Origin of the sequence: Pseudoxanthomonas sp. 3HH-4 (assembly GCF_006716465.1) — a bacterium.
Classification (GTDB): Bacteria; Pseudomonadota; Gammaproteobacteria; order Xanthomonadales; family Xanthomonadaceae; genus Pseudoxanthomonas_A.
Map to the genome: position 1 here is coordinate 165,976 of NZ_VFPB01000005.1, position 55,845 is coordinate 221,820.

At 67.6% G+C, this 55,845-nt stretch carries 55 protein-coding genes, 1 other RNA gene, 1 pseudogene and 1 riboswitch (2 of these 58 cut by a window edge); of the genes and pseudogenes, 39 read left to right on the top strand and 18 right to left on the bottom strand.

What is annotated here, in order from left to right:
• The 7 genes from FB548_RS15225 to FB548_RS15255 all read left to right on the top strand — a co-directional run.
• Window positions 1-305 carry the 3' portion of a hypothetical protein gene (locus FB548_RS15225; RefSeq protein WP_142125649.1) on the top strand. The gene continues 247 nt to the left of window position 1, outside the view, so the window shows 305 of its 552 coding nt (coding positions 248-552); its start codon lies beyond the left edge, outside the window; its stop codon occupies window positions 303-305.
• A gap of 145 nt (window positions 306-450) precedes the next feature.
• On the top strand, window positions 451-1,455 hold the full coding sequence (locus tag FB548_RS15230; RefSeq protein WP_142125650.1) for a class I fructose-bisphosphate aldolase: 1,005 nt from the start codon (window positions 451-453) through the stop codon (window positions 1,453-1,455).
• Window positions 1,456-1,708: 253 nt separating this feature from the next.
• Entirely contained in the window at window positions 1,709-2,182 is a 474-nt protein-coding gene (locus tag FB548_RS15235; protein WP_142125651.1) for a MarR family transcriptional regulator, read from the top strand.
• Window positions 2,183-2,190: 8 nt separating this feature from the next.
• Entirely contained in the window at window positions 2,191-3,282 is a 1,092-nt protein-coding gene (locus tag FB548_RS15240) for an HlyD family secretion protein (RefSeq protein WP_142125652.1), read from the top strand.
• A 140-nt stretch (window positions 3,283-3,422) separates the two neighbouring features.
• The gene (locus FB548_RS15245; protein WP_185742133.1) at window positions 3,423-4,979 is read left to right on the top strand and encodes an MDR family MFS transporter; all 1,557 of its coding nucleotides are present in this window, start codon (window positions 3,423-3,425) and stop codon (window positions 4,977-4,979) included.
• A 1-nt stretch (window position 4,980) separates the two neighbouring features.
• Window positions 4,981-5,367: a VOC family protein gene (locus tag FB548_RS15250; protein WP_142125653.1), complete on the top strand. Its 387-nt coding sequence runs from the start codon at window positions 4,981-4,983 to the stop codon at window positions 5,365-5,367.
• Window positions 5,368-5,591: 224 nt separating this feature from the next.
• Entirely contained in the window at window positions 5,592-6,059 is a 468-nt protein-coding gene (locus tag FB548_RS15255) for a DUF6265 family protein (RefSeq protein ID WP_142125654.1), read from the top strand.
• A 3-nt stretch (window positions 6,060-6,062) separates the two neighbouring features.
• Here FB548_RS15255 and cysK read toward each other — a convergent pair whose 3' ends face one another.
• Window positions 6,063-7,037 (bottom strand): cysteine synthase A, encoded by a 975-nt coding sequence (cysK, locus tag FB548_RS15260; protein ID WP_142125655.1) that lies wholly within the window; start codon window positions 7,035-7,037, stop codon window positions 6,063-6,065.
• A gap of 25 nt (window positions 7,038-7,062) precedes the next feature.
• Window positions 7,063-8,517, bottom strand: coding sequence for a siroheme synthase CysG (gene cysG, locus FB548_RS15265; RefSeq protein WP_255470585.1), 1,455 nt, complete (start codon window positions 8,515-8,517; stop codon window positions 7,063-7,065).
• 175 nt (window positions 8,518-8,692) lie between these two features.
• Between cysG and FB548_RS15270 the strand changes: the two genes are divergently transcribed.
• The 3 genes from FB548_RS15270 to FB548_RS15280 all read left to right on the top strand — a co-directional run bounded on the left by FB548_RS15270 (window position 8,693) and on the right by FB548_RS15280 (window position 10,482).
• Window positions 8,693-9,676, top strand: coding sequence for a LysR family transcriptional regulator (locus FB548_RS15270; RefSeq protein WP_142125910.1), 984 nt, complete (start codon window positions 8,693-8,695; stop codon window positions 9,674-9,676).
• 78 nt (window positions 9,677-9,754) lie between these two features.
• Entirely contained in the window at window positions 9,755-10,102 is a 348-nt protein-coding gene (locus FB548_RS18900) for a hypothetical protein (RefSeq protein WP_142125657.1), read from the top strand.
• Entirely contained in the window at window positions 10,099-10,482 is a 384-nt protein-coding gene (locus tag FB548_RS15280; RefSeq protein WP_221625979.1) for a DUF2809 domain-containing protein, read from the top strand. Before FB548_RS18900 ends, FB548_RS15280 begins: the two co-directional genes overlap by 4 nt.
• Window positions 10,483-10,486: 4 nt before the next feature.
• Here FB548_RS15280 and FB548_RS15285 read toward each other — a convergent pair whose 3' ends face one another.
• The 6 genes from FB548_RS15285 to FB548_RS15310 form a co-directional block, all read right to left on the bottom strand.
• A complete protein-coding gene (locus FB548_RS15285; RefSeq protein WP_142125659.1) occupies window positions 10,487-10,852 on the bottom strand; it encodes a hypothetical protein in 366 nt (121 codons plus the stop codon).
• Window positions 10,853-10,965: 113 nt separating this feature from the next.
• Window positions 10,966-11,736: a LytTR family DNA-binding domain-containing protein gene (locus FB548_RS15290; protein WP_142125660.1), complete on the bottom strand. Its 771-nt coding sequence runs from the start codon at window positions 11,734-11,736 to the stop codon at window positions 10,966-10,968.
• On the bottom strand, window positions 11,733-12,995 hold the full coding sequence (locus FB548_RS15295; protein WP_142125911.1) for a histidine kinase: 1,263 nt from the start codon (window positions 12,993-12,995) through the stop codon (window positions 11,733-11,735). The genes FB548_RS15290 and FB548_RS15295 overlap by 4 nt, the downstream gene beginning before the upstream one ends.
• Window positions 12,996-13,135: 140 nt before the next feature.
• On the bottom strand, window positions 13,136-13,849 hold the full coding sequence (locus tag FB548_RS15300) for a phosphoadenylyl-sulfate reductase (RefSeq protein ID WP_142125661.1): 714 nt from the start codon (window positions 13,847-13,849) through the stop codon (window positions 13,136-13,138).
• The gene (gene cysI, locus FB548_RS15305; protein WP_142125662.1) at window positions 13,846-15,549 is read right to left on the bottom strand and encodes an assimilatory sulfite reductase (NADPH) hemoprotein subunit; all 1,704 of its coding nucleotides are present in this window, start codon (window positions 15,547-15,549) and stop codon (window positions 13,846-13,848) included. The genes FB548_RS15300 and cysI overlap by 4 nt, the downstream gene beginning before the upstream one ends.
• A gap of 86 nt (window positions 15,550-15,635) precedes the next feature.
• Window positions 15,636-17,504, bottom strand: coding sequence for an assimilatory sulfite reductase (NADPH) flavoprotein subunit (locus tag FB548_RS15310; protein ID WP_142125912.1), 1,869 nt, complete (start codon window positions 17,502-17,504; stop codon window positions 15,636-15,638).
• A gap of 204 nt (window positions 17,505-17,708) precedes the next feature.
• On the opposite strand from FB548_RS15310, the gene cysD reads away from it, so the two are divergent.
• From cysD to FB548_RS15345, 8 genes are all read left to right on the top strand, one after another.
• Window positions 17,709-18,620 carry a sulfate adenylyltransferase subunit CysD gene (gene cysD / locus FB548_RS15315; RefSeq protein ID WP_142125663.1) on the top strand — a complete coding sequence of 304 codons (912 nt, stop codon included), beginning with the start codon at window positions 17,709-17,711 and terminating at the stop codon, window positions 18,618-18,620.
• A complete protein-coding gene (locus FB548_RS18825) occupies window positions 18,620-18,796 on the top strand; it encodes a hypothetical protein (protein WP_185742135.1) in 177 nt (58 codons plus the stop codon). Before cysD ends, FB548_RS18825 begins: the two co-directional genes overlap by 1 nt.
• A complete protein-coding gene (cysN, locus tag FB548_RS15320) occupies window positions 18,793-20,667 on the top strand; it encodes a sulfate adenylyltransferase subunit CysN (protein ID WP_142125664.1) in 1,875 nt (624 codons plus the stop codon). The genes FB548_RS18825 and cysN overlap by 4 nt, the downstream gene beginning before the upstream one ends.
• A 164-nt stretch (window positions 20,668-20,831) precedes the next feature.
• A complete protein-coding gene (locus tag FB548_RS15325; RefSeq protein WP_142125665.1) occupies window positions 20,832-21,932 on the top strand; it encodes an efflux RND transporter periplasmic adaptor subunit in 1,101 nt (366 codons plus the stop codon).
• A 5-nt stretch (window positions 21,933-21,937) separates the two neighbouring features.
• Entirely contained in the window at window positions 21,938-25,072 is a 3,135-nt protein-coding gene (locus tag FB548_RS15330; RefSeq protein WP_142125666.1) for an efflux RND transporter permease subunit, read from the top strand.
• Window positions 25,065-25,613 carry a GNAT family protein gene (locus tag FB548_RS15335; RefSeq protein ID WP_142125667.1) on the top strand — a complete coding sequence of 183 codons (549 nt, stop codon included), beginning with the start codon at window positions 25,065-25,067 and terminating at the stop codon, window positions 25,611-25,613. Before FB548_RS15330 ends, FB548_RS15335 begins: the two co-directional genes overlap by 8 nt.
• Window positions 25,614-25,725: 112 nt before the next feature.
• Window positions 25,726-27,225: an alanine/glycine:cation symporter family protein gene (locus FB548_RS15340; RefSeq protein WP_142125668.1), complete on the top strand. Its 1,500-nt coding sequence runs from the start codon at window positions 25,726-25,728 to the stop codon at window positions 27,223-27,225.
• 88 nt (window positions 27,226-27,313) lie between these two features.
• Window positions 27,314-28,090, top strand: coding sequence for a TrmH family RNA methyltransferase (locus FB548_RS15345; protein ID WP_255470600.1), 777 nt, complete (start codon window positions 27,314-27,316; stop codon window positions 28,088-28,090).
• Window positions 28,091-28,249: 159 nt separating this feature from the next.
• Here FB548_RS15345 and FB548_RS15350 read toward each other — a convergent pair whose 3' ends face one another.
• From FB548_RS15350 to FB548_RS15365, 4 genes are all read right to left on the bottom strand, one after another.
• On the bottom strand, window positions 28,250-29,638 hold the full coding sequence (locus FB548_RS15350) for a M28 family peptidase (RefSeq protein ID WP_142125670.1): 1,389 nt from the start codon (window positions 29,636-29,638) through the stop codon (window positions 28,250-28,252).
• 93 nt (window positions 29,639-29,731) lie between these two features.
• Window positions 29,732-30,139 (bottom strand): large-conductance mechanosensitive channel protein MscL, encoded by a 408-nt coding sequence (gene mscL / locus FB548_RS15355; protein WP_142125671.1) that lies wholly within the window; start codon window positions 30,137-30,139, stop codon window positions 29,732-29,734.
• Between the two features lie 64 nt (window positions 30,140-30,203).
• Complete coding sequence (locus tag FB548_RS15360) at window positions 30,204-30,911, bottom strand: fumarylacetoacetate hydrolase family protein (RefSeq protein ID WP_142125672.1); 708 nt, start codon at window positions 30,909-30,911, stop codon at window positions 30,204-30,206.
• A 64-nt stretch (window positions 30,912-30,975) separates the two neighbouring features.
• The gene (locus tag FB548_RS15365; protein ID WP_142125913.1) at window positions 30,976-31,251 is read right to left on the bottom strand and encodes a hypothetical protein; all 276 of its coding nucleotides are present in this window, start codon (window positions 31,249-31,251) and stop codon (window positions 30,976-30,978) included.
• 90 nt (window positions 31,252-31,341) lie between these two features.
• Between FB548_RS15365 and FB548_RS15370 the strand changes: the two genes are divergently transcribed.
• Window positions 31,342-31,665 carry a Rieske 2Fe-2S domain-containing protein gene (locus FB548_RS15370; protein ID WP_142125673.1) on the top strand — a complete coding sequence of 108 codons (324 nt, stop codon included), beginning with the start codon at window positions 31,342-31,344 and terminating at the stop codon, window positions 31,663-31,665.
• Window positions 31,666-31,684: 19 nt separating this feature from the next.
• Here FB548_RS15370 and FB548_RS15375 read toward each other — a convergent pair whose 3' ends face one another.
• Complete coding sequence (locus FB548_RS15375; protein ID WP_142125674.1) at window positions 31,685-32,767, bottom strand: cache domain-containing protein; 1,083 nt, start codon at window positions 32,765-32,767, stop codon at window positions 31,685-31,687.
• 771 nt (window positions 32,768-33,538) lie between these two features.
• Window positions 33,539-35,206 carry an energy-dependent translational throttle protein EttA gene (gene ettA / locus FB548_RS15385; protein ID WP_055940213.1) on the bottom strand — a complete coding sequence of 556 codons (1,668 nt, stop codon included), beginning with the start codon at window positions 35,204-35,206 and terminating at the stop codon, window positions 33,539-33,541.
• A gap of 215 nt (window positions 35,207-35,421) precedes the next feature.
• Between ettA and FB548_RS15390 the strand changes: the two genes are divergently transcribed.
• From FB548_RS15390 to thiL, 12 genes are all read left to right on the top strand, one after another.
• On the top strand, window positions 35,422-35,901 hold the full coding sequence (locus tag FB548_RS15390; protein WP_142125676.1) for an RcnB family protein: 480 nt from the start codon (window positions 35,422-35,424) through the stop codon (window positions 35,899-35,901).
• Window positions 35,902-36,046: 145 nt separating this feature from the next.
• Complete coding sequence (gene glyA / locus FB548_RS15395) at window positions 36,047-37,300, top strand: serine hydroxymethyltransferase (RefSeq protein WP_142125677.1); 1,254 nt, start codon at window positions 36,047-36,049, stop codon at window positions 37,298-37,300.
• 6 nt (window positions 37,301-37,306) lie between these two features.
• Window positions 37,307-37,843 carry a transcriptional regulator NrdR gene (gene nrdR / locus FB548_RS15400; RefSeq protein WP_142125678.1) on the top strand — a complete coding sequence of 179 codons (537 nt, stop codon included), beginning with the start codon at window positions 37,307-37,309 and terminating at the stop codon, window positions 37,841-37,843.
• Window positions 37,844-37,846: 3 nt separating this feature from the next.
• Window positions 37,847-38,365, top strand: coding sequence for a GNAT family N-acetyltransferase (locus tag FB548_RS15405; protein WP_142125679.1), 519 nt, complete (start codon window positions 37,847-37,849; stop codon window positions 38,363-38,365).
• On the top strand, window positions 38,358-39,455 hold the full coding sequence (gene ribD, locus FB548_RS15410; protein ID WP_142125680.1) for a bifunctional diaminohydroxyphosphoribosylaminopyrimidine deaminase/5-amino-6-(5-phosphoribosylamino)uracil reductase RibD: 1,098 nt from the start codon (window positions 38,358-38,360) through the stop codon (window positions 39,453-39,455). The genes FB548_RS15405 and ribD overlap by 8 nt, the downstream gene beginning before the upstream one ends.
• 12 nt (window positions 39,456-39,467) lie before the next feature.
• Window positions 39,468-40,226, top strand: a complete 759-nt coding sequence (locus tag FB548_RS15415; RefSeq protein ID WP_142125681.1) for a class I SAM-dependent methyltransferase — start codon at window positions 39,468-39,470, stop codon at window positions 40,224-40,226.
• A 157-nt stretch (window positions 40,227-40,383) separates the two neighbouring features.
• Window positions 40,384-40,530: riboswitch (FMN riboswitch) on the top strand.
• 136 nt (window positions 40,531-40,666) lie between these two features.
• Window positions 40,667-41,269 carry a riboflavin synthase gene (locus FB548_RS15420; RefSeq protein ID WP_142125682.1) on the top strand — a complete coding sequence of 201 codons (603 nt, stop codon included), beginning with the start codon at window positions 40,667-40,669 and terminating at the stop codon, window positions 41,267-41,269.
• Entirely contained in the window at window positions 41,266-42,360 is a 1,095-nt protein-coding gene (ribB, locus tag FB548_RS15425; RefSeq protein ID WP_142125683.1) for a 3,4-dihydroxy-2-butanone-4-phosphate synthase, read from the top strand. Before FB548_RS15420 ends, ribB begins: the two co-directional genes overlap by 4 nt.
• 64 nt (window positions 42,361-42,424) lie before the next feature.
• On the top strand, window positions 42,425-42,892 hold the full coding sequence (gene ribH, locus FB548_RS15430) for a 6,7-dimethyl-8-ribityllumazine synthase (protein WP_142125684.1): 468 nt from the start codon (window positions 42,425-42,427) through the stop codon (window positions 42,890-42,892).
• Between the two features lie 22 nt (window positions 42,893-42,914).
• A complete protein-coding gene (gene nusB, locus FB548_RS15435) occupies window positions 42,915-43,382 on the top strand; it encodes a transcription antitermination factor NusB (RefSeq protein ID WP_255470586.1) in 468 nt (155 codons plus the stop codon).
• Window position 43,383: 1 nt separating this feature from the next.
• Complete coding sequence (locus tag FB548_RS15440; RefSeq protein ID WP_142125686.1) at window positions 43,384-43,635, top strand: helix-hairpin-helix domain-containing protein; 252 nt, start codon at window positions 43,384-43,386, stop codon at window positions 43,633-43,635.
• Between the two features lie 7 nt (window positions 43,636-43,642).
• On the top strand, window positions 43,643-44,596 hold the full coding sequence (thiL, locus tag FB548_RS15445; RefSeq protein ID WP_142125687.1) for a thiamine-phosphate kinase: 954 nt from the start codon (window positions 43,643-43,645) through the stop codon (window positions 44,594-44,596).
• Between the two features lie 139 nt (window positions 44,597-44,735).
• On the opposite strand, the gene FB548_RS15450 is transcribed toward thiL, so the two are convergent.
• From FB548_RS15450 to FB548_RS15460, 3 genes and pseudogenes are all read right to left on the bottom strand, one after another.
• Window positions 44,736-46,124 carry an FAD-linked oxidase C-terminal domain-containing protein gene (locus tag FB548_RS15450; RefSeq protein ID WP_142125688.1) on the bottom strand — a complete coding sequence of 463 codons (1,389 nt, stop codon included), beginning with the start codon at window positions 46,122-46,124 and terminating at the stop codon, window positions 44,736-44,738.
• A 29-nt stretch (window positions 46,125-46,153) separates the two neighbouring features.
• On the bottom strand, window positions 46,154-46,543 hold the full coding sequence (locus FB548_RS15455; RefSeq protein ID WP_142125689.1) for a YraN family protein: 390 nt from the start codon (window positions 46,541-46,543) through the stop codon (window positions 46,154-46,156).
• Window positions 46,533-47,798 (bottom strand): annotated as a pseudogene (locus FB548_RS15460) (penicillin-binding protein activator); the annotation flags it as partial. The gene FB548_RS15455 and the pseudogene FB548_RS15460, both read right to left, overlap by 11 nt.
• 215 nt (window positions 47,799-48,013) lie before the next feature.
• Here FB548_RS15460 and rsmI point away from each other — a divergent pair.
• From rsmI to rnpB, 3 genes are all read left to right on the top strand, one after another.
• Window positions 48,014-48,844: a 16S rRNA (cytidine(1402)-2'-O)-methyltransferase gene (gene rsmI / locus FB548_RS15465; protein ID WP_142125691.1), complete on the top strand. Its 831-nt coding sequence runs from the start codon at window positions 48,014-48,016 to the stop codon at window positions 48,842-48,844.
• Between the two features lie 27 nt (window positions 48,845-48,871).
• Window positions 48,872-50,044 (top strand): chromate efflux transporter, encoded by a 1,173-nt coding sequence (gene chrA, locus FB548_RS15470; protein ID WP_142125692.1) that lies wholly within the window; start codon window positions 48,872-48,874, stop codon window positions 50,042-50,044.
• 46 nt (window positions 50,045-50,090) lie between these two features.
• Window positions 50,091-50,440, top strand: an RNA gene (rnpB, locus tag FB548_RS15475) — RNase P RNA component class A.
• 205 nt (window positions 50,441-50,645) lie between these two features.
• Here rnpB and FB548_RS15480 read toward each other — a convergent pair.
• Window positions 50,646-51,416: an NRDE family protein gene (locus FB548_RS15480; RefSeq protein WP_142125693.1), complete on the bottom strand. Its 771-nt coding sequence runs from the start codon at window positions 51,414-51,416 to the stop codon at window positions 50,646-50,648.
• A 323-nt stretch (window positions 51,417-51,739) separates the two neighbouring features.
• Between FB548_RS15480 and mraZ the strand changes: the two genes are divergently transcribed.
• The 5 genes in view from mraZ to FB548_RS15505 are tightly spaced (at most 14 nt apart) and all read left to right on the top strand, a layout consistent with a single transcriptional unit that may run on beyond the window.
• A complete protein-coding gene (mraZ, locus tag FB548_RS15485; RefSeq protein ID WP_142125694.1) occupies window positions 51,740-52,186 on the top strand; it encodes a division/cell wall cluster transcriptional repressor MraZ in 447 nt (148 codons plus the stop codon).
• A 14-nt stretch (window positions 52,187-52,200) separates the two neighbouring features.
• Window positions 52,201-53,151 (top strand): 16S rRNA (cytosine(1402)-N(4))-methyltransferase RsmH, encoded by a 951-nt coding sequence (rsmH, locus tag FB548_RS15490; RefSeq protein WP_142125695.1) that lies wholly within the window; start codon window positions 52,201-52,203, stop codon window positions 53,149-53,151.
• A complete protein-coding gene (gene ftsL / locus FB548_RS15495; protein ID WP_142125696.1) occupies window positions 53,148-53,411 on the top strand; it encodes a cell division protein FtsL in 264 nt (87 codons plus the stop codon). The genes rsmH and ftsL overlap by 4 nt, the downstream gene beginning before the upstream one ends.
• The gene (locus tag FB548_RS15500) at window positions 53,408-55,252 is read left to right on the top strand and encodes a penicillin-binding transpeptidase domain-containing protein (RefSeq protein ID WP_142125697.1); all 1,845 of its coding nucleotides are present in this window, start codon (window positions 53,408-53,410) and stop codon (window positions 55,250-55,252) included. Before ftsL ends, FB548_RS15500 begins: the two co-directional genes overlap by 4 nt.
• Window positions 55,249-55,845: the 5' portion of a UDP-N-acetylmuramoyl-L-alanyl-D-glutamate--2,6-diaminopimelate ligase gene (locus tag FB548_RS15505; RefSeq protein ID WP_142125698.1), read on the top strand. It continues 888 nt past the right edge of the window; the window shows 597 of its 1,485 coding nt (coding positions 1-597); its start codon is at window positions 55,249-55,251; its stop codon lies beyond the right edge, outside the window. The genes FB548_RS15500 and FB548_RS15505 overlap by 4 nt, the downstream gene beginning before the upstream one ends.

A 55,845-nucleotide genomic window follows, 5' to 3' on the forward strand; every position in this document is an offset into this window, starting at 1 on the left:
TCGAGAGCGACCTGGAGCCGCGCGTATGGCTGGGCCTCGCAATTTCCGTCATCGGCGCCTGGTTCCTGTTCGTCGCCTTGAAGGACGCGGCCTACCTGCTGGTGCGCTGGGTGATCTTGTCGCGCGCGCTGCCAGGCTCCCTGACGTTGGACAACGGACTGGACCAATTGCTGCCGGATGCCGTTGCCACGGTGTTCGAAGCCGTGCTCGCGATGGTGTTCCTGCTGCGCGGCCGCGGCATCTCCAACATGATCCATCGCTGGCGCTATGGTGATCTCAAAGCAGAGCCGTCGGATCCCGCGTGAGCCGGTGACGCATGGAACCGGTTCCATGCATTGACGCGTGCTGCTCACGCAGGCGCGCCTCAGCGCGTTCTTTGCCGCGTTCGCCCGCTCGGGTGGTGACGCGGGCTACAATTGGTATCTTTCCCGCCGCTTCCCCAGGAACCCCATGAGTATCGAACAGCTTGCCGAAACCGCCCAGGCCATGGTGGCCGCGGGCAAGGGCATCATCGCGATCGACGAGTCCACCACCACCATCGCCAAGCGGTTCCAGGGCGTGGGCATCGAGAACACGGAAGAAAATCGTCGCGCCTACCGCGAGCTGCTGCTCACCACGCCGAAGCTGTCGGACTACATTTCCGGTGCCATCCTGTTCGACGAAACCCTGCGCCAGTCCACCAAGGACGGCGTGCCGTTCGCCAAGTACATGAGCGACAACGGCATCATCCCCGGCATCAAGGTCGACAAGGGCACGCACGCCCTGGCCGGTTGCCCGGGTGAAGTGGTCACCGAAGGTCTGGACGGCCTGCGCGACCGCCTGAAGGAGTATTACAAGCTTGGCGCGCGCTTCGCCAAGTGGCGTGCGGTCATCACCATCGGCGAAGACATCCCCTCGGGCACCTGCATCGAGGCGAATGCCCACGCACTGGCCCGTTATGCCGCGCTGTGCCAGGAGTGCGGCCTGGTGCCGATGGTGGAGCCGGAAGTGCTGATGGACGGCGACCACAACATCGAGGTCTGCTACGAAGTGACCGAAGCCGTGCTGCGCTCGCTGTTTGGTGCGCTGTACGAGCAGAACGTGTTGCTGGAAGGCACCATCCTGAAGGCCTCGATGGTCATCGCCGGCAAGGATTGCGAGGAGCAGGCCGATGTCGACGAAGTGGCCGAGTCCACCGTGATGTGCCTGAAGAGCACGGTGCCGGCGATCCTGCCGGGCGTGGTGTTCCTGTCCGGCGGCCAGACCGACGAACAGTCCACCGCCCACCTCAATGCGATGAACCAGCTGGGCAGCCTGCCGTGGCCGCTGAGCTTTTCCTACGGCCGTGCAATGCAATCCGCCGCGCTGAAGCTGTGGTCGCAGGATCTGGTGGGCAACTTCGCCAAGGCCCAGGCCGTGGTGTACGAGCGCGCCAAGGAAAATGGCCTGGCTGCGCAGGGCAAGTGGGAAGGCTGATCGCCTGCGCCACCTCGAAGTAATTTCGACGCCGGCCTCGTGCCGGCGTCGTCGTTTCCGGGGGTCGGAATCCAGGCGCCCGGTGGCGTCCGTTCCATCAAACCGTCATTCCCGCGCAGGCGGGAACCCAGTGCCTTCAGCGTCGGCGACGAAAAGTCGCAGGGTCTCCCCTTTATCCCGCGGCGAAAGCGCGGCTGAACAGATGTTCTTCGCCTTGAATATAATTGCCTAAGCATCTATATCATAGGCACCCATGAAGACCTCAGCCGGCAAGAGCACCATCGGTTACCTGATCGCGGACCTCAGCCGGCTGTTCGGCCGGGTCTTCGACCGTCGCGCCGCCCACTTGGGCCTGACCCGCGTGCAGTGGCGCGCGCTCAAGCGCATCCACCAGAGCGAAGGCATCACCCAGTCCGAGCTGGCGGATCTGCTCGACATGGAGCCGATCGCCGTCGGCCGCGTGATCGATCGCCTGCAGAAGGCCGGCTTCGTCGAGCGCCGCAGCGACCCGGACGACCGGCGCGTCTGGCGCCTGCACCTGCTGCCGCAGTCCGACGCGGTGATGCACGACATCGAAGCCGTCGCCACGTCGGTCCGCGAGGACTGCCTGGCCGGCGTCGATCCGGACGAACTGGTGACGGCGATGAAGGTGCTCGGCCAAGTTCGCGAAAACCTCTCCCTGCTCGACCGCGCCAGTCGCGCCGAGTCCTCCCTCCGCAAGAACTGACCCCCACCATGACCAGCAAGATCAACGAAGCCGGCGAAAGCGCGGCCAAACCCTCCGCTCCCAAGCGCCGCCGCGTGCCGGTGTGGCTGTGGGTCGCCGGCCCGCTGGCGGTCGCCGGCTTCTTCGGCTGGGAGTACGTGGCCTCGCAGCGTGAAGTCAGCACCGACAACGCCTACATCAAGGCCGAACGCATCCTGATCGCGCCGCAGGTCGGCGGCCGCGTGGTCGAAGTCGCCGTGCAGCAGAACCAGCCGGTGAAGAAGGGCGACCTGCTGTTCCGTATCGACGCCGATCCGCTGACGATCGCGGTGGCGCAGAACGAAGCGCTGGTCGCGCGCATGGCCAACACGGCCAGCGCCAGTCGCGCCAAGGTGGTCGGTACCGGCACCTCGATCCAGGCCGCGCGCGAAACGCTGGCGTGGGCGCAGCGCGATTTCCAGCGCATGCAGCAGCTCGCCGGCCAGCAGCTCGTCTCGCGCAAGATGCTGGACGACGCGCGCCACGCGGTCGCCGAAGCGCGCACCGACCTGGGCGACGCCATCGCCACGCAATCCGAGGCCACCGCCTCGCTGAGCGGCAGCCCGGGCACGCCGACGCAGGACCTGCCGGAATACCGCGCCGCGATGGCGATGCTCGCGAAGGCGAAGCTGGACCTGGCGCATGCCGAGGTCCGCGCGCCGGTCGACGGCATCGTCGGCCTGCACGACCTGCAGGTGGGCGAGTACATCAACGTCGGCCAGTCTGCGATGCCGCTGGTCGCCACCTCGCCGATCTGGGTGGAGGCCAACTTCAAGGAAACCGAGCTGACGAAGATGCAGGTCGGCCAGGCCGCGACGATCGAAGTCGACTCCTACCCCGGCGTGAAGTGGAAGGCGCACGTGGCCTCCATTGCGCCGGCCTCCGGTGCCGAGTTCAGCGTGCTGCCGCCGCAGAACGCGACAGGCAACTGGGTGAAGATCGTGCAGCGCATCCCGGTGCGCCTCGAGATCGACAGCGCTGCCGCCGATGCGCCGCAGCTGCGCGCCGGCATGAGCGCGGACGTGCATGTCGAACTGCGCGATGGCGGCACCGCTTCCAGTCGCGCGACCGCCGCGCGCTGAGGTTTGTTTTCCATGTCATCCCGGGCGTGCGCGGAGGCGGGCGAGGGCACTGTGGTGGGGCCTGGCCCCGCTTACGCCGCGCCCCGGGTGACCTCTGGATCGGCGTGCATCACGCGCATCGATCCCTTCCGGAATTCCCCATGAGCACAACTGCCGTTCCCGCTGCGCCTGCGCAGGAAGACACCGGCAAGCGCACGCTGCTGGTCGGTTCGGTGATGCTGGCCACGCTGATGCAGGCGCTGGACACCACCATCGCCAACGTCGCGCTGCCCGACATGCAGGGCTCGCTGTCGGCCACCCAGGACCAGGTGTCGTGGGTGCTGACCAGCTATATCGTCGCCGCCGCCATCCTGACGCCGGTGACCGGTTGGCTGGCGGGCCGATTGGGGCGCCGCCGCCTGCTGATCATCGCGGTCAGCGGCTTCACCGTCGCCTCGTTGCTGTGCGGCATCGCCAGCGGCATCGGCGAAATGGTGCTGTTCCGCATCCTGCAGGGCGTATTCGGCGCCTCACTGGTGCCGATCTCGCAGTCGCTGCTGCTCGATGCCTTCCCGAAGGAAAAGCACGGCGCCGCGATGGCGATGTGGGGCATGGGCATCATGGTCGGGCCCATCCTCGGTCCGCCCCTCGGTGGCTTCCTGACCCAGAACTACAGCTGGCACTGGGTGTTCCTGATCAACCTGCCGATCGGCATCCTCGCGCTGGTCGGCATCATGGCCAGCGTGAAGAAGGACGTGGTGCAGGAACGCAAGCTCGATGGCGTCGGGCTGGGCCTGCTGGCGCTGGGCATTGGCGCGCTGCAGCTGTTCCTGGACCGCGGGCAGAGCGAGGACTGGTTCGGCAGCGTCGAGATACAGATCGAGGCTGCGCTCGCGTTCCTCGCGCTCTACATGTACGGCCTGTGGTGGTGGCGCAAGCGCGAGCACGCGCTGCTCGACCTGGGCCTGCTGAAGAACGCGAACTTCGCCGTCGGCTGCGCGCTGATCTTCGTCGTCGGCATCGTACTGTTCGCCACACTGGCGCTGCTGCCGCCGTACCTCAGCACACTGATGAACTACCCGGTGCTGACCATCGGCCTGGTGCTGGCACCACGCGGCGTGGGCACGATGTTCAGCATGATGGTCGTCGGGCGCCTGCTGGGCCGCATCGACGCGCGCTGGCCGATCCTGGTTGGCATGGCCCTGATGGTGTTCTCCCTGCATGGCATGACCCAATTCGGGCCGAATGCCTCCATGCACTCCATCGTCTGGCTGGGCGTGGTGCAGGGCATGGGCCTGGGCCTGGTGTTCGTACCGATCTCCACGGTCGCCTACGCCACGCTGGAGCCGCACCAGCGCACCGAAGCCGCGGGCCTTTTCAGCCTGGTGCGCAACATCGGCTCGTCGGTCGGCATCTCGGTGGTGATGACGATGCTGTCGCGCGCGCTTCAGGTGAACCATGCCGAGATCGGTGCACGCATCCCGGCCTTCGGTGCGGAAACCACGCTGCTACCGGCGGCGATGGATCCGTCTACTGCGACGGGACTGGCCCTGCTCAACGCGGAAGTGAACCGGCAGGCCGCCGCTATCGGTTACCTCAACGACTTCAAGCTGATGATGCTGCTCACGCTGGTGTCGATGCCGCTGGTGCTGCTGATGCGTGGCGGCAAGACGCCTTCCGGCGGCAATGCCGGTGCGGATGCGGCTGCGGCGCACTGACATGCGCATCGAAGGTCTGCATCACGTCGCGATCATCGCGTCGGACTATGCGCGGTCGAAGCGCTTCTACACCGAGGTGCTGGGGCTGAACGTGATCGCCGAGCATTACCGCGCCGAACGCGATTCATGGAAGCTCGATCTCGCATTACCCGATGGCACGCAGGTAGAGCTGTTCTCGTTCCCGTCGCCGCCAGCGCGCGTGTCGCGCCCGGAAGCGTGCGGCCTGCGGCACCTGGCGCTGCGTGTCGTCGATCTCGATGCCGCCGTCGCCCACCTGCACGCGCATGGCGTGGCGACCGAACCGGTACGCGTGGACGAATACACCGGCCGCCGCTTCACCTTCTTCGCCGATCCCGATGACTTGCCGCTGGAGCTGTACGAGCAGTGACGTGGTCGTTGTGGGAGCGACGTAAGTCGCGATCGCACGCCATCCGCAGCAGTGATTCGTGCTTGGCTCTCACACCGACAGGCATGGGGTTTCAGCAAGATCCCCGGCACCCGGAATTCACGATCGCGACTTACGTCGCTCCCACACCGACTTACGGATCGCCTGTCCGCCCGCGCACCTGCTAAGGTCGCGCGACACATGATCTATCGCAGCGGGGTATACCCATGAAACGCCGGGCGACGTTTTTCCTAGCCGTATCCACAGCACTGGTGGCCAGCCCGGCACTGGCCGGCGATCTCGACTGGCTCGCCGGTCACTGGTGCGGCCAGCGCGGCAAGACCTTCAGCGAGGAAACCTGGATGGCGCCGCGCGGCGGCCTTCTCGTCGGCATGCACCGCGACTCGCGCGACGGCAATGCGACGGGCTTCGAGTTCATGCGCATCGCGCAACAGGACGGGCAATGGGTGTTCCTGGCGCAGCCGGGCGGAGGCGCAGTCACCGCGTTCCCGGCGGCCAGCGTGGAGAAGGACCGTGTCGTGTTCGCCAATCCCGCGCACGACTTTCCGCGTCGTGTGATCTACCAGCGGCGGGACGTCGACACGCTGCATGCCCGCGTGGACGATGGCCGCGACGACGGCAAGGCGATGGAATGGACGTGGCGGCGCGACTGCGACGCGCCGCCGGCCGATTGAACCTTACGGCAGCGCGGCCTCGCCCAGCGAGGCCAGCCAGTCGTCGTCCGACCCTTCGTTGACGCCTTCGAACAGCGGCGTGGAGAAATAACGCTCGCCGGTGTCGGGCAGCATCGCCAGCAGCACGTCGCCGGGCTTGGCCTTCTGCGCGACCTGCAGTGCGGCCGCCACGGTGGCGCCGCCGGAAATGCCCACGAATATGCCTTCCTCGGCCGCCAGGCGGCGCGCGGTGGCGATGGATTCCACGTCGGTCACCGGCAGGATTTCGTCGGCGACCTCGCGGTTCAGCACGTCCGGCACGAAGTCCGGGGTCCAGCCTTGGATTTTGTGCGGCTGCCACTCCTTGCCCTGCAACAGCGAGGCGCCAGCCGGTTCGGAGGCGGTAATGCGCACTTCCGGACGCGCGACCTTCAACACTTCGCCCACGCCCGTGAGCGTGCCGCCCGTGCCCCAGCCGGTGACAAAATGGTCGAGGCGCTGGCCGGCGAAATCGCGCAGGATTTCCGCCGCCGTCGTCTGCCGGTGATAGGCGGGATTGGCGGGATTGGCGAACTGGCGGGCAAGGAACCAGCCGTGCTGCTTCGCCAGTTCCTCTGCGCGGCGGACCATGCCGCTGCCGCGCTCGGCGGCGGGCGTCAGGATGACCTTGGCACCGTAGGCGCGCATCAGCTTGCGGCGCTCGATCGAGAAGGTTTCGACCATCGTGGCAACGAATTTGTAGCCGCGCGCGGCGGCGACCATGGCCAGTGCGACGCCGGTGTTGCCGGAGGTCGCTTCCACAATGGTATCGCCGGGTTTCAGCAGGCCCTTGGCTTCGGCGTCGAGGATGATCGCCAAGGCCAGGCGGTCCTTCACCGAGCCACCGGGGTTGAACGATTCGACCTTGGCGTACAGCGTGACGTGCTCGGGCGCGATGCGGTGCAGCTTGACGACCGGGGTGCGGCCGATGGTGTCCAGGATGCTGTCGTAAACGGCCATGGGGTCTCCGTGGGTAAGCGGTGGATCAGGCGGCCTGCAGTGTGGGCGCCGGAAGGTTGCGGGAATGTATGGAGGCGGCTGCACCGATGGGCGGCGCGCCGAACCAGTGCAGCGTGCCGGCGAGCGCGGCGACTTCGCCCAGGATCAGCAGCGCAGGTGAGCGTACTTGCTGGGAACGCGCGATCTCCGGCAGATCGGCCAGCGTGCCGCTCACCACCCGCTGGTCGCGCCGGGAGCCGTTTTCGACCAGCGCGAACGGCGTGGAGGCCGCGCGACCGTGGGCTATCAGCCGGTCCCGCAGCCCTTCCAGCCCGGCCACGCCCATGTAGACGGCGAGCGTCTGCCGCTCCTGCGCCAGCGCGTGCCAGTCCAGCGTGTCGAACGAGTCCTTGCAGTGCGCGGTCACCAGTTTCACCGACTGCGCGTGGTCGCGATGGGTCAGTGGAATGCCGGCGTAGGCGGCGCAGGCCACGGCGGCGGTGATGCCGGGCACCACTTCGTAGGGAATGCCGTGGCCGCGCAGGAATTCAAGTTCCTCGCCACCGCGGCCGAACACGAACGGATCACCGCCCTTCAGTCGCACCACGCGCCTTCCCTCACGCGCGTGTTCCAGCATCAGCGCATGGATGTCGTCCTGGCGGGTGCTGTGTCCCGTGGCCGACTTGCCCACTTCGATGTACGTCGCATCGCGACGGCCAAGGCGCAGCACATCCTCGCTGACCAGGCGGTCGTGCAGGATCACGTCGGCCTCGTTCATCGCCCGCAATGCGTTGAGTGTCAGCAGTCCAGCATCGCCGGGGCCGGCGCCGACCACCACCACGGAGCCGGGGTGCGTCGTGGCCGCGCGCTGGTCCAGCATGGCCTGGAAATGCTGTTCCGCCTGCGCATGCAACTGCTGGCGGAACAGGCGGGGCAAGGGGCCCGCCAGCAGCGTCTCGAAGAAGCGGCGCCGCTCGCCGGGTTGCGGGAAACGCTGGCGGATACGATAGCGCTGACGGGTGAACAGGTCGGCCAGCGAGGCCCAGGAATCATCCAGCAACGTTTCCAGTTGGCGGCGCAGGTGGCGCGCCAGCATCGGCGCACCACCGCCGCTGGAGATGGCGACCTGCAGCGGGCCGCGTTCGACGATGGCGGGCACGTGGAAGCTGGAAAGTTCACCGTCGTCCACGACATTGGCGAACACGTGGCGCGCTTCGGCGGCGGTGGCGACCGCGCGGTTGACCGCCGTGTCGTCGGTCGCGGCGACCACCAGCCATGCTCCGGCGAGCCAATGGGCATCGAAGTGGCCGGGGATCCAGTTGATCCGGCCTTCCTCATGCAAGGCGCGCAGGCGCGGGGTCAGGTTCGGCGCGCCTACACGGGGACGCGCACCGGCATGCAGCAGCGCTTCGGTCTTCCGCTCCGCCACCGGCCCGCCGCCCACGACCAATACCCTGCGTTCTTTCAGGTCGGCGAACAGGGGAAACAACGGAGCGCTCACGGGCATCGGGTAGATGGCGACTGGGGTGCTGACCGTACTGCCGCGTCAGGGTGGTCGGAAATGACATCCCACGAAAACCATATAGCTTGCGGTTATAAGCCATGGCGGCTACGGTCCGGGCAAATCCTCTACAGTCCAAGGCCCCCTCCTGGTGGGCCGACGTGCCCCCACGCCGATGACGCTGACCCAACTTCGTTACCTGGTGGCCATCGCCGACGCCGACCTCAACATCACGCTGGCGGCGGCGCGGGTGCATGCCACCCAGCCCGGTCTGTCCAAGCAGCTGAAGCAGTTGGAAGACGAACTCGGCTTCCTGCTGTTCGTGCGCAAGGGTCGCAGCCTGGAAGCCGTGACACCGGCCGGCCACGAAGTCATCGACCGGGCCCGTCTGGTGCTGGGCGAGGCCAACAACATCCGCACCTATGCCGCCAACCAGCGCCGCGAGAGCCAGGGCCAACTGGTGCTGGTCACCACCCATACGCAAGCACGCTTCGTGCTGCCACCTGCCATTGCGCAGATCAAGCGCGATTTCCCCCAGGTCAGCGTGCATCTTCAGCAGGCACCGGAAAGCACGGCGCTGGACCTGCTGACGCAGGGCGATGCCGACATGGCCGTGGTCAGTACCGCCGGCGATCCGCCACAGGCGGGCATCGCCGTGCCGCTGTACCGCTGGCGAAGGCTGGTGCTTGTGCCGCGCGGCCATGCGCTGGAGCAGCTCGGTCGCGTGCCTGCGATGGCCGACCTCGCCGACCAACCGTTGATCAGCTACGAGTCGTCCACTCGCCCGGGTTCGTCCTTGCAGCGTGCCTTCGCCAAGGTGGGGCTGGAGCCGAACATCGCCCTGACGGCGCTTGATGCCGACCTGATCAAGACCTACGTCCGCGCCGGCCTCGGCGTGGGCCTGCTGGCCGAGATGGCGGTGAATGCATCCGACACCGACCTGCGCGCCTGGCCGGCACCGCCTGAGGTAAAGGAGTGCATCGCCTGGGCCGTGCTGCCACGCGAGCGCGTGCTGCGCGACTACGCGCTGGACCTGGTGCGTGCGCTGGCGCCGCAGATCGACCGCCGCGACCTGCGCCGGGTGATCGATGGCAACCAGGATCCGGACTGGCCGGAGCCGCCGACCTGGCAGTCGTTGACGCAGACGATCACGAGCTGATGGTTCCCCCGATCGTGTGATTGACGCGGCCTGCCCGCGGGAGCGAGTCTGCGTACCATCGCCCCCGCCTGATCCGCCATGAACCGCATCTCCCGGATGGTCGCCCGCATGTATGCCCCGGCCGTGGTGCTCGCGGTCGGCGGCTTCGCCACGGCGGAAGTGGTGACGCGCACCGAACGTACACTCGGCGACATCACGCCGCAGCGGCTGGCTTCGCTGTCGTTCCTGCTGGCCATCCTGCTCGGAATGGCGTGGGCTTTGCATTCCAGTTGGCGCCTGTATCGATGGGCGCGCGGCCGCGAGCTGCGCTGCGCCTGCGGCGGCATGATGTCGCGCGTGCGCTACAACCGGCAGCGGCAGAAGTACCGCAAGTGCCTGGCCTGTGGGAGCAAGACACTGGAAGGTGCGCATTGCGGCAGCGCGTGAGGTGGCGGTTCGATCCTGTCGCGACGACGTGGGCACTGGGCCTGTTCGTGCTGCTCGTCCTGCTGGCGACAGTGGGCGCGGGGCTTGGCTGGATCCGCAGCTTCGCAGGCGACGTCGTCGCGGTTGTCTGGGTGCACTGCCTGCTCGCGAGCGTGGTGTGGATGCGTGCGCCGATGCGGCCGCTGCTGGCGCTCGCCGTGGGACTGGCGGTCGAGGCGGCGCAATACGTCAGTCAGCAGACGGGCTGGCAGGTGGCGTCGCCGATGCTGCGCATCGTGCTGGGCAGCACGCCGGACTGGCTTGACGTGGTCGCCTACGTGATCGGCTTCGTGCTGGCCTGCGTGATGGAAAGGCGCGTGGCGGTCAAGCCCGCCGCCTGATCGCTCACGAAGGACAGCGCCCGCCGACCGCCCGTTGCGCGACGCACTCGCGGTAGCCGTCGGGCAGGCCGCGGATCTCGTGCGTCTTGCCGGGCGTCAGCACGAAGTCCTCCAGCGTGGTGCGCACGCAGGCGCCGGGATTCCCGCCCGATGCCGGCGCCGGGCACTTCTCCATGTAGACGCGGTAGTGGCACTGTCCGCTTTCGCTGGCGAAACACTCGAAGGTGGCCACGCCTTCCTTCAGGGTGCTCTTGCTGAAAAGCGTATCCACGCCGTTGGCGCTGCTGTGGTGGATGGTGGTGACGCTGGGCTTGTCGTCGCATCCTGCCAGGGCCAGCAGGCAGGACATCAGGGACGTGATGATGCGCATGGCGGTTTCCTCGGGTGTTCCATTGGGCAATGGCAGGCCCTCCACGACGCGGGTGCGTCGTGCCGGCGATGCCACGTTGGATGCCGCACAGGGCGGCCGGGTTTAGAGCGGTGCTACATGTTGCGGAACAGCGTCATGAAGGGCTGGCTGACGGTCAGTACCTCAGGCCGCGTCTTCAGCTTCAGGCGGCCGCGGCCGGCCTCGTCGCGACTGACCGAGGCGACCGCCTTCATGTTGACGATCGTGGAGCGGTGGATCTGCTTGAAGGTGTTCTGGTCCAGCGAATCGAGTAATTCGCGCAATGGCGTGCGCAGCAGCGATTCGCCCTCGGCCGTCATCACCGTGGTGTACTTGTTGTCGGCCTGGAAGTAGGCCACGTCGTCCACCATGATCAACTTGGTGTCCTTGCCGACGCTGGCGGTGATCCAGACCAGCGGCGGCTTGCTCGATGCGCCTTGTCGCGCCGACAGGTGGCGCAGCAGCGCGTCCAGCGTGGCGCCATCCGGGTGCCCCGCCACGGCGCGCGCCTGGATCCGCTGCACGGTCGCCAGCAGGCGCTCGCGGGTGATCGGTTTCAGCAGGTAGTCGATGGCGCCCTGTTCGAACGCATCGATCGCGTACTGGTCGTAGGCGGTGACGAACACCACCTGCGTGCGCGGGCTGGCTTCGGTCAGTCCACGGGCGACTTCGATGCCGCTCAAGCCGGGCATGCGGATGTCGAGGAAGGCCACGTCCGGCCGCAGCTCGGCGATAGATTCGAGCGCGCTGGCGCCGTCTTCGCATTCGGCGATGATGTCCAGCTGCGGCCAGGCGTCCTTCAGCAGCGAGGACAGCGCGGTGCGCAGCAGCTCTTCGTCTTCGGCGATCACGCCCCGGAAGTTCATGCGGCACCTGCCTTGCCGGCCAGCGGCAGCGTCAGCGTGGCGGCGACGCCACTGGGGAAGTTGGACACGATGGCGAACGAGGCCTCGCTGCCGAAGGTCAGGCGCAGGCGTTCACGCAGGTTCTTCAGGCCGATGCCGGTACCGGTGCTCTGGCCGCCGAAGCCCTGGCCGTCGTCGGCGACGGTCAGCGTCGCATGGTCGTCGTGCTGGCGCGCCAGGATCCAGATGGTGCCGCCGCCTGTTTTCGGCTCCAGGCCGTGCTTGATCGCGTTCTCGACCAGCGTCTGCAGCATCATCGACGGCATCGGCACGGACTTCAGTGTCTCCGGCACCTCGATCTGCATCGACAGGCGGGTGCCCATGCGGATCTTCAGGATCTCCAGGTAGGCCAGCGTGCGTTCCAGTTCCTCGCCCAGCGTGGACAGGGCGTCGTCGGTGCGCGGCAGCGAGCTGCGCAGGTAGTGGATCAGGTGGCCCAGCATGATGTCGGCCCGCGGCGGATCGGTGCGGGTCAGCACCTGCGCGCTGGCCAGCGTGTTGTAGAGGAAATGCGGTTCTACCTGCGCGTTGAGCAGGCTCAGGCGCGCCACGGTCAGTTCCTTTTCGCTGACGGTCTTCACGACATCGGCCTGTTCCTGGCGGCGCTGGTCGGCGACGCGGCGGGTGATGGCACGGGTGACGGCTTCCGCGTTCTCCACGTTGACCCCGTCATCCAGCACGAACAGGTCCAGCCACGCGCTCGCATCCGGGCCGACCATCAGGGTGATGCTGCTGGTGCCGTTGCCGGGCGTGACCGTGGCCTGCACCAGGTCCCGCTTCACGGCGAAGCGCGCCATGATGTTGAAGCGCGACGGCTGGCTGGGGCCATCGAAGCTGTCCACGCGGCGCACCTTGACCCGCACCTGCAGGCTGTCGGGCGCGCTCTCGGCATCTTCGGCGCGCGGCAGTTCACGCAGCGCACCTTCGATCAGGGCGAACGCGTCGGCGGTGTCCAGCGGCACCTCGATCTGGCGGCGCTGGCGGCTGGCCAAGGTGGTGCTGTCCAGTCGTCCCGTGATCAGCCAGATCCGGCGCAGGTGGCTGATCAGGCCGATCAGCACCGACAGCATCACCAGGGTCGAGGCGAGGTTGAAGAGCCACTCGGCGGCGCCGGACAGCACGGTCCGTTCGAAGATGCCGTTCCAGATGAAGCCCGCCATGAGCACTGCGCCGAACCAGGCGACGAGGATGCGGACGATCAGGAGCAGGCTTGGGAACACGTTGGACACCACGGCTTCGGGAGTGCCGTGGAGGATAGCCCGCCGGTCCCGGGAGGGAAGAGGGCGCGCGACGGACCCCGCGATGCGGCGACGAAACCGGGCTGGCCCGACGCGAATGCCTCAGGCTGCCGGGGCTGCCATCAGACGTCGATGTGGATGCCGCACTCGCGCTTGAGGCCGTTGAAGCGGGTGTCCTCCTCGCGCATGCCGGGCTCCCAGCGGCGCGTGGTGTGGAAGTCGCCGATCGACACGTAACCCTGCTCCCATAGCGGATGGTAGGGCAGGCCGTGCTGCTTCATGTACTGCCAGATGTCGCGATCGGTCCAGTCGACGATCGGGTTGATCTTCCAACGATCCTCGCGTTGCTGCAGCACGGGTGCGTTTGCCCGGCTGGTGGCCTGGCTGCGGCGCAGGCCGGTGAACCAGGTGCCCACGCCCAGTTCCTTCAGGGCGCGCTTCATCGGTTCGACCTTGCGCAGGCTGTTGTACTGCTCGATGCCGACCAGGCCCTGTTCCCACAAGCGGCCGTGGCGTGCTTCCATCCAGGCGCGACTGACAAGCGGACGGAACACCTGCAGGTTGAGCGCGAGGCGCTCGGTCAGTTCGTCGGCGAAGCGGTAGGTTTCGGGGAACAGATAGCCGGTGTCGATCAGCACCACGGGAATGTCCGGCTTCTGGCGGGTGACCATGTGCAGAAGCACGGCCGCCTGCGCTCCGAAGCTGGAGGACATCGCGGCTTCCGCCGGGCCGTGCTTGAGCGCCCACGCGACGCGCTGCTCGGCGGTCTGGGTTTCCAGCCACGCGTTGTGCTCGGCGATCTGGTCGGTGTCCAGGGAAAGGGCGAGGGCGCTCATGCGTGCAGTTCCAGTGCGATCTGTCGGTGGGTGGGGTAGGCGGGCAGGGCGATCACGCCACTGCGGTGCAGGAAGTCGCCAAAGCCTTCGCCATCGGCGCGTTCGCCGGCATAACGTGCGAACAGCTCGTCCAGTGTGGCGAGGATGGCGGCCTCGTCGATGTTCTCGCGGTACAACGTGTTGAGCCTTTGGCCACGAGCGTCGCCGCCCAGCATCAGGTTGTAACGGCCGGGTGCCTTGCCGACGAGCGCGATTTCGGCCAAGTACGGACGCGAGCAGCCGTTCGGGCAGCCGGAGATGCGCAGCAGGATCGGGGCATCACGCAGGCCGTGCTTTTCCAGCACTGGCTGCAGACGATCGGTGAAGTCGGGCAGGTAGCGCTCCGCTTCCGCCATCGCCAGGCCGCAGGTTGGCAGCGCCACGCAGGCCACCGCCGCGCGCTGAAGGGCCGTCCCGAGGCGATCGCCGGCGTCCAGCCCGTGCGTCTTCACCAGCGTGTCGATGCGCTCGCGCTCGCCGGCCGGCACGCCGGCGATGACGAGGTTCTGGTTCGCCGTCATCCGGAACTCACCGCGATGCACGTTTGCGATTTCGCGCAGGCCGGTCAGGTGCGTCGCATGTGAGGTATCGGCGATGCGGCCAGCGAACAGGTGCAGCGTGAGGTGCCAGCGGCCGTCTTCGCCTTCCACCCAGCCGTAACGATCGCCGTTGTGCTCGAAGCGGAACGCGCGCGTCGGCTGCAGCGTCACGCCACTGCGGCGTTCGATCTCGCCGACCACGGTGTCCAGGCCGTGGTCGTCGATGGTGTACTTGAAGCGCGCGCGCTTGCGCAGTTCGCGGTTGCCCAGGTCGCGCTGGGTGGTGACCACGGCCGTGGCGACGTCGAGCAGTTGCTCTGGCGTGATGAAGCCGATCACGTTGCCGACGCGCGGGTAGGTCTCGGCATCGCCATGCGTCGCGCCCATGCCGCCCCCGATCACCAGGTTGAAGCCGACGAGCGCGCCGTCGTCCAGGACGGCGATGAAGCCGAGGTCGTTCGCGAACACGTCCACATCGTTGACCGGCGGGACCGCGAAGCCGACCTTGAACTTGCGTGGCAGGTAGGTGGCGCCGTAGATCGGCTCTTCTTCCTCGCCGCTGCCGGCCACGCGCTCCTCGTCCAGCCAGATTTCGTAGTAGGCGCGGGTATTGGGCAGCAGGTGCTCCGACAGTTTCGCGGCCCACGCCTGCACCTCGGCATGCGCGCGCGACTCCAGCGGGTTGGCCGCGACCAGCACGTTGCGGTTGACGTCGCCGCAGGCCGCCAGCGTGTCGATCAGCGCCGCGTTGATGGCCTGCATCGTCGCCTTCAGTTCGCGCTTGATCACACCGTGGTACTGGAACGCCTGGCGCGTGGTGATGCGCAGCGAGTGGTTGGCGTACTGCGTGGCGATGGCATCCAGCTTCAGCCACTGCGACGGCGTGACCACGCCACCCGGCGTGCGGGTGCGGATCATGAACTGGTACGCCTGCTCCAGCTTCTGGCGGCGGCGCTCGTCGCGCAGATCACGGTCGTCCTGCTGGTAACTGCCGTGGTACTTGATCAGGGTCTGATCCGATTCGCGCAGCGCACCGGTGACCGGATCGGCCAGGCTGTCGAGCAGGCTGCCGCGCAGGCGGTTGCTCTCGGATTTGATGTCTTCGACGGAGTGATTGCTCATGTGTATTCCACTGTAGGAGCGACGTGAGTAGCGACCGGAAAGTTGCAGGTCGCGACTCACGTCGCTCCTGCAACAGCGAAGGGTCGTCAGTACACGTCGCGGCTATAGCGCCCCTCCGTCTGCAGCTGCACCAGGTATTCGCGCGCCGCATCGTCATCCAGCCCGCCATGCTCGACCACGATGGCCTGCAGCGCGGCCTGAACGTCCTTGCCCATCGCGATGGCGCCGCACACGTAAAGGTGCGCGCCGTTCTGCAGCCAGTCGTAGACATCCCGGCCGCGTTCGCGCAGGCGGTCCTGCACGTAGATCTTGCGTGCCTGGTCGCGCGAGAACGCCAGGTCCAGGCGATGCAGTTCGCCGCTGCGCAGCGCGTCCTGCCACTCGCTCTGGTAGAAGAAGCCGTGGTTGAAGTGCTGGGCGCCGAAGAACAGCCAGTTGCGGCCGCGCGCACCGGTTTCGGCGCGTTCCTGCACGAAACCACGGAACGGCGCCACGCCGGTGCCCGGACCGATCATCAGGATGTCGCGACTGCCGTCGGCCGGCACGCGGAAGCGTTCGTTGGCCTCGATGTAGACCGGCACCTGGTCGCTTTCTTCGCGTGCGGCGAGGAAGCCGCTGGCGGCACCGCCGTGCGCATGACCGAAGGCCTCGTAGCCCAGCACATCGACGGTCAGGTGGGCTTCTTCGCCCACACGCTTGCGGCTGGAGGCGATGGAGTACAGGCGTGGCGCCAGCGGGCGCAACGCGGCGACCAGTTCCTGTGCGGACCAGTCGGCGGGCCAGCGACGCAGCACGTCGATGATCTGGTGGGTGCCGAACAACTGCGCCAGCGCCGGCGCGTTCGCCGGGCCGAGCAGGGTGTTGAGTTCTTCCGCCTGCGCGTGTGCGGCATGCGTGGCCAGGAACGGACGCGACACGCGGGTCAGTTCGCGGCGCGCCGCGAGCCATTCGCGCAGCGGCAGGGTATCGCCGCCTTCGCTGACGGCGCTCTCGCCGTCCAGCTGCAGCGCCTCGATCACGCCATCGACCAGCGCAGCGGGATTGCGGTGGCGCACGCCCAGCGCGTCGCCGGGTTCGTAGTGCAGGCCGCTGCCTTCCAGCGACAGCTCGATGTGGCGCACGTCCTTGTCGGCCACGCCGTGCTGGCCGAAGCGCGGGCCCTTGAAATCGCGGCCGCTGATGCGCTGGTTGAACAGCAGCTCGGCGGGGAAGGGATGCTCGTGCGACCACACGGCCGCATGGCCGGGGCGCAGCGGCGTGACTGTCGCCAGCGGAGCGGCGCCAGCCGTCGGTGTCTTCAGCAGGTCGCGCGCATGCGCCAGCGCCTGCTCGCGCCACGGGGTCGCGACCGTCTCGATGTCGAGGTCGGCCAGGCCGGCGGCGAACAGCCGGCTGCCGCCGAGTTCGGCCAGACGTGCGTCCAGCCGGGTGGCGATGCCGCAGAAGTCGGCATAGCTGGAATCGCCCAGGCCGAGCACGGCGTACTTCAATTCCGGCAGCTTCGGTGCACGCTTGCCGCGCAGGAATTCGACCAGGCCGATGCTGTCGTCGGGTGGATCGCCTTCGCCCTGGGTACTGATGACGAAGTAGAGAAGACGTTCCGTCGCCAGTTCGCGCTGCGGGTAGGCATCGGCACGCAGCAGGCGAACCGACAGGCCCGCGGCTTCGGCCTGCTGGGCCAGTACTTCGGCGGCCCGACGGGCATTGCCGGTCTGGCTGCCGTAGACGATGGTCAGGCGCTGCGCGGCCTGCACGCCCTGGGCAGGAAGGATCGTCCGGGATGGCGTGGCGGCGGATGCGGCCTGTGGTGCCAGCTGCGCCTGCGCCAGGCCGGCGGCGTAGCCGGAAACCCACCACAGGCTGGCGCCGTCCAGGCCGGCGACCGCCTGGGCCAGCAGCGCCCGCCGTTCCTCCGCGAGGGGGATGGGGGCGAGGACAGGCTGGGTGGCGGACATCGGCATGGCCCGTGGGCGCGACTGGGACGACCGATGGTAGGGAGGGGCGCCGACCGCCAGAAAGGACGCGTGGTTATGGGCTTATGGCCGCAGCTTATTTCGCCTGCACGAGCAGCCGGCCGAATACTGCCGGCCTCCCGGACCCGGTGGCGACGCCCTGCTAGGCTAGCCCGTCCGGATCCACTGCCCCCTTTGCCCGCCTCGATGACTGCCGTACCCCGCCTGTCCCACCTCGACCGCCTGGAAGCGGAAAGCATCCATATCCTGCGGGAGGTCGCCGCCGAGTTCCGCAACCCGGTGCTGCTGTACTCGGTGGGCAAAGACAGCTCGGTGCTGCTGCACCTCCTGCTGAAGGCGTTTGCTCCGGCGCGGCCGCCGATCCCGCTGCTGCACGTGGACACGCGCTGGAAGTTCCGCGAGATGATCGCCTTCCGCGACCGGCGTGCCGCCGAGACCGGCGTGGACCTGCGCGTGCACATCAATCCCGACGGCATTGCCCGCGACATCGGCCCGATCACCCACGGCGCCACCGTCCATACAGACGTCATGAAGACCCAGGGCCTGAAGCAGGCGCTGGACCACTACCGCTTCGACGCCGCCATCGGCGGTGCCCGCCGCGACGAGGAGAAATCGCGGGCCAAGGAGCGCGTGTTCTCGTTCCGCAACGACAGGCACCGCTGGGACCCGAAGAACCAGCGTCCGGAGCTGTGGAATCTCTACAACGCCCGCATCAACAGCGGCGAAAGCGTGCGCGTGTTCCCGCTGTCGAACTGGACCGAGCTGGACATCTGGCTTTACATCTACCGCGAGCACATCCCGGTGGTGCCGCTGTATTTCGCTGCCGAGCGGCCGGTCGTCGAGCGCGATGGTGCGCTGCTGATGGTCGACGACGACCGCCTTCCGCTGCGCGAGGGCGAAGTGCCCCAGCAGCGCCGCGTGCGCTTCCGCACACTGGGCTGCTACCCGCTGACCGGCGCCATCGACTCCGACGCCGATTCGCTGGAGAAGATCATCGCCGAGATGCTGGTGACCACCAGCTCGGAGCGGCAGGGGCGGGTGATCGACCACGATCCCGGTGCATCGATGGAGAAGAAGAAGCTGGAGGGCTATTTCTGATGGTCGCGCTCATTCCGTCGTCCCAGCGAACGCTGGGACCCATGTTGATGTTCGCGCGATCGATGACGCTTGCCGGGGCATCCTGCGAGATCAAGCTGGATGCCAGCATGCACGGGGATGACGATGCCGGTCTGGAGTTGACACGCATGAAGATAATGTCGGTGGCCGCTGCATGAATACCGCAAGCGACATCGCAACCTACCTCAAGCAGCACGAATCCAAGCCGCTGCTGCGCTTCATCACCTGCGGCAGTGTGGATGATGGCAAGAGTACGCTGATCGGTCGCCTGCTGTACGACAGCAAGCGCCTGTTCGACGACCAGCTGGCCGCGCTGGAGAAGGACAGCCGCAAGCACGGCACCCAGGGCGAGCGCATCGATTACGCGCTGCTGCTGGATGGGTTGGCTGCCGAGCGCGAGCAGGGCATCACCATCGACGTGGCTTACCGTTACTTCGATACGGACAAGCGCAAGTTCATCGTCGCCGACTGCCCCGGGCACGAGCAGTACACGCGCAACATGGCCACCGGCGCATCCACTGCGGACCTGGCCGTGGTACTGGTGGATGCCCGCAAGGGCCTGCTGACACAGACCCACCGCCACAGCTACATCGTCTCGCTGCTCGGCATCCGGCACGTGGTGCTGGCGGTGAACAAGATGGACCTGGTGGATTTCGACCAGGCCGTGTTCGAGCGCATCGCCGCGGATTACCGCGCGCTCGCGGAGCGGCTCGGCATTGCATCGATCACCTGCATCCCGCTGTCGGCGCTGGATGGTGACAACCTGTCCACGCGCTCCAAGCGCACGCCCTGGTACACCGGGCCCGCCTTGCTGGAACACCTGGAAAGCGTGCAGGTCGACGCGCACGATACCGGCGCAGGCCTGCGCCTGCCGGTGCAATGGGTCAACCGCCCGCACCAGAATTTCCGCGGCTATGCAGGCACCATCGCGGCCGGCGAGGTGAAGCCGGGCGACGAGGTGGTGGTGCTGCCGTCCGCGCGCCGTTCGCGCGTCGGACAGGTACTTGGCCCTGATGGCGAAGTCGCCACGGCGCACGCCGGCCAGGCCGTGACGCTGACCCTGGTGGACGAAATCGACATCAGCCGTGGCGACGTGATCGCGGCCGCAGGCGACCCGCCGGAAGTGGCCGACCAGTTCGCCGCGCACCTGCTGTGGATGTCAGACGCGCCGTTGCTGCCCGGCCGGCCGTACTGGCTGAAGATCGGTGCGCGGACCGTTTCTGCCACCGTCACCGAGATCAAGCACCGCATCGACGTGAACACGCAGGAGCACCTCGCTGCCAAGCGGCTGGAGCTCAACGAGGTGGGCTACTGCAACCTCAGCCTGGATGAACCGGTCGCCTTCGACACCTACGCGCGCAACCGCGCGCTGGGCAGCTTCATCCTGATCGACCGGTACGACAACGGCACGGCCGCCGCGGGCACGCTGGACTTCGCTTTGCGGCGCGCGGGCAACGTGCACTGGCAGCATGTCGATGTCGACAAGGCCGCGCGTGCCCGCCAGAAAGGGCAGGTGCCGAAGGTCCTGTGGTTCACCGGCCTGTCCGGCGCGGGCAAGTCGACCATCGCCAACCTGGTGGACAAGCGCCTGCATGCGCTGGGCTACCACAGCTTCCTGCTGGACGGCGACAACGTGCGCCACGGGCTGAACCGCGACCTGGGCTTCACCGATGAAGACCGCGTGGAGAACATCCGCCGCGTGGCCGAGGTGGCGAAGCTGATGACTGATGCCGGCCTGATCGTGCTGGTCAGCTTCATCTCTCCGTTCCGTGCGGAGCGGCGGATGGCGCGCGACCGGTTCGCTGATGGCGAGTTCATCGAGGTCTTCGTCGACGTGCCCCTCGCTCTTGCCGAGGCGCGCGATGTGAAGGGCCTGTACCGCAAGGCCCGCGCGGGGTTGATCCCGAATTTCACCGGCATCGATTCGCCATACGAGACTCCGGAGCACCCCGACGTGCACCTTCACGCGGGCGAGCAGGACCCCCAGGCACTGGCGCTCCAGGTGCTGGCGAAGCTGGGCCTGGAGTAGCGCCGGGATCCGTCTCGTCACGGCGGCAAGGGTCATAGGTCATGGTCGGGCATGTGCACCGCATGCCCTTTGGCGCGTTTCCCGCACGAACTGCCGCATCCGCGGCAGCGTGTTTCACGTACGGCCGGTAGACTGCGTGAATAATGAAAATTACGGGATGATCCATGCTCAACCGATTCGCCCCCCGCGTCCTGCTGGTCGCGCTGCCCTTCCTGCTGCTCGCCGCTTGTGGCGGTGACAAGGGCGCGCAGGCGAAGGGCAATGGCAATGCGGGCGAGCGCCCCATCCCGGTCACCACACAGGTGGTCCAGCCGGGCGCGTGGAACGACACCCTGCAGGCGCTGGGCACGGCGAAGGCGCGTGAATCGGTCACCCTGACCGCGAAGGTCAGCGAGATCGTGCAGGACGTGCACTTCGAAAGCGGCCAGGATGTCGCCGCCGGGCAGAAGTTGATCACATTGAAAGGCGACGCCGCGCAGGCCGCGCTGGTGCAGGCTGAGGCGACCTACGCGGAGGCCGAGCGTCTTTACCGCCGGCAGAAGGAACTGGCCGACCAGCAGCTGATCGCCCGCTCGCAACTGGACACCCAGCTCGCCTTGCGCGATGCCGCGGCAGCGCGCGTGCGCCAGGCGCGCGCCGACATCGGCGATCGCAGCGTGCGTGCGCCGTTCGCCGGCGTGCTGGGCATCCGCCAGGTCAGCCCCGGTTCGTTGATCACCGCCAACAGCGCGATCGCCACGCTCGACGATATTTCGCGCATGTACGTGGACTTCCAGGTACCCGAGGTGGCGTTGGCAACGGTCGGCGTGGGCAATACGGTGACGGCCACGGCTGCGGCGTATCCGGGCGAGACATTCGAAGGACGGGTGGAAACGATCGATGCGCGCATCGACGCGACTACGCGCGCCGTGACCGTACGCGCGGTGTTCCCGAATGCCGGGCGCAAGTTGCGCCCCGGCATGCTGCTGGACGTGCGCCTGTTCCGCCCCGAGCGGCAGGCACTGGTGATCCCCGAGATCGCCGTGGTGCAGGTGGGCCGTGATTCGTTCGTCTACCGCGTCAAGCCGGATGGCAGCGTCGAGCAGGCGCCGGTGACGGCCGGCGTGCGCCGCGACGGCCAGGTCGAGATCGTGAAGGGCGTCGCTGCCGGCGACCGCATCGTCATCGACGGCACCGGCAAGCTGCGTCCGGGTGTGAAGGTGGCAGACGCTGTGCCGTCGGCTCCGCCGAAGCAGGACGCGCCCGCCGCCGACGGCAAGGGCTGAGCGCCATGAAACTTTCCGACCTGTCGATCAAGCGCCCCGTCTTCGCGGTGGTGGTCAGCCTGCTGCTGGTGGTCCTGGGCGTGATGTCGTTCCTGCGCCTGACCCTGCGCGAACTGCCCAACATCGACCCGCCCATCGTGTCGGTGGAAGTGAACTATCCGGGCGCATCGGCTGCCGTCGTGGAGACGCGCGTCACCCAGATCCTCGAGGACGGCCTGTCGGGCATCGAGGGCATCAAGACCATCCAGTCCAGCAGCCGCAACGGCCGCTCCGACGTGACCATCGAATTCAACCTCAGCCGCGACATCGAGGCCGCCGCGAACGATGTGCGTGACCGTGTCAGCCGGGTGATGGACCGCATGCCCGACGAGGCCGATCCGCCGGAGATCTCCAAGGTCGAAGCCGACGCCGATGTCATCATCTGGTTGAACATGCGCTCCACCGTGATGGACACGATGGAGCTGACCGACTATGCCGACCGCTACGTGCTGGACCGGCTGTCCTCGCTCGATGGCGTGGCCCGCGTGCAACTGGGTGGCGGCCAGCGCTACGCCATGCGTATCTGGCTTGACCGCGAGGCGATGGCTGCGCGCGGCGTGACCACCAGCGATGTCGAGACCGCGCTGCGGGCGCAGAACGTCGAACTGCCGGCCGGCCGCATCGAATCCGCCACTCGCGACTTCACCCTGCGTGTGGAGCGTGGCTACCAGCGGCCGGAACAGTTCTCGCAGTTGCCGTTGCGCAAGGGCGACGACGGTTACGTGGTGCGGCTGGGCGACGTCGCCAAGGTGGAACTGGGGGCCGAAGAGCGTCGCTCCTACCTGCGCAGCAACGCCGTGCCGAACGTCGGCCTGGGCATCGTACGCACCTCTACCGCAAACGCGCTCGACGTGGCGCGCGCGGCGCGCGCCGAAGCGGAGGTCATCCAGCAGACCCTGCCCGAAGGCACCGAGATCTTCATCGCCTACGACAGCACCACCTTCATCGAAGCCTCCATCGAGCGCGTGTACTGGACGCTGGGTGAGGCGATGGTGCTGGTGTTCCTGGTCATCTGGCTGTTCCTGGGCAGCCTGCGCGCGGCGCTGATTCCCGCAGTGACCGTGCCGGTCTGCCTGATCGCTTCCTTCATCGCGCTGTACGCCTTCGGCTTCTCAATCAACCTGCTTACGCTGCTGGCGCTGGTGCTCTGCATCGGCCTGGTGGTGGACGATGCCATCGTGGTGCTGGAGAACGTGCAGCGCCGCGCGGACCTGGGCGAGCCGCCGCTGGTGGCGGCACGGCGCGGCACCTCGCAGGTGGCATTCGCGGTGATGGCTACCACGGCGGTGCTGGTGGCGGTGTTCCTGCCCGTGGGCTTCATGGAGGGCAACACGGGGCGCCTGTTCCGCGAGCTTTCCGTCGCCCTCGCGGCGGCGGTCGCCATCTCGGCCTTCGTCGCGCTGACGCTCACACCGATGATGTCGTCCAAGCTGGTGCGGCCACACACCGAACCCCGTGGGCTGAACGCGTGGACCAACCGCACGCTCACCCGTGTCAGTAACGGTTATGCACGGCATGTCGAACGGCTCGTCGCCCTGCCGGGCAAGCGCATCCTCGCCATGGTGCTCGTGGCGATGGCGGTCTGCGGCATCGCCATCGTCGCGCTTGGCCTGCGCGTTCCCAGTGAACTGGCGCCGGCCGAGGATCGCGGGCGTTTCTTCGTGATGGTCGATGGCCCGGAGGGTGCCGGCTTCGATTACATGGTCGGCCAGATGCAGCAGGTCGAGAAGATCGTCATGGCGCAGGTGGGCGGGGACAAGCCCGTCGATCGCGCCAACTCGCGCACGCCGCGCGGTTTTGGCGGCAGCGAGGAAATGCACACCGGCCAGGTGATCGTGTTCCTGCACGACTGGCACGAGCGCGACGTGGCCACGGACGACGTGGTGGCGCAGCTGCGCGGCGAGTTGTCCAAGCTGCCCGGCGTACAGGCGCGCGCCAACGTGCCCGGTGGCCTGGTCGGCAGTCGTGGCCAGCGCTACCAGCTGGTGCTGGGTGGCCCGGACTACGCCGAACTGGCGCAATGGCGCGACCGCATCCTGCAGCGGCTGGAAACCAACCCGGGCATCCAGGATCCGGATTCGGACTACAAGGAAACGCGGCCGCAGATGCGCGTGAACATCGACCGCGACCGCGCCGCCGACCTCGGCGTGTCGGTCCAGGAGATCGGCCGCACGCTGGAGACGATGATGGGGTCGCGCCAGGTGACCACCTACGTGGACAGCGGCGAGGAATACGACGTCATGCTGCAGGCCGGCCGCGAGCGTCGGGCCAACCCCGAGGATCTGGCGCAGACCTACGTGCGCGGTGGCAATGGTGCGCTGATCCCGCTGTCCAACCTGGTCACGTTGAGCGAAATCGCCGAACCCGGCAGCCTCAACCGGTTCAACCGCCTGCGTGCGATCACCATCAGTGCCGGTCTGGCACCCGGGTACAGCATGGGCGAGGCGCTCGAATGGACGCGCCAGGTCGTGGAGGAGGAACTGCCGGATTACGCGCAGATCGACTGGAAGGGCGAGTCGCGCGAGTACCAGGAAGCCGGTGGCGCCATCCTGCTGACCTTCACCCTGGCGCTGCTGATCGTGTATCTGGTGCTGGCGGCGCAGTTCGAGAGCTTCATCCATCCGCTGGTCATCATGCTGACCGTGCCGCTGGCGGTGCTCGGCGCGCTGATCGGCCTCTGGGTCACCGGCGGCACGCTGAACCTCTTCAGCCAGATCGGCATCGTGATGCTGATCGGCCTGGCGGCGAAGAACGGCATCCTGATCGTCGAGTTCGCCAACCAGCTGCGCGACGACGGCGCGAACGTGGCACGCGCCATCGCCGAATCGGCGCGCGTGCGCCTGCGCCCCATCCTGATGACATCGGTGGCTACGGTGATGGGGGCGGTGCCGCTGGTGCTCTCCGGTGGTCCGGGTTCGGCCAGCCGGGCGACCATCGGCATCGTGGTGATCTTCGGCGTGACCTTCTCCACGCTGCTATCGCTGTACGTGGTCCCGGCGTTCTATGCCCTGCTGGCGCCCTACACCCGCTCGCCCGAAGCCGTCGCGCACGAGCTCAGCAAGCTGGAGGCGGAAACCCCCGCCGTGGGCGGACATGGCTGAGTCCGGCGGACGTCCGTTCGCCGGCGTCAGGCTGGAGGGAGATGGATTCGTTCTGCGGGCATGGCGGCACGATGACCTGGACGCGCTGGTGCTTCATGCGGACGACCCGCTGGTACCGCGCGGGTTGAGCGATCGCTTCCCGCATCCTTATACACGTGCGGATGGCGAAGCCTTCCTTGCCGGCCACGTGGTCGACCTCGACCATCCCGTGCTCGCCATCGAGATGAGCGGCGAGGCCTGCGGCGGCATCGCAGTGCGCCCGCGGCAAGGCGAGAAGGCGCACGGCGCCGAGCTGGGCTACTGGCTGGGGCGCCGCCATTGGGGGCACGGACACATGACCCGCATCGTCGCGGCCTACCTGGACTGGGTGGTGCCTGCGCTGGATCTGCGCCGGGTCGAGGCCAACGTGCTGGATGTCAATCCCGCCTCGGCATGCGTGCTGGAGAAGAACGGTTTCCAGCAGGAAGGCGTGCGCCGTGCAGCCGTGCGCAAGCCCGACGGGCTGCACGACCTCCGGCTTTTTGGCCGGATCTGGCCCTGAATCCACACCGGGACTGCGCAGCGGTGCAGGTTACGGGTATCTTTCATGGACTTGGCAGCGCTCGGCCGCCGCTTTCCCGTACCCCTGCACCAACGACCGGAGACCCATCCCCGTGGAAGCCCTTTTTGCCTGGTTGAACGGCATCATCTGGAGCAACGCGCTGATCGCGCTGTGCCTGGGTGCCGGCCTGTGGTTCACCATCCGCACCCGCGTCATGCAGGTGCGCGGTTTCACCGAGATGTGCCGGCTGACGGTGACCGGGCAGAAGTCGGATGCCGGCGTGTCCTCGTTCCAGGCCCTGGCCATCTCGATGGCCGGCCGCATGGGCATCGGCAACATCGCCGGCGTCGCCACTGCGATTGCCTATGGTGGCCCGGGGGCGGTGTTCTGGATGTGGGTGATGGGCTTCCTGGGCGCGTCGACCTCGTACATCGAATGCACGCTGGCCCAGATCTACAAGGAAAAGGATGCCGAGGGCCGTTACCGCGGCGGTCCCGCCTACTACATCGAGAAGGCGATGGGCCTGAAGTGGTACGCGGTGACGTTCGCCGTGGCCACCGTCATCGCCACCGGCCTGCTGTTGCCGGGTGTGCAGGCCAACGCCATCGCCGACAGCGCCAGCAACGTACTGTGCGGCGCGGGCGCCTGCGAGGCGGTCGGCGGCGCCGGCGCGCTGAAGCTGTGGATAGGCCTGGGCGTGGCGGCGGTGCTGGCGCTGATCATCTTCGGCGGCATCAAGCGCATCGCCACGTTCGCCGAGGTCGTGGTGCCGTTCATGGCGCTGGCCTTCATCCTGATGGCGGTGATCGTGATGATCGCCAATGCCGGCAAGGTGCCGGCGATGTTCGCCGACATCTTCTCCAGCGCGTTCGGCGCGCACGCGGCCTTCGGGGCGATCATCGGCCAGGCCATCGCCTGGGGCGTGAAGCGCGGCATCTACGCCAACGAGGCCGGCCAGGGCACCGGTCCGCACGCCGCGGCGGCCGCCGAGGTCTCGCACCCGGCCAAGCAGGGTTACGTGCAGGCCTTCGCCATCTACTTCGACACCATGCTGGTGTGCACCTCGACGGCGTTCCTGCTGCTGTCCACGGGCATGTACAACACGTTCCGGACCGTCACCGAGAACGGCAAGGACACGCTGGTCGCCATCGTGTCCGGCGTACCCGGCCTGCAGCCCTCCGAGGGTGCGCAGTTCACCCAGGCGGCAGTGGAATCGGTGCTGCCGGGCTGGGGCGCGGGCTTCGTGGCGCTGGCGCTGTTCTTCTTCGCCTTCACCACCATCATGGCCTACTACTACATGGCCGAAACCAACCTGACCTACCTGGCCGGCGTGAAGAAGACCCACCCGCTGGCGACGCTGCTGCTGCGGCTGGGCATCGTGGGCATGGTGGTGTTCGGCGCGTACCACAATGCCGCGATGGCGTGGACGCTGGGCGACATCGGCGTGGGCCTGATGGCTTGGTTGAACGTCATCGCCATTCTGATCCTGCAGAAGCCTGCGCTGATCGCGTTGCGCGACTACGAGCGGCAGAAGAAGCTGGGGCTGGACCCGACCTTCGACCCGGATGCGCTGGGCATCCGCAACGCGCACTTCTGGAAGAAGCAGGCCTGACGTGAGCAACCCCTGGAACAACCGGCCCCCACGTCCGCCCGGCGCGCCGGATCGGCGGCGACCGCAGCGGCCGCAGGATGAGCGTCCCGTGCGCGAGCAGGCGCCCCGGGACGAGCGCGTCACAGGCGCGGCCCGCAGCGAGCTGCGGCTGTATGGCCTCAATGCCGTGCACGCGGTGTTCGCACGCCGTCCCGAGGCCATCCGCAAGGTCTACCTGACCGAATCGCGCATTCCGGCGCTGAAGCCGTTGCTGGCGTGGTGCGTCAAGCAGCGCGTCGGCTACCGGGTGGTGGAAGAGGGCGACCTCGATCGCCTGGCCGCCAGCACGCATCACGAAGGCGTGGTGGCCGACGTGTTGAAGGGCGAACCGCTGCCGATGTCCGACTGGTTGCGCACGTTGCCCGAAGGCAGGCCCGTGGTGGCGCTATGGCTGGACGGCGTGGGCAATCCGCACAACTTCGGTGCGATCCTGCGGTCGGCCGCGCATTTCGGCGTGGGGGGCATCCTGCTTCCGCGCGAGTCCACGCTGGCGTTGTCCGGCGCGGCGGCGCGCGTGGCCGAAGGCGGTGCCGAACAGGTGCCGCTGGTGCGCATGGGGCAGGCCGACAATGCGGCCGCCCAGCTGCGGAGCGCGGGCTTTTCGCTGGCCGCCACGGTCGTGCGCGGTGGCGATGACCTGTTCGCGGTGAAGCTGCCGTCGCGACTGGTCTACGTGATGGGGGCGGAGGGCGAGGGTATGGATGCGCGCCTGGCCGATGCCTGCGATGCACGCCTGTCGATTCCTGGCACCGGCACGGTAGAGAGCCTCAACGTCGCTGCCGCGACCGCGGTGTTCCTGGCGCAGTGGAAGCAGCGCAACCGCTGACCGGGTGGAGCGAAGTGCCTGCCATCAGGTGTGGGAGCGATGTGAGTCGCGAAGATCGAAGCCGGCATCTGTGCCGGCCGAGCATGGGCGATAAAGGCGGTTGAGTCATGCGGCGGCACCGATAATCCGTCGCGACTCACGTCGCTCCCACAGCTGGATTCACTCTTTCAGCCCGCTGCCGAAATCGCCTTCGGCTTCCGCGGCCAGGTAGGCGAACACCGTGTACGCCGCGACATTCTGTGCCAGCGCCGCCGGATCGATCTTGTCCAGCGTGTCATCGGCGTTGTGGTGCAGGTCGAAGTAATCGCTGCCATCCTGCGCCAGCCACGCCCACGCCATGCCCTTGGCCGCGAAGGGGCTGATGTCCGGCCCAGCGCTGCCCTTGCCGGGCGCGTACTCGATGCCCAGCGGCGCCAGTGCCTGCGCAATCTGTTCGGTGGCCTTGCGCGCGTGTTCCGGTGCGCCGGTGTTGAAGGCGTAGATGCGGCCGGCGCCGAAGTCGCTCTCGGCCGCGATCTGGTGGCGGGTGATGTCCGCAAGATGTTTCTCCGCATACGCCTTGCCGCCATAGAGGCCCTGCTCCTCGTTGGCGAAGGCGATCACGCGGATCGTGCGCTTCGGCGCCTGCTTCAGCTTGCCGATCAGATGGCCGGCTGCCATGGTGATGCCGATGCCGGCGCCGTCGTCGATCGCGCCGGTGCCAAGGTCCCACGAATCCAGGTGGCCGCCGATCACCACGACTTCCTTCGGCAGGCTGCGCCCGGTGATCTCGCCGATGACATTGTGCGAGGTGTACTCGCCATCCCAGCCGCAATCCAGCGCTAGCGACACGCGGACCGGACCGCGCTGCAGCAGCCGCGCCAGCTGGTCGGCATCGGGGATGGTCAGCGACGCCGACGGTACCGGCGTCAGGCCTTCGTCGAAGCGCGTGATGCCCGTGTGCGCGACGCGGTGGTTGTCGGTGCCGGCCGAACGCATCAGGAACGCGATGGCGCCCTTGCGGATCGCGGCCGAGGGTCCCTTGGAACGGATCGCACCGCCGTTGCGATAGTCGCTGCCGTCACGCGCGGCCTTCATCGGATAGTCGACGAACGCGATCTTGCCGGTCAGCGCCCCGTCCGGCGTCGCTTCCAGCGCCGCGAGATCGGCGAAACGGACGATCTCCGCTTCCACCGTGCCCGCGGGACTGCCGCCCAGCGCGGTGATCGTCAGCGGTTGTGCGTGCGTTCCGAGCACGGCCGCGCTTTCGCTGCGGCGCACCCACTTGGGAAACGTCACCGGCTCGATCCATACCTTGTCGAAACCCAGTGCCTTGAACTTCGCCTGTGCCCACGCGACGGCCTTCGCATCTGCGTCGCTGCCGGCCAGGCGCGGGCCGATCTCGGTGGTCAGCGATTCGACGACGTTCCAGCCCGTGTCGTCGGCCAACGCCTGTTCGCGCAGCGACGCGGCGGTGGCGAGCGAGGGCTCGGGAATGCGCGTCTCGCGCGCGAAGGCAACGGAGGGAACGGTGAGGGCGAAGGCCAGCAACGACGGAACGAGGCGCATGAGGTGTCCCGGAAATGACGAAGCCGCGAGCTTAACAGCCCGCGGCTCCATGATCGCTTTGCCGATGTTGCGGCTCGGGAAAGCTGTGTGCCGCTATTTCTTCAGTGCGTCGCGGATCTCGCGCAGCAGCAAGATGTCTTCGGGCGTGGCGGTTTCCGGTGCCGGTGCCGGCGCGCGGACGCGGTTGTAGGCCTTAAGGAACAGGAAGATCACGAAGGCGATGATCAGGAAGTCGATCGCCGTCTGCAGGAATGCGCCGTACTTCAGCAGCAGCGCGGGCACGACCTCCTTGCCTGCCGCATCCACTTCGGCGGCGCGCAGCGTCACCGCCAGGTCGCTGAACTTCACGCCCCCCATCGTCATGCCCACCAGTGGCATGACGATGCCATCCACCAGACTGCTGACGATCTTGCCGAACGCGGCACCGATGACGACACCCACGGCCAGGTCGACCACGTTGCCGCGCGACACGAATTCCTTGAACTCGCTGATCATGCCCATCCCATGTCCTCGTCAGTCGGCGCCGAAACGCCATCGGCGCCGACTATATCGCACGCGCCGTCGATCAGCCGGTAATGCGGCCGCGCAGCTCCACCACGCCATCGAGTGTGGCGACGAACGCATCGCCGGGGACCAGCGCGGCCACGCCCGCCGGGGTGCCCATGAAGACCAGATCGCCGGCTTTCAGGGCATAGAGCTTGGACAGTTCGTGCAGGATGTCGGGCACGTCCCAGATGAGGTCGTGCAGCGCGCCGTGCTGGCGCACTTCGCCGTTCACCTGCAGGGTCAGCGTGCGGTCTTCCAGCACCCCGACATCCCTCGCCGGGACCAGCTCGCTGACCGGTGCGGAATGATCGAAGCCTTTGCCGGTATCCCAGGGCAGGCCCTTGGCCTTGGCCGCGCCCTGCAGGTCGCGGCGGGTCAGGTCCAGGCCGACGCCATAGGCGATCACCAGCGCCCAGGCGGCCTCGGGAGCGAGTGGGCCGGGCGACGCGTCGGCGCCCAGGGCGACGACCAGTTCCACTTCGTGGTGCAGGTCGCGCGTGCCCAGCGGGTAGGGGATATCCGCATTCCCGGTGACGATCGCGTCGCCCGGTTTGTGGAAGAACACGGGGCTGCCGCGTTCGGCCTTCGAAGCGGGTGCGGTCGCGCCCATCTCGCGCGCGTGGTCGGCGAAATTGCGGCCCACGCAGAAGATGCGGCGCACCGGGAACGTGCCGCCACCGCGTACCGCAACGCGGGGTACGGGCGGGGCAGGGATGATGTCGGTCATGTCGGCGACCCGTGGGAGGTGGCCGCAGAGTTTAGGCGGGAACGCGGGCGCCTCGCCAAGGTACTCAGTGCGAGAGGGGCAATACCGGCTTGCGGACCACGCGATATTCCGCATCCACAACCCGCGCATCGCGGGCGTTGGGCTTACCGCGCTGGCGCAGGAGTTTGTACGCCAGGCCGCCGGCGATCATCGCGGCACCGACGAACACGCTGAAGAACACCAGCACGCCGAGCAGCAGCACACCCAACAGGCCCAGGCCGACCCGCAGCAGCGGATGGCGCGGCTTGCGCGGGGCGAACACATGGCGGAAGGCGTTGAACTGGAAATGGCGTGCGTACATGGCGTTGCGTCGTGACAGAATGCGGCCGGAGCCGGTACGTGCAGTATCGGATGACCGTTTCATGACCGTGTGAGGACTTCGTTAAGCGACATGCGACTGAGCGCACTGAATGACATCGCCAATGGCGGTTTCGCCGAGGTTGAAGCCATGATCGGCGACGATGCCGAGTCGTTGATCCTGCATCGCGATGGCGACGAGGTGCGCGCCTGGCTCAATGTCTGCCCACACGCGGGGAGGCGGCTGGACTGGGCGCCTGGTCGATTCCTCAAGAGCAAGGACGGCCACCTTGTCTGTGCCGCCCATGGGGCTTCGTTCGAACTCGCGCGCGGTGATTGCGTCGCCGGGCCCTGCCGCGGCGATTCGCTGCATGCCGTCGCCGTGCAGGTGCGTGACGGCGAGGTGTGGCTGGACTGAGTTTGCTGCTGCGCGGACGTCAGTCCACGCCCTGCAGGATCACGCAATGCCAGCCGGTGCAGTACGTTTCATAGCCGGGTGAGGCGGCCTGCGCCACGCAGTGCGAGCGGCCGTCGATGGGTATGTCGATCGCCCCGCGGGGCTGGGCAAACAGCGGCGCAAGGCCCGGGAAATCGAGCCGCGGGGCCGCCGCGCCGGCCTGCGTATCGGCCAGCAACCGGCCGTGCGCATCGACGATGCAGACCCGGCTGCGGCGCCATTCCGCCTCCGACAACGGCGTCCGTTCCACGATGGTCTGCGCCAGCGCGTCCCAGCGGAACACGATGCCGAGCACGCCCAGCACACGTCCCTGTACGCGACCGCCTTCGCGCACCGTGCAGGCGTAGATCAGCACGCGCTCACCGCCCGCGAGCGTGCTCGCATGCATGGACTGGAAGCCGAACTCTTCGCCATTGCGCGTGGCCATGGCGGATTGGAACCATTCCTGTTGTGCGACCGAATGGCCGGCGGACGGGTACCGGCGTGGTCGGCCATTCGTCAGCACGTTGCCTTGCAGGTCGGCGAGCACGAGATCGAAATAGACGGTGTAGGAATCCAGTATCTGGCCGAGACGCTGGCTGGCTTGCGCCAGCGCCGCCGGTTGCGGGTCCTGCGCGGCAGCGATGATCGCCGCGTCGGTCGCCCACCAGCGCACGTCGCAACTGCGCTCATACAGGTTGCGATCGATCAGGTCGATGTTGGCCAGCGCCAGGTCGGTCAGCCGGGTACGGCGCACATCGGTCTGCAACTGGTCCAGCCGCCCGCGCAGGTCGGTGCTCGTGCGGTCGGCCATGCGGTCGATCTCCTGGGCGGTGTCGCTGACCCGGCGGGACAGCGTATCCATCTCTTCGGCGATCACGCCGAAGCTGCGGCCTGCGGTGCCGATGCGCACCGCCTCGATGCGTGCATTCATCGAGATGATGCGAGTGATGCGGTTGATCTCGTCGATCTTCTGCAGCGATTGCCGCAATTGCTTCAGCAGCGCGTCCGACAGTCCCGACACGGACTGTATGTGGTCGTCGATGCCGGCATCGTCGGTGAGGGCGGCGGCGCGTGCGTTCATGGGACTCCTGGTGGGGAAGGGGAGGGCAGGCGCGACGCAGGTGCTTGTAATGGCGTGAGGTCGCTCCCGTTGTTGAGGCGCTATCGGCGCGCACGGCGAACGCTTTAACCGGCACCGTTGCGGTGCGTGTTCTCCCCGGGATGGGGCGGTTGCGATGTCTCTCGTTGGACACGTGGCCAGCGTTGGCCCAGACCCTCCGGGGACCAGTGGGCGACGTGAGCAAGTGCATCAGCAATGGCCGCAGCACTGCTGTCTGCATGGGCGACCACGTCCAGGTCGATCAGTGGGCTGGATGGACGCCTGTTTCGCAGCGGCGACGGTGCCGCTGCCGTTGGAAGCTAGTGACGTTCCGGCTGGCCTTTCATCGCGTCGGCTCGCTGAACTATCCGGAACGACACGTGATAGACGCATTTCTGGCCGTCCGGACCTTTGTCTGCTGGTCGATGACGTCGCTGCTGCTATGCGGGGTCCCGGGGTTGCCTGCCTGGTCCGTGCTGATCTCGATGGCGTGCGGCATCTTTCGTTGATGCAGCTGTTTCAGCCGTATGGGCACTGGAAGTTGTCGCTGCGAAGGTGGCCCGAGCGGCAACAACAGCAGCCGTGGTAGTGGTGATGGTGATGACGACACCCGCCATGACGTTTTGCATTCGACGGCTGCGAGCCTGCACGCGGGGCGCGCGGTAGCCGGCCACAAACAAGAGCGCCGGCACAGGGCCGGCGTTCTCGTTGGGCAGAATCAAAGATGGGCGCGCGCCGTTGCGCGCGACCGCGTCACTTCAGCGCCTTGAACCGCAAGCGATGGGGACGCGCGCCTTCTTCACCCAGGCGACGCTTCTTGTCTTCCTCGTACTCGCGATAGTTGCCTTGGAAGAACTCCACGTGCGAGTCGCCCTCGAAGGCGAGGATGTGCGTGGCGATGCGGTCCAGGAACCAGCGATCATGCGAAATGACGAAGGTGTTGCCGGGGAATTCCAGCAGCGCGTCTTCCAGTGCACGCAGGGTTTCGATGTCCAGGTCGTTCGACGGCTCGTCGAGCAGTAGCACGTTGCCGCCCTGCAGCAGCGTCTTGGCCATGTGCAGGCGGCCGCGTTCGCCGCCGGACAGCGAGCCGACCAGCTTCTGCTGGTCCTGGCCCTTGAAGTTGAAGCGGCCGATGTACGCGCGCGACTGGATCTCGACGCCGTTGATGTTGAGGATGTCCAGGCCGCCGGAAATCTCCTGGAAGACGTTGTGGTTGCCTTCGAGCTTTTCACGGCTCTGGTCCACATACGCCAGCTGCACGGTCGGGCCGGTGGTGATGGTGCCCGAATCCGGCTTTTCCTGACCGGTGATCATCTTGAACAGCGTCGACTTGCCCGCGCCGTTCGGGCCGATGATGCCGACGATGGCGCCGCCCGGCACCAGGAAACTCAGGTTGTCGATCAGCAGGCGGTCGCCGAACTTCTTCGAGACGTTCTTGAACTCGATGACGTTGTTGCCCAGGCGCTCGCCCGGCGGGATGAAGATCTCGTTGGTCTCGTTGCGGCGCTGGTAGTCGACCGACTGCAGCTCTTCCAGGCGCGCCAGGCGCGCCTTGCCCTTGGAACGGCCACCCTTCGCGTTCTGGCGCGACCACTCCAGTTCCTTCTGGATCGCTTTCTGGCGGGCCTTTTCCTGATTGTCTTCCTGCTTCAGGCGCTCGTCCTTCTGAACCAGCCAGTCGGTGTAGTTGCCTTTCCACGGAATGCCGCGGCCACGGTCGAGTTCGAGGATCCATTCGGCGGCGTTGTCGAGGAAGTACCGATCATGGGTAACCGCCACGACAGTGCCGGTGTAGCGGGCGAGGAACTGTTCCAGCCATTCGACGGATTCGGCGTCCAGGTGGTTGGTCGGCTCGTCGAGCAGCAGCATGTCCGGCTTCTGCAGCAGCAGGCGGCACAGCGCCACGCGGCGCTTTTCGCCGCCGGACAGCTTGCCCACGATGGCATCCCACGGCGGCAGGCGCAGCGCGTCGGCGGCCACGTCCAGCTGGTTTTCCAGTGTGTGGGCGTCACCGGCGGCCAGGATGGCTTCGAGGCGTTCCTGTTCCTTGGCGAGGGCGTCGAAGTCGGCGCCTTCTTCGGCATAGGCCGCATACACCGCTTCCAGTGCGGCCTGCGCCTGCAGCACGTCGCCCACGCCTTCCTCGACAGCCTGGCGGACGGTGTGCTCCGGGTTGAGCTCCGGTTCCTGCGCCAGGTAGCCGACCTTGATGCCGGGCTGCGGGCGGGCTTCGCCTTCGAAGTCCTTGTCGACGCCCGCCATGATCTTCAGCACGGTGGACTTGCCTGCGCCGTTCAGGCCCAGCAGGCCGATCTTCGCGCCCGGATAGAAGGACAGCGAGATGTCCTTGATGATCTGCCGCTTGGGCGGGACCACCTTGCTGACCCGGTTCATGGTGTAGATGTATTGCGAGGACATGCAGGCTCCGGTACGCAGGCCCCGGCGCCCGGCCGGGGACGGCGGACGAGGAGGCAAATTGGGAATGCGGCGATTATAGCCGTTCCGGCCCGACCGACCGCTGGCTGAATACGTTTCTTCAGCCCGTCCTTGACACGACCGTAACCGTTTTCCAGCGGGAATCGGTTCAGATGCGATAGGCATCATGGGCTCACGTGCCACACAGAGGGGTTCCCATGAAAACCAAGCGCCTTTTCCAGAGCCTGGCCTGTGCCGTCCTGGCCTTCGCCGTCACCGCCCCCGTGCTTGCACGCGACAATGATCGCGGTCGGGACCGGGACCGTTCACACCACTACGACCGTCGCGATGACCGCCGGGACGATCGTCGGGATGACCGTCGCGAATGGCGTGACGACCGCCGCGACCAGCGCCAGGCCTACCGTCACGGCTACCACGATGGCCGCCGTTACGACGACCGTCGGTACTACGCGCCGCCGCGCGTCGTGTATCGCCCGGCCCCCAGCTACCACCGTTGGGCGAGGGGTCAGCGCTACCGCGATCACTACCGTGGCCCGGTCTACGTGGTGAATGACTACAGCCACTACCACGTGCGTCGTCCGCCCCGCGGTTACCACTGGGTGCGTGACGATCGCGGCAACCTGCTGATGGTCGCCATCGCCACCGGCATCATCGCCGACCTGCTGCTGCACCACTGAGCAGCAAGGCCCGATGCCCCGAAAAGCGCGCTCCGGCGCGCTTTTCGCTTTCAGGGGCCGGATGGCGGCGGCTGGCCCGGCTTCGTCCGAAGGGTCCCCGGCGGGCTACAATCGGGCCTCCCGCCCGACCTGCCCCGGAGACCCGATGTTCCCGCGCGACGCCCGCATCGAAACCTACGATCCCGAACTGGCCCAGGCCATCGCCAACGAGGCGCGCCGGCAGGAGGATCACGTCGAGCTGATCGCCAGCGAGAACTACGCCAGCCCCCGCGTGCTGGAGGCCCAGGGCAGCGTGCTGACCAACAAGTACGCCGAAGGCTACCCGCACAAGCGCTATTACGGCGGTTGCGAATACGTGGACATCGCCGAGCAGCTGGCGATCGACCGCGTGAAGCAGCTGTTCGGCGCGGACTATGCCAACGTGCAGCCGCATTCCGGCTCGCAGGCCAACCAGGCCGTGTATTTCGCGCTGCTGAACCCCGGTGACACCATCCTGGGCATGAGCCTGGCCCACGGCGGCCACCTGACCCACGGCGCCAAGGTCAACGCCTCAGGCAAGCTTTTCAACGCGATCCAGTACGGCGTGAACGAACAGGGCCTGATCGATTACGACGAGGTCGAGAAGCTCGCGCTGGAGCACAAGCCGAAGATGGTCGTGGCCGGTTTCTCCGCCTACTCACAGGTGGTGGACTGGGCGCGCTTCCGCGCCATCGCCGACAAGGTCGGTGCCTACCTGTTCGTCGACATGGCGCACGTGGCGGGCCTGGTCGCCGCCGGCGTCTACCCGAACCCGCTGCCGCATGCCCACGTGGTCACCTCGACCACCCACAAGACGCTGCGCGGCCCGCGCGGCGGCATCATCGTGGCCAAGGGCGCTGGCGAAGAGATCGAGAAGAAGCTGCAGAGCATCGTCTTCCCGGGCATCCAGGGCGGTCCGCTGATGCACGTCATCGCGGCCAAGGCCGTGGCCTTCAAGGAAGCGCTGGAGCCAGAATTCAAGGCCTACCAGGCGCAGGTGGTGAAGAACGCGCAGGCGATGGCGAAGACGATCATCGCGCGCGGCTACAAGATCGTGTCGGGCGGCACCGAGAACCACCTGATGCTGGTCGACATGATCGGCAAGGACGTCAGCGGCAAAGATGCGGAGGAAGCGCTGGGCAAGGCGCACATCACCGTCAACAAGAACTCGGTGCCGAACGACCCGCGCAAGCCCTTCGTGACCTCGGGCCTGCGCATCGGCACGCCTGCGGTGACCACGCGCGGCTACGGCGAACAGGACTGCATCGACCTGGCCAACTGGATCTGCGACGTACTCGACGCGCCCACCGACGAGGCGGTACTGGCGAAGGTGCGCGACAACGTCACCGCGCAGTGCCGGAAGTATCCGGTTTACGGCTGATCGACGATGCACTGTCCCTTCTGCCAGCACACCGACACGCGCGTCATCGATTCGCGCGTGTCCGAGGACGGCGCGACGATCCGTCGTCGCCGTGAGTGCGAGGCGTGCGGGGAGCGGTTCTCCACGTTGGAGAACATCGAGATCAAGCTGCCGGCGGTCATCAAGGGCGATGGCCGCCGCGACACGTTCGACGCGCGCAAGTTGCGTGCCGGTTTCGATCGTGCGCTGCAGAAGCGGCCGGTTTCAGAAGAACAGATCGAGGCGGCGGTACGTGCGGTGATCCACGCCATTCGCATGAGTGGCGAGCGCGAGATCGCCTCGCGCAAGATCGGCGAGTTCGTCATGAACGAGCTGCGCAAGCTCGACCATGTGGGCTACGTGCGCTTCGCTTCGGTCTACCGCAGTTTCGAGGACGTGGCGGATTTCCGCGAGGAAATCGAGAAGCTGGAGCGCGACCTGCCGCCGGGCGCCGGCCAGCTCTCGTTGCTGGGAGGCGATGTGGTGCCGTTCGACAAGCACGCGGACAAGAACAAGAAGCGCTGAGTCGTGCGTATCGAGTGGATCGGACGGCACCCCGGGTGTATCGAACTGCTCGCACGCTGGCACCACCAGGAGTGGAGCGCGCTTTATGACGACTGGACGCTGGACGCCGCGAGCGCCGAACTCCACGATCACGCCACGCGCGCGTCGCTGCCGACCACGTTGTTGCTGATGGAGGGCGATGATCTGCTGGGTTCGGTCAGCCTGCTGATCGAAGATGCGCCCGCGTTGCAGGATCGCGGCAGTCCGTGGCTGGGCAGCCTGTTCGTGCTGCCGGATGCGCGCGGCCGCGGGGGCGGGCGCATCCTCGTCGAGGCGGCGGTCGCGCATGCGGCGCACGAAGGCGTCGCTGTGCTGCGCCTGTTCACCCTGTGGCACGAGGAGTTCTACGCGTCGCTGGGGTGGCAGGTCGAGGAGCGCACGCAACTGCACGGGACACCGGTGGTGATCATGTCGATCCGTCCCGCACGGCGCGTGGCGCATACTGGCGCTCCTTCCGATGCCGCGTGGGCGACGCATGACTGATACCGCTTTCTCTGCGTTCGATCACCAGTGCATGGCGCGTGCATTGCGACTGGCCGAGCGGGGTGCGCACACGACCCGGCCGAACCCGATGGTCGGCAGCGTCATCGTGCAGGGCAATGAAATCGTCGGTGAAGGCTGGCACCAGAAGGCCGGAGGCCCGCACGCGGAAGTGTTCGCGCTGCAGGCGGCGGGCGAGCGCGCAAAGGGCGCGACGGCCTACGTCACGCTGGAGCCATGCGCGCATACCGGCCGCACCGGACCCTGTGCGGAGGCGTTGGTCGCTGCTGGCGTGACGCGCGTAGTTGCCGCGATGCGCGACCCCTTCCCGCAAGTCGACGGAGCCGGTTTCGACCGGTTGCGCGCGGCCGGCATCGACGTGCAGGCCGGGTTGATGGAGGCGCAGGCGCGCCGGTTGAACCGGGGTTTCCTGTCGCGCATGGAGCGTGGCCGGCCGTGGATGCGGGTAAAGCTGGCGACCAGCCTGGATGGCCGCACCGCGATGGCGAACGGCGACTCCAAGTGGATAAGTGGCGAAGCCTCCCGCCGCGACGTGATGCGCTGGCGCGCCCGTGCCGGCGCCATCCTGACCGGTGCCGGCACTGTGCTGGCGGATGATCCGTCGCTGACCGTGCGCTTCGGCGACGACACGGCATTCGAGCCGCCGCTGCGGGTGGTGCTCGATCCCGGGCTCGCCACCGTGGCGCGCGGCAATGTGCGGCAGGGCGAGGCACCGACGCTTTACATCCATGCGGCTGACGCCAAACCCCCCCGCGATGTCGACGTGCCGCGCGTGGTGGCGCCCGCGACCGGCAGCAATTTCGACCTGAAGGCAGTCCTGGAGCTGCTTGCCCAGCGCGGCATCAACGAGGTGCATGCCGAGGCCGGCGCTACGCTCGCAGGCGCTTTCCTCGCCGCCGGGCTGGCAGACGAGGTGCTGCTGTACGTTGCGCCGATGCTGCTGGGCGACCAGGCCCGGCCTCTGTTCGGCGGGCTGGGCATCCAGACGATGGCGGAGCACCTGAAGCTGGAGATTGTCGACAGCCGCATGATTGGCGAAGATCACCGCCTCCTGCTGCAACCTGCCCGCTGACCGACCGCCAGAATGGCTTTCAAGGATCATTTTTCCGGCGTCGCCGACGTCTATCTCACCTCGCGCCCCACCTATCCGGAGGCGCTGTACGACGTGATTGCCTCGGCTGTGCCGGCCAACGCGCAGGTGTGGGAGCCGGGCGCGGGCAGCGGCCAGGCCACGCGCGGACTGGCCGCGCGCTTCGCCCACGTGCACGCCACCGACCCCAGCGCAGCGCAGATCGAACGCCACTGGGCGCAGGGCCAGGCCGGCAGCAACGTCAGCCTGGCGGTCGAACCTGCCGAAGACACCCTGTTGCCGGATCTCAGCGTCGACCTGGTTGCCGTCGCGCAGGCGCTGCACTGGTTCGACCGCTATCGCTTCTTCGCCACCTGCGAGCGCGTGCTGCGGCCGGGCGGCGTGCTGGCGGCCTGGACCTACCAGGACATCATTTTCGAGGACGACCTGGCCGAGGTGGCCGAGAAGGTCCGCGACGACATCGATCCCTACTGGCCGCCCGAGCGTGCCGACGTGGACATGGGCTATGGCGATTACGTGTGGCCGTTCGAGGTCATCCCGACGCCTCGGTTGTGGCTGACCGCCGAATGGAACCTGCCCACGCTGCTGGGCTATTTCGGCAGCCTGTCAGCGACCGGCAGCTATCGCGCCGCCACCGGCGAGGATCCGGTCTACGCACATACCCCGGCCCTGGCCGAAGTCTGGGGCGATCCGCAGCGCATCCGCACCATGCGCTGGCCGCTGATCCTGCACCTGCGCAGGAAGCCCGTGTAGGAGGGGCTTCAGCCCCGACCGGCGGTTTTCCGTCCGTAGCGCAGCCGGAAGCATTGGGGCTGAAGCCACTCCCGCAGCGATGCGGAACGCTGCGTTCAGGGCCTTCGCCGGATCGAGGCGGTAGAATGCCCCCGCCGGTTCGCCGGCACACCACCAACGACGTCTTCAGGGCGGGGTGCAATTCCCCACCGGCGGTAGGTCGCCCAGCGACAAGCCCGCGAGCGCCTTCGGTCCTGCCGAAGGGTCAGCAGATCCGGTCAGATGCCGGAGCCGACGGTCATAGTCCGGATGAAAGAAGACGGCATCGCCGAACCGCGCGGAAGCGCGGCGTCGTGCGCCTGCCTTCGCGCCCCGGGGGCGTCTCCGCTTTGCTTCCGCGAGAGACGTGCCATGCCTTCCACGATCCGTGCTTTCCCCGTCCTCCTCCCGGAGGCCTGCTGATGTTCACCGGCATCATCGAGGGCGTGGGCCGCATCGCCGCGCTGCAACCCGTGGGCGGCGACATCCGCCTGACCGTTACCGTCGGCACGCTGCCGTTCGATGCCGTTCAACTCGGCGAGAGCATCGCGGTGAATGGCGTATGCCTGACCGTGATCGCGTTCGATGCGTCCAGCTTCCAGGCCGATGCATCCAACGAAACCCTCTCGCTCACCACGCTCGGCCATCTGGGCGAAGGGGCGCTGGTGAACCTGGAGCGCGCCATGCGCCCGACCGACCGTCTGGGCGGTCATCTGGTCAGCGGCCATGTGGATGGCGTCGGCCGCGTGCTGTCGGTGCACGAGGACGCGCGCGCGCAGCGCTGGCGTTTCGCCGCACCGGCGCCGCTGCTGAAGTACATCGCCAGGAAGGGCTCGATCTGCGTGGACGGCGTGAGCCTGACCGTCAACGAGGTGGACGGAGAAGGCTTCGAGGTCGCGCTGATCCCGCACACCGTGTCGCACACCGCGTTCTCGCAGACCGCGGTGGGCGATGCGGTGAACCTGGAGATCGACCTGGTGGCGCGCTATGTCGAGCGCCTGCTGGGCGAAAGGAGCGGCGCATGAACTTCGCTCCGATCCCCGAACTGCTGGAAGAGATCCGCAACGGCCGCATGGTCGTCATCGTCGACGACGAGGACCGCGAGAACGAGGGCGACCTGATCATGGCGGCCGAGCTGGTGAAGCCGACCGACATCAACTTCATGGTCACGCATGCGCGCGGTCTGGTCTGCCTGTCGCTGACGCGCGAGCGTTGCACGCAGCTCGGTCTGGCGCCGATGGTCCAGCACAACACCGCGCAGTTCCACACCAACTTCACCGTCAGCATCGAGGCGGCCGAGGGTGTCACCACCGGCATTTCCGCGTATGACCGCGCCCATACCGTACGCACGGCGGTGCGGCCGGATGCCAAGCCGGCCGACCTCAGCCAGCCCGGCCACATCTTCCCGCTGATCGCCCAGCCCGGTGGCGTGCTGACGCGTGCCGGCCACACAGAGGCCGCCAGTGACCTGCCGATGCTCGCCGGACTGGAGCCGGCCGGCGTACTGGTGGAAGTGCTGAATCCCGACGGCAGCATGGCGCGTCGCCCGCAACTGGAAGTGTTCGCGCGCGAGCATGGCCTGAAGATGGGCTCGATCGCCGACCTGATCGCTTATCGGCTGGCCACCGAGCACACCGTGGAGCGCATCGACGAGCGCGACATCGAGACCGAGTTCGGCCCGTTCCGGCTGGTCACCTACCGCGACCGCATCGCCCACGACCTGCATTTCGCCCTGGTGCGCGGCACGCCCGATGCGGCCACGCCCACGCTGGTACGGGTGCAGGTGGAGAACCCGTTGAGCGACCTGCTGCACTGGCGTCGCGACGATTTCGGCGTGCACGCCACCGACGCACTGCGGGCGATCGCCGCCGAAGGGCAGGGCGTGATGGTGGTGCTGGCCGAACCCCGCAGCGCCGAGGCACTGCTGGCGCGGCTTCGCAAGCAGCCCGAAGTGCGCGCCAACGCCAAGGACGTGGGCCAGTGGCGCCGCAACGGTGCCGGTGCGCAGATCCTGGCCGACCTGGGCCTGGGCAGGTTGCGGGTGCTGGGCACGCCGCGCCGGCAAGTCGGGCTGGCCGGCTTCGGGCTGGACGTGGTGGAGTACGTCCAGCCTTGATCCCCGCCGGGCGGACCCGTCACGGCGCCCGGCTGTTAGACTTTCCCACCCCAAGGAACCCGCCATGTCCCACTACGAAGGCGATCTGCGCGCGCCCGACGGCGCCCGCTTCGCGATCATCGCCAGCCGCTGGAACCCCCGCATCACCGATGTGCTGGTGGCCGGCGCGCGCCAGAGCCTAGCCGGCAACGGCGTGGGCGAAGAAGCGATCGACGTGGTGCGCGTGCCCGGCGCGTGGGAGATCCCGCTGGCTGCCGCGCGGCTCGCCGCCGCCGGCGACCATGCCGCGATCATTGCGCTGGGTTGCGTGATCCGTGGCGACACCCGTCACTACGAGCACGTCGCCGACCGGTGCGCCGAAGGCCTGATGCGCGTGCAGTTGGACACCGGCGTGCCGGTGCTGAACGGCGTGCTGGCCGTCGAGCGTATCGAGGATGCCGAGGCCCGCGCCGGCGGCAGCCATGGCAACAAGGGCGAAGAAGCCGCGCTGGCCGCCATCGAGATGGCCCAGTTGCTGGAACAGTTGCCGTAACCCAAGAACCGCAGGAGCCGACGTGAGCCGACAACATCATCCCCACCGCAAGGACGGCGTCGATCCGGTCACGCGCGCGCGCGCGCGTCGGCGTGCGCTGCAGGCCGTCTACGCGTGGCAGATGTCGGGCGGCGAAGTGGGCCAGGTGATCGCGCAGTTCGCGCACGAGCAGGCGCACGAGATCGCCGACCTGGAGTATTTCGAGGACCTGGTGCGTGGCGTGGTGAGGCATCGCGCTTCGCTGGACGAGACACTGCTGCCGTTCCTCGACCGCACGGTGGAAGAGGTCGATCCCATCGAACGCGCGGTACTGCGCATCGCCGCCTACGAACTGATCCATCGCCTCGATGTGCCTTACCGTGTGGTGCTGAACGAGGCCATCGAGACCGCCAAGCGTTTCGGTTCCGAACACGGTCACACGTACATCAACGGCGTGCTCGACCACGCCGCCGTCGAATGGCGGCCCGCCGAGGCGCAGGCGCGACGCTGACGTGTCGGGTGGCGACGCACGGTTTCCTGTGGAAGAGCGCGACGCGTTGCTCGCGCTGAAGGGCGTTGGTCCCACCGTCGTGCAACGGCTGGAGCAAATGGGCATCGCCTCGTTGCGGCAACTGGCCGCCGCCGAGCCGTCGGAGATCGTCGCCAGCGCGGCCGGGCTGACCGGCTCCACCTGCTGGAAGAACAGTCCGCAGGCGCGCGCGGCCATCCAGTCGGCCGTGGATTTCGCCCGCTCGCGGGCCTGACGCCGCCATGAGTGCCGGCGAGTTCGACCTGATCGCCCGCATCCGTGCCCGCGCGGGGACGCGCGCCGACATCGTGCTCGGCATCGGCGACGACGCTGCGCTGTTGGCGCCGCCGCCGGGCCTGCAGCTCGTCGTCACCGCCGACACCTTGAATGCCGGCGTCCATTTTCCCGACGACAGCGCGGCGGCCGACATCGGCTGGAAGGCGCTGGCGGTGAACCTGTCCGATCTCGCCGCGATGGGTGCCGAGCCCGCATGGTGCACGTTGTCGCTGTCGCTGCCCCGGTCCGATGCGGCGTGGATCGACGGCTTTCTCGATGGCTTCCTGGATCTGGCAGGGCGCCACGGCATCGCGCTGGTCGGGGGAGACACCACGCGGGGCCCACTTTCGATCTCGGTGACGGCGATGGGTCTGGTCGAGCCCGGTCGCGCCTTGCGCCGCGACGGCGCGCGCGTTGGCGATGACGTCTGGGTCACCGGCACGCTCGGCGATGCGGCGGGCGGCCTGGCGCTGCTCGACCGCGAACCGGCTCATGCGCTGCGTGCGCGCCTGGATCGTCCCACGCCACGTGTGGAAGCGGGTCGCGCGCTGCGGGGCATCGCCACTGCCTGCGTCGATGTCTCCGATGGACTGCTGGCCGATCTCGGCCATATCTCGTCGCGGAGCGATGTGGGCGCGCAGGTCGACATCGACGCGTTGCCGGCGTCGGATACGTTGATGGCGACGTTCGATGAAGCGACGCGCGTGCCGTTGCAGGCGAGCGGTGGCGATGACTACGAACTCTGCTTCACCGCACCGACGGATGCGCGCGCAGGCGTCGACGCCGTGTCATTCCAACTCGGCCTGCGGATCACCCGCATCGGTCGCATTGCGGCAGGTGAGGGTGTGCAGGCGGTGCGCGCCGATGGCCGGCCATGGTCGCCGTCGCGGCGCGGTTACGACCACTTCGCGAAGCCCTGAGGCTGTTGTAGGAGCGACGTGAGTCGCGACCGCACGTCGTCGGCGTTCGTGGCCCGGCATCAAACGCAAGAGGGAACGGCAGACGTCTGTCGGTGGCTTTCCCGGCGCGCATGGCGCGCGGTCGCGACTCACGTCGCTCCTACATGGGCTTCCGCGGTGGCAGGACCTTGCCGGGGTTCAGGATGTCGTCGGGGTCGAGCGCGGCTTTGATCGCACGCATCGCGTCGAGCGTCGCCACGTTGAAGGCATCCGCCATGAAATCCCGCTTGCTCAGGCCGATGCCGTGTTCGCCGGACAGCGTGCCGCCCAGCGCCAGCACGTGCGCGAAGACCTTCGGCAAGGCCGCATGCGCGCGTGCCGTCTCTGAGGCGTCACCGTCGTCGTACATGATGTTGACGTGCAGGTTGCCGTTGCCGGCGTGGCCGAACACGACGATCGGCAGCGCTGCCTCGACCGACAGTGCCTCCATGGCCGCCACCAGATCCGGAATGCGCGACACCGGCACCACCACGTCCTCGTTGATCTTGCCGGGTTTGATGGTGCGCAGCGCCGGCGACAGGGCGCGCCGCGCGGCCCATAACCGGTCGCGTGCGGTACCGTCCTGCGCGACATCCAGCGTGAGCATGCCATCGCCTTCGGCGGCGTCGGCCAATGCCTGCAGCGAATACGGCAGCGTGTCGTCATCGCCGTCGGCTTCGACCAGCAGCATCGCACCCGCCTCGGGCACATCGCTGCCGTTGCGCCGGATCAACGCGATGGCGCTGTGGTCCATGAATTCCAGCATGGTCGGCGTCGCCGGGCGCGCCATGATGCGCGACACCGCCGCCGCGGCCGTGGCGGCGTCGCGGTAGAGCACGCGGAGTCCGGCCTGCGCAGGTGGTCGCGGCGCCAGCTTCAGGGTTGCTTCCACGATCAGCGCCAGGGTGCCCTCGCTGCCGACGAGCAGGTGAGTGAGGTCGTAACCCGTTGCGTCCTTGGTGTAGGCGCCACCGCAGCGGATCAGTTCACCCGCACCGGTCACGGCGACCAGCCCCAGCACGTTGTCGCGTGCGGTGCCGTACTTCACCGCGCGCGGTCCGCCGGCATTCGTGGCAAGGTTGCCGCCCACGCTGCACAGGTCGGCACTGGACGGATCGGGTGGCCAGAACAGGCCGTGGGGTGCGAGTGCCTGTTGCAGGTTGCCGTTGAGCACGCCGGGTTCCACTACCACGCACCGGTCGGCAGCGCGCATTTCGATGATCCGGTCCATGCGCGAGAACGAGACCACCACGCCGCCCTGTGCAGGCACTGCGGCGCCGGTGGTGCCCGTGCCTGCACCACGCGCAACGATGGGAACGCGATGTGCACGGCATGCGCGCACCAGGGCCAGTACGTCTTCGTGCGTGCGCGGCAGGGCAACGGCCCACGGCATGGCCCACTGGCGCGAATCGTCGCCACCATAAGGACGGCAGGCATCGCCGGTGAGCCAGCTGTCCCCCAGGCGCGTGGACAGGGCTTCGTGCAGTTCGGTGGGCAGGGATGGATTCACGCCGTCATTGTAGGCGCGGCGTGCACGGCTCAGGTTTCGTCGGCGCGGAACGCGTCGCGGATCCAGGTGAGCCGGGGTGCGGCAGGATCGCCTTGCGCGTCGATCACGTCGAACCGGCAGGGGGTATCTGCGAGAGCGGGATGGTCCTGGAGGAAGCGCAGGGCCGCATGCACCAGGCGGCGGCGCTTGCCGGCATCGACCGATGCCGCGCCTCCACCGAAGAGCTGCGATTGGCGGTAGCGCACTTCCACGAATACTACTGTCGGCGTGCCGGGGCGCGTGGCGTCCCGCATCACCAGATCCAGTTCACCGCCGCGGTAAAGGGCGTTGGCAGCCAGATCGGTCAGGCCGGCGCGGCGCAGCAACTCGCGCGCCGCGGCTTCGACGGCTTGCCCGCGTTTCCTGCGGTCAACCGCCATCCGCCACGGGCACGGCCTGGCCACCACTGAACACCGACCACGAGGGCGTGCGCACCACGTTGCCGAAGCCGTCCAGTTGCAGGCGTCCCGTGGCGCCGCGGATCTCGGTGTTCGCCCCAAGCGCCAACTTCTCCAGATAGGCTGTCAGCAGCCAGGCGTCATAGCCGAACGCGAACAGCCGCGCGGCGGGACCCCGTGCGGTCGGCACGCGTTCGCCGGTCACGCTGGCGGCGGGCAGTGCCGGCACCCCGCGCGAGGTCCAGGTTTCGGTCGGGAAGGCGATGCCGTCCAGCGCCATGTCTTCCACCGGCTTGCCGGTGCCCGAGGTCAACTGCGAGGTGCCTACGCGCGTCTTGCCCCCCAGGCCTGCCAGTGCCAGTTGCGGGGTCAGGGCGCGCGCCGTGCCGCCGCGTACTGCCAGGAAAACCGAATCGACTCCCTCCTGCGAAGCGGTCGCAAGGATGGCCGACAGGTCGCCGGGGGTTTCCGCCACGCTGATCACCCGCGTGACCTTGCCGCCGCGTTCGCTGAAACGCTCGCGAAACGCCTGGGATGCGCGGCGTCCGTTGTCGTCGCTGCCCTCGATGATCAGCGTCATGCGGCGCTCACGCGCCAGCAGATACTCCGCTGCGGCCAGGCCATCGTCTTCAGGGGCCAGCGAGAAACCCGCCTTGCCGTCGGGCGGTGCTACCGCGCCGCGATTCAGCACCAGCATCGGGACAGCGAGCTGCGGTTGCTGGAAGAGCGCGCTGACTTCGTCACGGCCGAGCGGGCCGACCACGAAATCGGCACCTTCGGCCGCCGCGCGCGCGTAGGCGGCGGTCGCACCGGCCGCTGTGCCGGTGGTGTCGTAGAACTGCACGTCGGGGCGGCGGCGGTGTTCGCCGTAGTAACCGGCCAGCAAGCCGTCGCGGACCGGCGCCGCGGCGGTGGCGAGGTTGCCGGAAAGCGGGAGCAGGACGGCCACCTTCATTGGGGGCCGGTAGCCGTCGGATTCCGCAGGCGGGCGGTTGCCCGCATCGAAATGCCATTGCGTGCCGCGGTCGAACGGGCGCGGCAGCGGCAGGCCACGGCGTTGCAACGCACGACCGGCGAAGTTGTACAGCGGATCGCCGGCTTGCAACGCGGCAGCGTCGCGAGCGAGCGTGGCGTCGTCCAGCGTGGCGAGCAAGCGGTCGATCTCGCGCGCGTTGTCGCTGCGCGCCTGCCCGCTCAGGATGGCGTCCTGCCGGGCCAGTGTCGCGGCGTTGCCGAAGGCCGGGGCGAAGCGCACCGCGGATGGAGTGGGTCCGGCGCCGGGCGTGGTGGCACAACTGGCCAGCAACGCGGTCAGCAGCAGCGCGAGCAGGGCCCTTGCGGGGCGGATGCGTACGGAAAGCATGCTTGCAACAGGCGGGTTCATGGGCGGCATCGGCGTTCGGGCAGGGGAACCGGCTACGATTCTACCCTCAGCCATCGAGCCTCACTGGAATGCCTGCCGGAACCTTGTTCATCGTTGCCACCCCGATCGGCAATCTCGGCGACCTCACGCCACGCGCGCTGGAGACGCTGCGCAGCGTCGCGGCGATCTGCGCGGAAGATACCCGGCGCAGCGGCCAGTTGCTGTCGCATTTCGGCGTTTCCACCCCCCTGGTCGCACTGCACGAACACAACGAGGACGTGCTGTCGCAGCGCGTTGTCGAGCGTTTGCTGACCGGCGACTCGCTGGCGCTGGTCAGCGATGCCGGTACGCCACTCGTCAGCGATCCGGGGTTCCGTCTGGTGCGCGCGGCGCGCGCGGCGGGCATCAAGGTCAGTCCATTGCCGGGCGCGTGCGCGGCCATCGCGGCGTTGAGCGTGGCCGGGCTGCCGAGTGATCGGTTCACGTTTGAAGGTTTCCTGCCTGCCAAAACGTCCGCGCGGCGGGAGCAGCTGCAGCGCTTGGCGGGCGAGGCGCGCACGCTGGTGTTCTACGAATCCTCGCATCGCATCGCCGAATCCCTCGCGGACATGGGCATGGCCTTTGGCGCCGACCGTCCCGCCGTGATCGCGCGTGAGCTGACCAAACTGTTCGAGACCGTACTGGATGGCACGCTCGCCGAGCTGCAGGCGCGGGTCGATGCCGATGACAACCAGCGCAAGGGTGAGTTCGTGGTGATGGTGCAGGGCGCCGCGAACGATGAAAGTGCGCAACTCGTGGAAGGACGCCGCGTCTATGCCCTGCTCAACGCGCACCTGCCGCCGTCCGCCGCCGCCAAGCTCGCAGCCGAGATCACCGGCGCGCCGCGCAAGGCGCTGTACGGAATGAAGGCGGAAGACTGATGGCATCGCGCAAGCCTCGCTGACGCCATGGAAGCGTGGCGCGTCTTCCTCGTTTTCCTGCGTCTCGGGCTGACCTCGTTCGGCGGGCCGATCGCCCATCTTGGCTACTTCCGCGAGGCGTTCGTGGTGCGTCGTCGCTGGCTGGACGAGGCCGGGTACGCGGACATCGTCGCGCTGTGCCAACTCTTGCCAGGGCCGGCCAGCAGCCAGGTTGGCATGATGGTCGGCTTGGGCCGTGCGGGTCTTCCCGGTGCCTTCGCGGCCTGGTGTGGTTTCACCCTTCCTTCCGCATTGCTGATGATCGGCCTGGGGGCCGGTATGTCGCGTGGATGGGGCGAGGTCCCTGAGGGCCTGGTTCATGGACTCAAGCTGCTGGCGGTGGCCGTGGTTGCGCATGCGGTATGGGGAATGGCGCGTGCGTTCTGCCGGGAGGCGGCCACGTGGCTGCTGATGTTGGGGTGCGCGGCGATGCTGGTCGCGTGGCCGGTGGCATGGATGCAACTGGTTGTGATCTTCTCGGGTGCGCTGGCGGGGCTGGCTTTGCGGCGGGAACTGAAGAGAGCGCCGACGCTATCGATGCGTGGCGTGCCCTCGCGCCGGGTGGGGGTCTTCGCACTGGTGGCGTTCATTGCGCTGTTGATGCTGCCCTGGTGGCTGTTCGGGCCAGGTTCTTCCGCCGACATGTTCGGTCTTTTCTATCGTGCGGGCGCGCTCGTGTTCGGCGGCGGACACGTGGTGATGCCGTTGTTGCAATCGGGTGTAGTTGCGCCGGACTGGTTGGCGCAGGACGCCTTCATTGCGGGCTACGGCGCGGTGCAGGCGGTGCCTGGACCGATGTTCACTTTTGCCGGCTACCTGGGCGCGTCCATGAGCGCTGGATCCGGCGGGTGGACCGGCGGTTTGCTCGCGTTGGTCGCCATCTTCCTGCCCTCGTTCTTGCTGGTCGTCGGCGTGCTGCCGTTCTGGCACCGCATCGTGGCGTTGCCGCGCATGCGTGGCGTCCTGGCGGGCATCAATGCGGCCGTCGTGGGCCTCCTGCTTTCAGCGCTTTACGATCCGCTCTGGACGGAGGCGGTGTCCGGGGCATGGGATGTGGTGGCCGTGGTTGCGGGCATCGCCGCGCTGGCGATGCGCGTGCCGGTGGCGTGGGTCGTGCTGGGGATGCCTCTCTTGGGCATGCTGCTGCTTGCATCTCCATGATCATTCGCGACGGCCAGGGCGGCAGCTGTGCGACAATGCATGCGGCGGAGCCGGCCAGACAGTCGCGTCATTGGAAACAATGCCGAGGAAAGTCCGGGCTCCACAGGGCACGGTGCCAGGTAACGCCTGGGCGGCGCGAGCCGACGGAAAGTGCAACAGAAAGATACCGCCTAAGACTGTTTCGACAGGACGGCAAGGGTGAAATGGTGCGGTAAGAGCGCACCGCGAGTCCGGCAACGGACCGGCACGGCAAACCCCACCGGGAGCAAGACCAAATAGGGACCTCATGGCGCGGCCCGCGTCGGGTCCGGGTAGGTTGCTTGAGCGTAACGGTGACGTTGCGCCTAGAGGAATGACTGTCCACGACAGAACCCGGCTTACCGGCCGGCTCCGCCGCTTTCCAAAGCGCCACCGGCGCCTTGGAAAGCCCCAAGGTTTGCGGCGCAAACCTTGGGCCCCAGGCCATTGGCCTCCAGACCCCCGCTCGCGCTTTGCGCTCGCCGCCCCCTGACTCAGGGGGCTGGTAAGCAGGTGCTCGCTGTTTTTCCTTGCAGGAGCGACGTCAGTCGCGACCGCACGACTTCAGATGTGGAAGGGTTGACTACGCGCCCGTTCCTATCCGCAACGTCGTCTCCCCCTCGAACACCCCCTCCGGACCGAACCGGCGCTCGCTTATCCAGCCATGTCCGCCGTGGTCGATGGCGATCAGGGTGCTGGCGCGGGTGCCGTAGCGGGCGTCGCGGATGAAGGCGGACGAGAGCATTCGCTCCAGGTCCCGCCCAACACCCGTGTCAGGCAGGCGTGTATCCGGAGCGCGGGTCTCGTCCGACAGGGCCTGCCACAAGGGCGTCACGTCATCTTCCGCCGAGGCCACCCAAGCGGCGAGACGCTCCTTCAGCGCCATCGTCTTGGGCCAAGGCTCGTCCAGGTCCCCATTGGAGACGGCGTGCAGGCCGGGTGCCAGGGGAATCCTGCGCGGCGTGGGATAGTTGCTGAGGTATTCGCATGCGACCGCATCGGCCAGCACCAGATTGAACGGGGCGAATCCCTCCGCTGCCGCCAACAGGCCTGCCGTGCGGTGGTCGGCGCCGTCGGGCGAGCCCAGGAATCCCGCCGCCAGTTGGCCCCGGGAGGGCGCCCCCGGCACCTGGATGGCCGGGTCGCGCACATTGGTCACCACCGCCATCCGACCCCGCTGGTCCACGCCGGCCCAGGTGCCGCCCGACTGGAGGTCGCGGCCCGCCAGAATGCCGGGCGCTTCGGCCCAGGCGGCCAGCGCCGCGGTCGGGCGCCCATGGAACTCATCACGGTTGCCCGCCAACAGCAGCCGCCAGCGGGGATGGACGTTCCAGGCGAGCGCGACAAGACACATTGGGGGGGATTCTGGACCGGCGGTTTGCGCAGTTCCACTCCGGCCCCGGCGTCACCGTCAGCCGATATGTGAAACGACGATCACCTCACTGAATCCTTCCTCAATCTCAAAATTTGAGACGAAACAGCAACTTGTGGATAAGGCTTGAACAAGTCTCTGAAGTTCGCTCCAAGCCATTGATCCGTCAAGCGATTTCCCGTCTGCCTCCCTGTTGACAACCTTGTGCGCAGTGCTAAGGTGGGTAGCAGAGGGAAAACCGGGTTTTTAGTGGTTTTCCGTGGTTCAATTGATCGCTCTTTTAGCGAACCGGGAAGGCAGGGGCTGTGTTTCAGGGTGAGACCGCCATCACAGTGGACGACAAGGGACGGCTCGCGGTGCCCACCGCGTACCGCGACCTCGTCGCGCGCGAGTGCGGCAATCGCCTGGTCATCACCTACAACCCCTTCGAAGCCGGCAGCCTCTATCTCTACCCGGAACAGGTCTGGCAGCGCGTACGCGATGACGTCAACAAGCTGCCCAGCACCCAGCGCGCGCACCGCAACCTGCAACTGAAGCTGGTCGGTGCCGCCTCGCCCGTGGAACTGGACGGCAATGGGCGCATCAGCATCCCGGCCAGCCATCGCAGTGCGGTGGGCATCGAGAAGAAGGCCGTGCTGCTGGGCATGGGCGAGAAGTTCGAACTCTGGAGCGAACAGGCGCACCACGCGCAGATCCGTCAGACCCTCACTGACGACGATCTGAGCGCGCACATGCTCGAGCTGCGCTTGTGAGCAAGGGTGACGGCATGCGGCAGTCCGCGCCGGCCGGTCACCTCCCAGCGCTGCACTTGCCGGTGTTGTACACGCAGGTCATGGAAGGGCTGCAGGTGAAAGAGGACGGAACATACCTGGACGGCACCTTCGGGCGCGGAGGCCACGCGCGCGGCGTGCTGCAACGACTCGGCCCGGGAGGCCGGCTGCTGTTGATGGACAAGGATCCCGACGCGATCGCGCATGCCGAACAGATGTTCGCGGGCGACGCGCGCGTGGCGATCCGGCGCGGGAGCTTCGCGTCGATGGCCCTGTGGGATGAAACCGCCGCGGGCCTGGATGGCGTGCTGCTCGATCTGGGCGTGTCATCGCCCCAGCTCGATGTCGCCGAGCGCGGCTTCAGCTTCGGCAAGGACGGTCCGCTGGACATGCGCATGGATCCCGACGCGGGCGAGAGTGCCGCCGACTGGATAGCCCGCGCCGAGGAACGCGAGATCGCCGACATCCTGTGGACCTATGGCGAGGAGAAGCAGAGCCGCCGCATCGCGCGCGCCCTTGTCGCGCGCCGCGCCACCCAGCCGTTCCTGCGCACCGCCGACCTCGCGGCCGCTATCGCGTCCGTGATGCCGCGCGGCGACAAGATCCATCCGGCCACGCGCAGCTTCCAGGCCATCCGCATCCACATCAATCGCGAGCTGGCCGACCTCGAGGCAGGGCTGGACGCCGCGTTGGCGCGGCTCAAGGTGGGCGGCCGGTTGGTGGTGATCAGCTTCCATTCGCTGGAAGACCGCATCGTCAAGCAGTTCATCAACCGGCATGCGAAGGCGCCGCCGGCCAATCGCCGCCTGCCCGTGGCGGAGACGTTCGTGCCCACGCTGCGCGCGATCGGCAGCGGGCAGAAGGGCGAACCCGACGAAGTCTCCTCCAACCCGCGCGCGCGCAGCGCGGTGTTGCGCGTGGCGGAGAAGCTGGAGGTGGCGGCATGACGCGCTTCCTGCTGATCTTGCTGGTGCTGGCCAGCATCGCCTCGGCGATCAGCGTGGTGTACGCGCGCCATCGCCACCGCGTGCTGTTCGATGAAGTGACGCGGCTGGAGCGTGCCCGCGACGAACTGAACGTCGAGTTCGGCCGCCTGCAGCTGGAGCAGGCCACCGTGGCCGAGGCCACGCGGATCGACCAGGTGGCGCGCGTCCGACTGGGCATGAAGTTCCCGGAGACGGCCGACGTGGTGGTGATCAGGCCATGAACGCCGCACCCACGAAGAACCGCAACCGCGCCCGGTTCAACCTGCGCGGACGCCTCGCGCTGGTGCTGGGTGCTATGGGTCTGTGCTCGATCAGCCTGGTCGGTCGCGCAGCCTATGTGCAGCTGATCAACCACGACTTCTACCAGCGGCAGGGCGATGCGCGCTTCCTGCGCGAGATCCCCATCCCCACCTCGCGCGGCATGATCACCGACCGCAATGGCGAGCCGGTTGCGGTGTCGTCCCCGGTGGAATCGGTATGGGGTAATCCGCAGGAGCTGTTGAAGGCGCCGGATCGCCTGCCCGAGCTGGCGAAGGCGCTGGGCGTGCCGGTCGAGCACCTGACCCATCGCCTGTCGCAGCGTGCCGACAAGGAGTTCCTGTACCTCAAGCGCCGGATCAATCCGGATGAGGCGCAGCGGATCCTGGCGCACAGGATTCCCGGCGTGTTCTCGCAGCGCGAATTCCGCCGCTTCTATCCCCAGGGGCCGGCGATGGCCCACGTGCTGGGCTTCACCAACATCGACGACCGCGGCCAGGAAGGCCTGGAGCTGGCGTTCGACGAATGGCTCAGCGGCACGCCCGGTGCCCAGAAGGTGATCCGCGACAATCGCGGCCGCATCGTCGAGAACGTCGACCTGATCCGCTCCGCGCAGCCAGGCAAGGACCTGACGCTCAGCATCGATCGCCGCATCCAGTACCTCGCGCATCGCGAGCTGCGCAACGCGTTGCTGGAGCACCAGGCCAGCAGCGGTTCGATCGTGATCATGGATGTGGCCACGGGCGAAGTGCTCGCCATGGTCAACCTGCCGACCTACAACCCGAATGCGATCGATCGCGTGAAGCCGGACGCGCGCCGCAACCGCGCGCTGACCGACATGATCGAGCCGGGCTCGACGATGAAGCCCCTGACCGTGCTGACCGCACTGAAGGCCGGCGTGGTCACGCCGGCGACGCTGATCAACACCAATCCGGGCTACCTGGCGTTGAACAGCCGCTACACCATCAAGGACGTTCCGCGGAACAATGGTGTGCTGACCGTCACCGGCGTCATCACCAAGAGCTCGAACATCGGCTCGATCAAGATCGCAGAGAAGCTGCCGAACGCCTACTTCTACGAGAGCATCCAGAGTCTCGGCTACGGCCAGAAGCCTGGCAGCGGCTTCCCGGGCGAGTCCGCCGGCATGCTGGCGCCGCCGGATCGCTGGAATGGCCTGCAGAAGGCCACGATGTCGTATGGCTATGGTCTCGCAGTGACGCCGTTGCAGATCGCGCGCGCTTACTCGGCGCTGGGCAATGGTGGCAGGCTGGTGACGCCGACCTTCGTAAAAGGCCAGCGGGGCGAAGCGCCGCAGGTGCTGGATCCGGCGATCGCGCGAGAAGTCGTCGGCATGATGGAAACGGTGGTGACGCAAGGCGGCGCCAAGCGTGCCGGCGTACTGGGCTACCGGGTGGCGGGAAAGACCGGTACGGCCCGCATCGCCTCCGGCGGCGGCTACGCGAAAGGCCGATACGCTTCATTCTTCGCCGGCCTGGTGCCGGCCAGCAATCCGCGTTTCGCCGCCGTCGTGGTGATCAACGACTCGCAGGAAGGCGGCTATTACGGCGGCCTGGTCGCCGCCCCCGTATTCCATGACGTGATGGACGGAACGTTGCGCCTGATGGACGTGCCGCCGGATGACATCGAGGCGTGGCTCGCCGCGCAGGCCAGGAACACGCAGAAGCCCAACGGAGGCAACGCACCTGTGCCGGCGGCCCTCGTCGACGACGCCGTCGACACGATGGACCCGTCCGCGTTCGACGCCCTGCGGGCCACGGTGCCTGCGACGGGGGCGACGCGATGAGGCGGATGATGGCGCTGGCCGAACTGCTGCCCGACGTGGAGGTGCCGCGCGACATCGTCGTGCGTGGCCTGACGCTGGACAGCCGCAGCGTGCAGCCGGGCGATGCCTTCGTCGCCATCGCCGGGTTCGGCGCGCATGGCCTGAACTTCGCCGCACAGGCGAAGGAAAACGGCGCCAGCGCGATCCTGTTCGAGCCGCCGGTGCCGGACGGACTGGAGGCGCCGCGCGATGCGATCGCGGTGCCCGGCCTGCGATCGCGCATGGGCGTCATGGCCGACCGCTTCCACGCGGCGCCGTCGCACGACATGAAGATGGTCGGCGTCACCGGCACCAACGGGAAGACATCGACCGTGCAGCTGCTGGCGCAGGCGTGGCACCTGCGCGGCGTGCGCTGCGCGACCGTGGGTACCCTGGGCGCCGGCATGTACGGCGAAGTGGTGCCCACCGGCTTCACCACGCCGCTGGTGCTGCAGATGCATGCGCTGCTGGCGCAGTTCCGCGACGCCGGAGCCAAGGCCGTCGCGATGGAAGTCAGTTCGCATGCGCTGGACCAGGGTCGCGTGGATGCCGTGCATTTCGATGTCGGCGTATTC

What these genes read in the sequence shown, in the direction of transcription:
- FB548_RS15230 (WP_142125650.1), top strand. Translation starts at nt 451, where the DNA reads ATGAGTATCGAACAGCTTGCCGAAACCGCCCAGGCCATGGTGGCCGCG.
- FB548_RS15235 (WP_142125651.1), top strand. Translation starts at nt 1,709, where the DNA reads ATGAAGACCTCAGCCGGCAAGAGCACCATCGGTTACCTGATCGCGGAC.
- FB548_RS15240 (WP_142125652.1), top strand. Translation starts at nt 2,191, where the DNA reads ATGACCAGCAAGATCAACGAAGCCGGCGAAAGCGCGGCCAAACCCTCC.
- FB548_RS15245 (WP_185742133.1), top strand. Translation starts at nt 3,423, where the DNA reads ATGAGCACAACTGCCGTTCCCGCTGCGCCTGCGCAGGAAGACACCGGC.
- FB548_RS15250 (WP_142125653.1), top strand. Translation starts at nt 4,981, where the DNA reads ATGCGCATCGAAGGTCTGCATCACGTCGCGATCATCGCGTCGGACTAT.
- FB548_RS15255 (WP_142125654.1), top strand. Translation starts at nt 5,592, where the DNA reads ATGAAACGCCGGGCGACGTTTTTCCTAGCCGTATCCACAGCACTGGTG.
- cysK (WP_142125655.1), bottom strand. Translation starts at nt 7,037, where the DNA reads ATGGCCGTTTACGACAGCATCCTGGACACCATCGGCCGCACCCCGGTC.
- FB548_RS15270 (WP_142125910.1), top strand. Translation starts at nt 8,693, where the DNA reads ATGACGCTGACCCAACTTCGTTACCTGGTGGCCATCGCCGACGCCGAC.
- FB548_RS18900 (WP_142125657.1), top strand. Translation starts at nt 9,755, where the DNA reads ATGAACCGCATCTCCCGGATGGTCGCCCGCATGTATGCCCCGGCCGTG.
- FB548_RS15285 (WP_142125659.1), bottom strand. Translation starts at nt 10,852, where the DNA reads ATGCGCATCATCACGTCCCTGATGTCCTGCCTGCTGGCCCTGGCAGGA.
- FB548_RS15290 (WP_142125660.1), bottom strand. Translation starts at nt 11,736, where the DNA reads ATGAACTTCCGGGGCGTGATCGCCGAAGACGAAGAGCTGCTGCGCACC.
- FB548_RS15300 (WP_142125661.1), bottom strand. Translation starts at nt 13,849, where the DNA reads ATGAGCGCCCTCGCCCTTTCCCTGGACACCGACCAGATCGCCGAGCAC.
- cysI (WP_142125662.1), bottom strand. Translation starts at nt 15,549, where the DNA reads ATGAGCAATCACTCCGTCGAAGACATCAAATCCGAGAGCAACCGCCTG.
- FB548_RS15310 (WP_142125912.1), bottom strand. Translation starts at nt 17,504, where the DNA reads ATGTCCGCCACCCAGCCTGTCCTCGCCCCCATCCCCCTCGCGGAGGAA.
- cysD (WP_142125663.1), top strand. Translation starts at nt 17,709, where the DNA reads ATGACTGCCGTACCCCGCCTGTCCCACCTCGACCGCCTGGAAGCGGAA.
- FB548_RS18825 (WP_185742135.1), top strand. Translation starts at nt 18,620, where the DNA reads ATGGTCGCGCTCATTCCGTCGTCCCAGCGAACGCTGGGACCCATGTTG.
- cysN (WP_142125664.1), top strand. Translation starts at nt 18,793, where the DNA reads ATGAATACCGCAAGCGACATCGCAACCTACCTCAAGCAGCACGAATCC.
- FB548_RS15325 (WP_142125665.1), top strand. Translation starts at nt 20,832, where the DNA reads ATGCTCAACCGATTCGCCCCCCGCGTCCTGCTGGTCGCGCTGCCCTTC.
- FB548_RS15330 (WP_142125666.1), top strand. Translation starts at nt 21,938, where the DNA reads ATGAAACTTTCCGACCTGTCGATCAAGCGCCCCGTCTTCGCGGTGGTG.
- FB548_RS15335 (WP_142125667.1), top strand. Translation starts at nt 25,065, where the DNA reads ATGGCTGAGTCCGGCGGACGTCCGTTCGCCGGCGTCAGGCTGGAGGGA.
- FB548_RS15350 (WP_142125670.1), bottom strand. Translation starts at nt 29,638, where the DNA reads ATGCGCCTCGTTCCGTCGTTGCTGGCCTTCGCCCTCACCGTTCCCTCC.
- mscL (WP_142125671.1), bottom strand. Translation starts at nt 30,139, where the DNA reads ATGGGCATGATCAGCGAGTTCAAGGAATTCGTGTCGCGCGGCAACGTG.
- FB548_RS15360 (WP_142125672.1), bottom strand. Translation starts at nt 30,911, where the DNA reads ATGACCGACATCATCCCTGCCCCGCCCGTACCCCGCGTTGCGGTACGC.
- FB548_RS15365 (WP_142125913.1), bottom strand. Translation starts at nt 31,251, where the DNA reads ATGTACGCACGCCATTTCCAGTTCAACGCCTTCCGCCATGTGTTCGCC.
- FB548_RS15370 (WP_142125673.1), top strand. Translation starts at nt 31,342, where the DNA reads ATGCGACTGAGCGCACTGAATGACATCGCCAATGGCGGTTTCGCCGAG.
- FB548_RS15375 (WP_142125674.1), bottom strand. Translation starts at nt 32,767, where the DNA reads ATGAACGCACGCGCCGCCGCCCTCACCGACGATGCCGGCATCGACGAC.
- ettA (WP_055940213.1), bottom strand. Translation starts at nt 35,206, where the DNA reads ATGTCCTCGCAATACATCTACACCATGAACCGGGTCAGCAAGGTGGTC.
- FB548_RS15390 (WP_142125676.1), top strand. Translation starts at nt 35,422, where the DNA reads ATGAAAACCAAGCGCCTTTTCCAGAGCCTGGCCTGTGCCGTCCTGGCC.
- glyA (WP_142125677.1), top strand. Translation starts at nt 36,047, where the DNA reads ATGTTCCCGCGCGACGCCCGCATCGAAACCTACGATCCCGAACTGGCC.
- nrdR (WP_142125678.1), top strand. Translation starts at nt 37,307, where the DNA reads ATGCACTGTCCCTTCTGCCAGCACACCGACACGCGCGTCATCGATTCG.
- ribD (WP_142125680.1), top strand. Translation starts at nt 38,358, where the DNA reads ATGACTGATACCGCTTTCTCTGCGTTCGATCACCAGTGCATGGCGCGT.
- FB548_RS15415 (WP_142125681.1), top strand. Translation starts at nt 39,468, where the DNA reads ATGGCTTTCAAGGATCATTTTTCCGGCGTCGCCGACGTCTATCTCACC.
- FB548_RS15420 (WP_142125682.1), top strand. Translation starts at nt 40,667, where the DNA reads ATGTTCACCGGCATCATCGAGGGCGTGGGCCGCATCGCCGCGCTGCAA.
- ribB (WP_142125683.1), top strand. Translation starts at nt 41,266, where the DNA reads ATGAACTTCGCTCCGATCCCCGAACTGCTGGAAGAGATCCGCAACGGC.
- ribH (WP_142125684.1), top strand. Translation starts at nt 42,425, where the DNA reads ATGTCCCACTACGAAGGCGATCTGCGCGCGCCCGACGGCGCCCGCTTC.
- thiL (WP_142125687.1), top strand. Translation starts at nt 43,643, where the DNA reads ATGAGTGCCGGCGAGTTCGACCTGATCGCCCGCATCCGTGCCCGCGCG.
- FB548_RS15455 (WP_142125689.1), bottom strand. Translation starts at nt 46,543, where the DNA reads ATGGCGGTTGACCGCAGGAAACGCGGGCAAGCCGTCGAAGCCGCGGCG.
- rsmI (WP_142125691.1), top strand. Translation starts at nt 48,014, where the DNA reads ATGCCTGCCGGAACCTTGTTCATCGTTGCCACCCCGATCGGCAATCTC.
- chrA (WP_142125692.1), top strand. Translation starts at nt 48,872, where the DNA reads ATGGAAGCGTGGCGCGTCTTCCTCGTTTTCCTGCGTCTCGGGCTGACC.
- FB548_RS15480 (WP_142125693.1), bottom strand. Translation starts at nt 51,416, where the DNA reads ATGTGTCTTGTCGCGCTCGCCTGGAACGTCCATCCCCGCTGGCGGCTG.
- rsmH (WP_142125695.1), top strand. Translation starts at nt 52,201, where the DNA reads ATGCGGCAGTCCGCGCCGGCCGGTCACCTCCCAGCGCTGCACTTGCCG.
- ftsL (WP_142125696.1), top strand. Translation starts at nt 53,148, where the DNA reads ATGACGCGCTTCCTGCTGATCTTGCTGGTGCTGGCCAGCATCGCCTCG.
- FB548_RS15500 (WP_142125697.1), top strand. Translation starts at nt 53,408, where the DNA reads ATGAACGCCGCACCCACGAAGAACCGCAACCGCGCCCGGTTCAACCTG.